The 57,671-nt window shown below is 54.5% G+C and carries 52 protein-coding genes and 1 CRISPR repeat array (1 of these 53 running past the window's edge); of the genes, 16 read left to right on the forward strand and 36 right to left on the reverse strand.

Annotated elements, in window-relative coordinates; all coding sequences use genetic code 11:
- Positions 1 to 34 precede the first annotated feature (34 nt).
- A CRISPR array of direct repeats spans positions 35 to 1,662; the repeat unit is 32 nt; unit sequence GTTTCAATCCACGCGCCCGCGTGGGGCGCGAC.
- 175 nt (positions 1,663 to 1,837) lie between these two features.
- The 8 genes from cas2 to WD071_RS12270 all read right to left on the reverse strand — a co-directional run bounded on the left by cas2 (position 1,838) and on the right by WD071_RS12270 (position 10,491).
- On the reverse strand, positions 1,838 to 2,131 hold the full coding sequence (cas2, locus tag WD071_RS12235; RefSeq protein ID WP_368048670.1) for a CRISPR-associated endonuclease Cas2: 294 nt from the start codon (positions 2,129 to 2,131) through the stop codon (positions 1,838 to 1,840).
- Positions 2,131 to 3,147, reverse strand: coding sequence for a type I-C CRISPR-associated endonuclease Cas1c (cas1c, locus tag WD071_RS12240; RefSeq protein WP_368048671.1), 1,017 nt, complete (start codon positions 3,145 to 3,147; stop codon positions 2,131 to 2,133). Before cas1c ends, cas2 begins: the two co-directional genes overlap by 1 nt.
- Entirely contained in the window at positions 3,144 to 3,806 is a 663-nt protein-coding gene (gene cas4 / locus WD071_RS12245; protein ID WP_368048672.1) for a CRISPR-associated protein Cas4, read from the reverse strand. Before cas4 ends, cas1c begins: the two co-directional genes overlap by 4 nt.
- Complete coding sequence (gene cas7c, locus WD071_RS12250; protein ID WP_368048673.1) at positions 3,803 to 4,672, reverse strand: type I-C CRISPR-associated protein Cas7/Csd2; 870 nt, start codon at positions 4,670 to 4,672, stop codon at positions 3,803 to 3,805. The genes cas4 and cas7c overlap by 4 nt, the downstream gene beginning before the upstream one ends.
- Positions 4,672 to 6,471, reverse strand: coding sequence for a type I-C CRISPR-associated protein Cas8c/Csd1 (gene cas8c / locus WD071_RS12255; protein WP_368048674.1), 1,800 nt, complete (start codon positions 6,469 to 6,471; stop codon positions 4,672 to 4,674). Before cas8c ends, cas7c begins: the two co-directional genes overlap by 1 nt.
- Positions 6,468 to 7,139 carry a type I-C CRISPR-associated protein Cas5c gene (gene cas5c / locus WD071_RS12260; protein ID WP_368048675.1) on the reverse strand — a complete coding sequence of 224 codons (672 nt, stop codon included), beginning with the start codon at positions 7,137 to 7,139 and terminating at the stop codon, positions 6,468 to 6,470. Before cas5c ends, cas8c begins: the two co-directional genes overlap by 4 nt.
- Positions 7,140 to 7,182: 43 nt before the next feature.
- Positions 7,183 to 9,444, reverse strand: a complete 2,262-nt coding sequence (locus WD071_RS12265) for a CRISPR-associated endonuclease Cas3'' (RefSeq protein WP_368048676.1) — start codon at positions 9,442 to 9,444, stop codon at positions 7,183 to 7,185.
- A gap of 84 nt (positions 9,445 to 9,528) precedes the next feature.
- A complete protein-coding gene (locus WD071_RS12270; RefSeq protein ID WP_368048677.1) occupies positions 9,529 to 10,491 on the reverse strand; it encodes a helix-turn-helix transcriptional regulator in 963 nt (320 codons plus the stop codon).
- A 164-nt stretch (positions 10,492 to 10,655) separates the two neighbouring features.
- On the opposite strand from WD071_RS12270, the gene WD071_RS12275 reads away from it, so the two are divergent.
- The 3 genes from WD071_RS12275 to WD071_RS12285 all read left to right on the forward strand — a co-directional run bounded on the left by WD071_RS12275 (position 10,656) and on the right by WD071_RS12285 (position 12,558).
- Positions 10,656 to 10,793 carry a hypothetical protein gene (locus WD071_RS12275; protein ID WP_368048678.1) on the forward strand — a complete coding sequence of 46 codons (138 nt, stop codon included), beginning with the start codon at positions 10,656 to 10,658 and terminating at the stop codon, positions 10,791 to 10,793.
- A gap of 174 nt (positions 10,794 to 10,967) precedes the next feature.
- Entirely contained in the window at positions 10,968 to 11,777 is an 810-nt protein-coding gene (locus WD071_RS12280; RefSeq protein ID WP_368048679.1) for a motility protein A, read from the forward strand.
- A complete protein-coding gene (locus WD071_RS12285) occupies positions 11,767 to 12,558 on the forward strand; it encodes a flagellar motor protein MotB (protein ID WP_368048680.1) in 792 nt (263 codons plus the stop codon). Before WD071_RS12280 ends, WD071_RS12285 begins: the two co-directional genes overlap by 11 nt.
- Positions 12,559 to 12,585: 27 nt before the next feature.
- On the opposite strand, the gene WD071_RS12290 is transcribed toward WD071_RS12285, so the two are convergent.
- The 6 genes from WD071_RS12290 to WD071_RS12315 form a co-directional block, all read right to left on the reverse strand.
- On the reverse strand, positions 12,586 to 13,509 hold the full coding sequence (locus WD071_RS12290) for an alpha/beta hydrolase (protein WP_368048681.1): 924 nt from the start codon (positions 13,507 to 13,509) through the stop codon (positions 12,586 to 12,588).
- A 51-nt stretch (positions 13,510 to 13,560) separates the two neighbouring features.
- Positions 13,561 to 14,649: a 5-(carboxyamino)imidazole ribonucleotide synthase gene (locus tag WD071_RS12295; RefSeq protein WP_368048682.1), complete on the reverse strand. Its 1,089-nt coding sequence runs from the start codon at positions 14,647 to 14,649 to the stop codon at positions 13,561 to 13,563.
- A 6-nt stretch (positions 14,650 to 14,655) separates the two neighbouring features.
- Positions 14,656 to 15,162 (reverse strand): 5-(carboxyamino)imidazole ribonucleotide mutase, encoded by a 507-nt coding sequence (gene purE, locus WD071_RS12300; protein ID WP_368048683.1) that lies wholly within the window; start codon positions 15,160 to 15,162, stop codon positions 14,656 to 14,658.
- A gap of 113 nt (positions 15,163 to 15,275) precedes the next feature.
- A complete protein-coding gene (gene cfa, locus WD071_RS12305) occupies positions 15,276 to 16,388 on the reverse strand; it encodes a cyclopropane fatty acyl phospholipid synthase (protein ID WP_368048863.1) in 1,113 nt (370 codons plus the stop codon).
- A gap of 95 nt (positions 16,389 to 16,483) precedes the next feature.
- On the reverse strand, positions 16,484 to 17,338 hold the full coding sequence (locus WD071_RS12310; protein WP_368048684.1) for a universal stress protein: 855 nt from the start codon (positions 17,336 to 17,338) through the stop codon (positions 16,484 to 16,486).
- Between the two features lie 76 nt (positions 17,339 to 17,414).
- A complete protein-coding gene (locus tag WD071_RS12315) occupies positions 17,415 to 18,782 on the reverse strand; it encodes an MFS transporter (protein ID WP_368048685.1) in 1,368 nt (455 codons plus the stop codon).
- Between the two features lie 263 nt (positions 18,783 to 19,045).
- Between WD071_RS12315 and WD071_RS12320 the strand changes: the two genes are divergently transcribed.
- A complete protein-coding gene (locus WD071_RS12320) occupies positions 19,046 to 20,191 on the forward strand; it encodes an OmpA family protein (RefSeq protein ID WP_368048686.1) in 1,146 nt (381 codons plus the stop codon).
- Positions 20,192 to 20,426: 235 nt separating this feature from the next.
- Here the strand turns inward: WD071_RS12320 and groL are convergent, their stop codons facing one another.
- From groL to WD071_RS12345, 5 genes are all read right to left on the reverse strand, one after another.
- On the reverse strand, positions 20,427 to 22,082 hold the full coding sequence (groL, locus tag WD071_RS12325) for a chaperonin GroEL (protein WP_368048687.1): 1,656 nt from the start codon (positions 22,080 to 22,082) through the stop codon (positions 20,427 to 20,429).
- Positions 22,083 to 22,156: 74 nt separating this feature from the next.
- Positions 22,157 to 22,447, reverse strand: a complete 291-nt coding sequence (locus tag WD071_RS12330) for a co-chaperone GroES (protein WP_294130603.1) — start codon at positions 22,445 to 22,447, stop codon at positions 22,157 to 22,159.
- A 248-nt stretch (positions 22,448 to 22,695) separates the two neighbouring features.
- Positions 22,696 to 23,229, reverse strand: coding sequence for an FxsA family protein (locus WD071_RS12335; protein WP_368048688.1), 534 nt, complete (start codon positions 23,227 to 23,229; stop codon positions 22,696 to 22,698).
- Between the two features lie 46 nt (positions 23,230 to 23,275).
- Positions 23,276 to 24,691: a hypothetical protein gene (locus WD071_RS12340; RefSeq protein WP_368048689.1), complete on the reverse strand. Its 1,416-nt coding sequence runs from the start codon at positions 24,689 to 24,691 to the stop codon at positions 23,276 to 23,278.
- 3 nt (positions 24,692 to 24,694) lie between these two features.
- Positions 24,695 to 25,177 (reverse strand): YajQ family cyclic di-GMP-binding protein, encoded by a 483-nt coding sequence (locus tag WD071_RS12345; protein ID WP_368048690.1) that lies wholly within the window; start codon positions 25,175 to 25,177, stop codon positions 24,695 to 24,697.
- Between WD071_RS12345 and WD071_RS12350 the strand changes: the two genes are divergently transcribed.
- The 4 genes from WD071_RS12350 (at position 25,176) to WD071_RS12365 (ending at position 29,235) form a co-directional block, all read left to right on the forward strand.
- On the forward strand, positions 25,176 to 26,279 hold the full coding sequence (locus WD071_RS12350) for a 2-dehydropantoate 2-reductase (protein ID WP_368048691.1): 1,104 nt from the start codon (positions 25,176 to 25,178) through the stop codon (positions 26,277 to 26,279). The genes WD071_RS12345 and WD071_RS12350 overlap by 2 nt on opposite strands.
- 59 nt (positions 26,280 to 26,338) lie before the next feature.
- On the forward strand, positions 26,339 to 27,319 hold the full coding sequence (locus WD071_RS12355) for a FecCD family ABC transporter permease (protein ID WP_368048692.1): 981 nt from the start codon (positions 26,339 to 26,341) through the stop codon (positions 27,317 to 27,319).
- Positions 27,316 to 28,092 carry an ABC transporter ATP-binding protein gene (locus WD071_RS12360; RefSeq protein ID WP_368048693.1) on the forward strand — a complete coding sequence of 259 codons (777 nt, stop codon included), beginning with the start codon at positions 27,316 to 27,318 and terminating at the stop codon, positions 28,090 to 28,092. The genes WD071_RS12355 and WD071_RS12360 overlap by 4 nt, the downstream gene beginning before the upstream one ends.
- Before the next feature lie 186 nt (positions 28,093 to 28,278).
- A complete protein-coding gene (locus WD071_RS12365) occupies positions 28,279 to 29,235 on the forward strand; it encodes an HpcH/HpaI aldolase/citrate lyase family protein (protein ID WP_368048694.1) in 957 nt (318 codons plus the stop codon).
- 82 nt (positions 29,236 to 29,317) lie between these two features.
- Here WD071_RS12365 and aceF read toward each other — a convergent pair whose 3' ends face one another.
- The 4 genes from aceF to ampD all read right to left on the reverse strand — a co-directional run bounded on the left by aceF (position 29,318) and on the right by ampD (position 35,418).
- The gene (gene aceF, locus WD071_RS12370) at positions 29,318 to 31,057 is read right to left on the reverse strand and encodes a dihydrolipoyllysine-residue acetyltransferase (protein ID WP_368048695.1); all 1,740 of its coding nucleotides are present in this window, start codon (positions 31,055 to 31,057) and stop codon (positions 29,318 to 29,320) included.
- 45 nt (positions 31,058 to 31,102) lie between these two features.
- Entirely contained in the window at positions 31,103 to 33,793 is a 2,691-nt protein-coding gene (gene aceE / locus WD071_RS12375; protein ID WP_368048696.1) for a pyruvate dehydrogenase (acetyl-transferring), homodimeric type, read from the reverse strand.
- Positions 33,794 to 33,979: 186 nt separating this feature from the next.
- The gene (gene ampE / locus WD071_RS12380) at positions 33,980 to 34,873 is read right to left on the reverse strand and encodes a regulatory signaling modulator protein AmpE (protein ID WP_368048697.1); all 894 of its coding nucleotides are present in this window, start codon (positions 34,871 to 34,873) and stop codon (positions 33,980 to 33,982) included.
- Positions 34,870 to 35,418, reverse strand: a complete 549-nt coding sequence (ampD, locus tag WD071_RS12385; protein ID WP_368048698.1) for a 1,6-anhydro-N-acetylmuramyl-L-alanine amidase AmpD — start codon at positions 35,416 to 35,418, stop codon at positions 34,870 to 34,872. Before ampD ends, ampE begins: the two co-directional genes overlap by 4 nt.
- A 114-nt stretch (positions 35,419 to 35,532) precedes the next feature.
- Here ampD and WD071_RS12390 point away from each other — a divergent pair, with 114 nt between their 5' ends.
- Both WD071_RS12390 and nadC read left to right on the forward strand, forming a co-directional pair.
- Positions 35,533 to 36,015 (forward strand): TIGR02281 family clan AA aspartic protease, encoded by a 483-nt coding sequence (locus WD071_RS12390; protein WP_368048864.1) that lies wholly within the window; start codon positions 35,533 to 35,535, stop codon positions 36,013 to 36,015.
- 93 nt (positions 36,016 to 36,108) lie between these two features.
- Entirely contained in the window at positions 36,109 to 36,972 is an 864-nt protein-coding gene (nadC, locus tag WD071_RS12395; protein ID WP_368048699.1) for a carboxylating nicotinate-nucleotide diphosphorylase, read from the forward strand.
- A gap of 95 nt (positions 36,973 to 37,067) precedes the next feature.
- Here nadC and WD071_RS12400 read toward each other — a convergent pair whose 3' ends face one another.
- Complete coding sequence (locus tag WD071_RS12400; protein ID WP_368048700.1) at positions 37,068 to 37,466, reverse strand: cytochrome c; 399 nt, start codon at positions 37,464 to 37,466, stop codon at positions 37,068 to 37,070.
- Positions 37,467 to 37,612: 146 nt separating this feature from the next.
- The gene (locus tag WD071_RS12405) at positions 37,613 to 38,056 is read right to left on the reverse strand and encodes a prepilin-type N-terminal cleavage/methylation domain-containing protein (protein ID WP_368048701.1); all 444 of its coding nucleotides are present in this window, start codon (positions 38,054 to 38,056) and stop codon (positions 37,613 to 37,615) included.
- A 146-nt stretch (positions 38,057 to 38,202) separates the two neighbouring features.
- On the opposite strand from WD071_RS12405, the gene WD071_RS12410 reads away from it, so the two are divergent.
- From WD071_RS12410 to WD071_RS12435, 6 genes are all read left to right on the forward strand, one after another.
- Complete coding sequence (locus tag WD071_RS12410; protein ID WP_368048702.1) at positions 38,203 to 39,954, forward strand: GspE/PulE family protein; 1,752 nt, start codon at positions 38,203 to 38,205, stop codon at positions 39,952 to 39,954.
- Positions 39,951 to 41,186: a type II secretion system F family protein gene (locus WD071_RS12415; protein ID WP_368048703.1), complete on the forward strand. Its 1,236-nt coding sequence runs from the start codon at positions 39,951 to 39,953 to the stop codon at positions 41,184 to 41,186. The genes WD071_RS12410 and WD071_RS12415 overlap by 4 nt, the downstream gene beginning before the upstream one ends.
- Positions 41,187 to 41,262: 76 nt before the next feature.
- Positions 41,263 to 42,168 carry an A24 family peptidase gene (locus WD071_RS12420; RefSeq protein WP_368048704.1) on the forward strand — a complete coding sequence of 302 codons (906 nt, stop codon included), beginning with the start codon at positions 41,263 to 41,265 and terminating at the stop codon, positions 42,166 to 42,168.
- Complete coding sequence (gene coaE / locus WD071_RS12425; RefSeq protein WP_368048705.1) at positions 42,168 to 42,776, forward strand: dephospho-CoA kinase; 609 nt, start codon at positions 42,168 to 42,170, stop codon at positions 42,774 to 42,776. The genes WD071_RS12420 and coaE overlap by 1 nt, the downstream gene beginning before the upstream one ends.
- 10 nt (positions 42,777 to 42,786) lie before the next feature.
- On the forward strand, positions 42,787 to 42,996 hold the full coding sequence (gene yacG / locus WD071_RS12430; protein WP_368048706.1) for a DNA gyrase inhibitor YacG: 210 nt from the start codon (positions 42,787 to 42,789) through the stop codon (positions 42,994 to 42,996).
- Entirely contained in the window at positions 42,989 to 44,035 is a 1,047-nt protein-coding gene (locus WD071_RS12435; protein ID WP_368048707.1) for a Nudix family hydrolase, read from the forward strand. Before yacG ends, WD071_RS12435 begins: the two co-directional genes overlap by 8 nt.
- A gap of 7 nt (positions 44,036 to 44,042) precedes the next feature.
- Here WD071_RS12435 and argJ read toward each other — a convergent pair whose 3' ends face one another.
- From argJ to ftsW, 11 genes are all read right to left on the reverse strand, one after another.
- The gene (argJ, locus tag WD071_RS12440) at positions 44,043 to 45,266 is read right to left on the reverse strand and encodes a bifunctional glutamate N-acetyltransferase/amino-acid acetyltransferase ArgJ (RefSeq protein ID WP_368048708.1); all 1,224 of its coding nucleotides are present in this window, start codon (positions 45,264 to 45,266) and stop codon (positions 44,043 to 44,045) included.
- A 21-nt stretch (positions 45,267 to 45,287) separates the two neighbouring features.
- Positions 45,288 to 48,056, reverse strand: a complete 2,769-nt coding sequence (secA, locus tag WD071_RS12445; protein WP_368048709.1) for a preprotein translocase subunit SecA — start codon at positions 48,054 to 48,056, stop codon at positions 45,288 to 45,290.
- 89 nt (positions 48,057 to 48,145) lie between these two features.
- The gene (locus WD071_RS12450; protein ID WP_368048710.1) at positions 48,146 to 49,078 is read right to left on the reverse strand and encodes a peptidoglycan DD-metalloendopeptidase family protein; all 933 of its coding nucleotides are present in this window, start codon (positions 49,076 to 49,078) and stop codon (positions 48,146 to 48,148) included.
- A 41-nt stretch (positions 49,079 to 49,119) separates the two neighbouring features.
- A complete protein-coding gene (lpxC, locus tag WD071_RS12455) occupies positions 49,120 to 50,031 on the reverse strand; it encodes a UDP-3-O-acyl-N-acetylglucosamine deacetylase (protein ID WP_368048711.1) in 912 nt (303 codons plus the stop codon).
- Between the two features lie 141 nt (positions 50,032 to 50,172).
- The gene (gene ftsZ, locus WD071_RS12460; protein WP_368048712.1) at positions 50,173 to 51,351 is read right to left on the reverse strand and encodes a cell division protein FtsZ; all 1,179 of its coding nucleotides are present in this window, start codon (positions 51,349 to 51,351) and stop codon (positions 50,173 to 50,175) included.
- A gap of 70 nt (positions 51,352 to 51,421) precedes the next feature.
- On the reverse strand, positions 51,422 to 52,666 hold the full coding sequence (gene ftsA, locus WD071_RS12465; RefSeq protein ID WP_294130562.1) for a cell division protein FtsA: 1,245 nt from the start codon (positions 52,664 to 52,666) through the stop codon (positions 51,422 to 51,424).
- A gap of 15 nt (positions 52,667 to 52,681) precedes the next feature.
- Positions 52,682 to 53,593, reverse strand: coding sequence for a cell division protein FtsQ/DivIB (locus WD071_RS12470; protein WP_368048713.1), 912 nt, complete (start codon positions 53,591 to 53,593; stop codon positions 52,682 to 52,684).
- Positions 53,590 to 54,537, reverse strand: coding sequence for a D-alanine--D-alanine ligase (locus WD071_RS12475; RefSeq protein WP_368048714.1), 948 nt, complete (start codon positions 54,535 to 54,537; stop codon positions 53,590 to 53,592). The genes WD071_RS12470 and WD071_RS12475 overlap by 4 nt, the downstream gene beginning before the upstream one ends.
- Positions 54,537 to 55,958 carry a UDP-N-acetylmuramate--L-alanine ligase gene (gene murC, locus WD071_RS12480; protein WP_368048715.1) on the reverse strand — a complete coding sequence of 474 codons (1,422 nt, stop codon included), beginning with the start codon at positions 55,956 to 55,958 and terminating at the stop codon, positions 54,537 to 54,539. Before murC ends, WD071_RS12475 begins: the two co-directional genes overlap by 1 nt.
- Positions 55,951 to 57,039: an undecaprenyldiphospho-muramoylpentapeptide beta-N-acetylglucosaminyltransferase gene (gene murG / locus WD071_RS12485; RefSeq protein WP_368048716.1), complete on the reverse strand. Its 1,089-nt coding sequence runs from the start codon at positions 57,037 to 57,039 to the stop codon at positions 55,951 to 55,953. Before murG ends, murC begins: the two co-directional genes overlap by 8 nt.
- Positions 57,036 to 57,671, reverse strand: the 3' portion of a protein-coding gene (gene ftsW, locus WD071_RS12490) for a putative lipid II flippase FtsW (protein WP_368048717.1). The gene runs 555 nt beyond the window's last position; 636 of the gene's 1,191 nt are visible here — the last part of the coding sequence; its start codon lies beyond the right edge, outside the window; the stop codon is at positions 57,036 to 57,038. The genes murG and ftsW overlap by 4 nt, the downstream gene beginning before the upstream one ends.

Consider the following 57,671-nt stretch of genomic DNA (forward strand, 5'->3'; position numbering starts at 1 on the left):
TGATCATGAGCAAGGTGTCGGCGCTCAGGGTTTCGTTTCAATCCACGCGCCCGCGAGGGGCGCGACTTGATCATGAGCAAGGTGTCGGCGCTCAGGGTTTCGTTTCAATCCACGCGCCCGCGTGGGGCGCGACAGCCTGAACATGATCACAGATAAAGATTTGTCATTGTTTCAATCCACGCGCCCGCGTGGGGCGCGACCAGTACTGCCACGCATCACGACACCCGCACTGACAGTTTCAATCCACGCGCCCGCGTGGGGCGCGACCTGATCTGACAGCGCAGGCGCAGGCCATTGCCGATGTTTCAATCCACGCGCCCGCGTGGGGCGCGACAAAAAAATGCCCCTTCAGGCCGCCAAGATTGGCGAGTTTCAATCCACGCGCCCGCGTGGGGCGCGACCGCAACAGATGCTTTCTTTGCCCAGTGACGTCTCGTTTCAATCCACGCGCCCGCGTGGGGCGCGACCTGGGCTGGTATGACCTGAGCGCCGATGAAACCGAGTTTCAATCCACGCGCCCGCGTGGGGCGCGACAGCCTACGGAAGGTTTGAGCGCTGTTCTGACCAAGTTTCAATCCACGCGCCCGCGTGGGGCGCGACGTGAAAATCACCGGCACTGAAATGCTGGCCCGTGTTTCAATCCACGCGCCCGCGTGGGGCGCGACAAGGTGCAGGCGGTTGATCTGGACGCGTCGGACCTGTTTCAATCCACGCGCCCGCGTGGGGCGCGACTCATTCCGATTCCTCCAAATAATCAGCCACCGCCCGTTTCAATCCACGCGCCCGCGTGGGGCGCGACCCCGCCCGGTATCAGTTTTTTGTTCCACCGATACGTTTCAATCCACGCGCCCGCGTGGGGCGCGACCGTGCAGGAATCAATAGCCACACGCGAGATTGATGCGTTTCAATCCACGCGCCCGCGTGGGGCGCGACTTCATGTAGTTGAGGATAGTACCCCAAACGCCGAGTTTCAATCCACGCGCCCGCGTGGGGCGCGACAGTAAATGAAAGGCTTGCGCAGTTTCGGGCGCAGTTTCAATCCACGCGCCCGCGTGGGGCGCGACCTTGATAACATAAAGCATGACACCATCCAAAAGCGTTTCAATCCACGCGCCCGCGTGGGGCGCGACTTCCGCGTATGTGGGTGGCGGTGCGATTACAGCCGGTTTCAATCCACGCGCCCGCGTGGGGCGCGACGCCCATTGATCAGCTCGAACTGCGCTATTGGTATTGTTTCAATCCACGCGCCCGCGTGGGGCGCGACCGATGTGCTCTGGCAGCCCTGCATCGACGCAAACGTTTCAATCCACGCGCCCGCGTGGGGCGCGACCGACCTTTCCCAGCTCAGCCCACCTGATGTTATCGGTTTCAATCCACGCGCCCGCGTGGGGCGCGACCTATCCAAATCATTTTTCATTTTTGTAAACTCCTGTTTCAATCCACGCGCCCGCGTGGGGCGCGACGCCGATAAAAAGGACAACATCTACCCGGTGAAAGAGTTTCAATCCACGCGCCCGCGTGGGGCGCGACCATATCGCTATGCAGAAACGCGTACTCAGACACGTTTCAATCCACGCGCCCGCGTGGGGCGCGACCCAACCCGAAGTTTCTGTATGACGGCGAGGATCTGGTTTCAATCCACGCGCCCGCGTGGGGCGCGACCGCAGCAGTATAACTACTTGACAGGTATCAGCAAACTCCGAATCTGCCGCTAACCTGCAGAAGGGGCTCAATACGCAGCAAAACTATTTACTGCCACTAAAATATATTGTTAAAGAACAAGTAGATAGAGAAGCGCTAACCTGCCGGAGTTTAGATGAGAACTCAAGGTTAGCGGTCACAGAATAAGGGCATCTCGCACCATATCATGAACTGGCTTGGCACCATGATGTTCGACCCGTTGCCGGCCTTTGCCACCCAAGAAATAGAACCGGAGGCTATCCTCTTGAGGATCGTAGATATCGAGTAATTTCGATTTCAACATCGTAAACTGAGCGGGATCAACTTCGCACTCGAACACAGAGTTTTGTACCCGGCTACCGTAGTCCAGGCAGGTTTTAGCAATGCGTCTCAGACGCTTCTGACCGCCTTTGGAAACCACACTGACATCGTACGTCACTAAGACTAACATTACTTCAGTACGTACGGTGGGTAGAGTTCAGTGTCACCACGAATGTGACGGGCCAGCAACATTGCCTGGCAATGGGGCAATAGTCCAATCGGCACTTGCTCTTCCAAATATGGGTGAACTACTTCCACCTGTTTGCGCTCCTGATAGGCCACGAGAAACTGCTTACGTGAATCATCACTCATTCGGACAGCACCACTGGCCTCGGTCACAAAATCGCTCAACTGAAACTGACGTCTATTGATCAAAGTCAATACGAAGCGATCCGCCCATGCTGCACGAAATTCCTCCAACAGATCCAGTGCCAAACTCGACCGACCAGGTCGATCTTTGTGTAAGTACCCCACGTAGGGATCAAGACCAACGCCAGCGAGAGCCGAAATACATTCTTGTGCAATCAACGAATAGGCAAACGATAACATGGCGTTCACAGGGTCAGTGGGAGGTCGCCTGACACGACCACCAAAGACGAACCCAGGGCCACGAATCAGTTCGTTAAATACAGAAAAATATGTCGCGGCTGCTTCCCCTTCTATGCCCCGCGCCTCATCAACACTGGCAGCATTCTTGGCGCGCCGACAACTAATGGCCAAGCGATCGCTGGCCGCTCGCAGTGCCTGATTATCGCCATGGTTACGAATTTCCCTGAGTAAGACTGATCTGGAATTGGCAATTTTCGCAGCGACAATCAATCTGGCAATATTTGTGGACGCTACTTCATCGTCTGCCCATCTGAACTGCTTGCGTCGAAGTAATACATTACCGGTAATTCTGCCCTGAATCCTTGCCAGAAATCGGCCATACTGGGTGTAGAACGTCAGACCAATGCCCTGTTCTGCGCAATAGCCCATCAAGAAGGGTGACACGGAGACGTTTCCAAAACAGACGATGCTGGCCATATTGATGGCCGGGAACTGGCCTAGTTTTTCGCCCTTTAATTTTATGACAATCGTCTCCCGTTCCTTGTGAACATAAGTTTCCTGACGATTGATATAAAGGGAGTTCAGCAGCTTTTTCATTCACCTATTTCCGCAACGTACTGGGTTGTCTTATCGGATCGAAATGTGTCAGGTTGACAGATATCTTTCAAAGAACAGGCACGGCACCTCGACTTTGTAGCCAGGGGAGCCGGCGTGAGCCCGTTTTTCAGTAAATACCGTGCGTCTTCGATGACATCGCGAGTCAAGTTGCGCAGTTGCTCATTTATGACAACGGACTCCCGGCGGCGTACCTCCCAGTACCAGATCGCTCCGTCAGGTACAGTCGTTTCACGCATCTCCTCTATGCAAAACGCCTGGGCACACAGCTGGATTTTGTCCCATTCCTCGATCTTGGGCTTGCCTCGTTTGTATTCCACCGGAAAATATCGTGTTGGACTACCGGTTTCGATCTCAATCAGATCCATCTTGCCGATTAATCCCAACTCATGTGACATTAACGAAACACTGCGTTCGTAGCGCACTTTCCCGCGCTGCTCAGTTTCATGTGAATCAACTCTTTGATGAAGCACCTGTCCCTCTGCTGTGAATCGGTTCTCGGCCCAGGCCTGCTCGATGTGTATCAGCGCAAACTGCCTGGGGCAGTATGCGTAGTGCTGAAGTGCTGAAATTGCCAGATAATCTTCTACCGTGGGCAAACCCGTCGAATTCGACGGGTTTGGGCCTGACAGCTCAGTCACAAAAGCTCCTGAACAACCACGCCTTCCGAAACCTCGGACTTATTTACGATAACTTTATAGTCAGTGTAACCCCTCGCCGGAGTATCAGAATCACCATTAAGTCTTTCAACTCTAACAGACTCAAACAACTTATGAGCAGGCGCATTGCCCATTGGATTGTCGTGCTTGAATACAATTAGTTTACGAGCAGACATTTCACCACGTGCGGCCGAACGGTCGTGCTCAAACGCATTGATCAATGACTGCCATAGCAACTGCAGATCATCTTCCGAGAATCCGGTTTTCTCTGCCAGCTTCGCGGACACATAACCATGCATTCGGTACAAACCGTATGGAACAATGTGTTTGCGCCCCATTGTGCGCTCCTTTTCCAGATCCTTCTCATTAGTCACAGCCATGCGCGTGATGGAAATTTCCATAGGGACAATAGGATCAATTGAATGCGCAAACGCCAGTTGTACCGGACCACGGACTTGCCCCGCATTCACTTCAGTGGTCATCACAGCGCCGAAGGCACGTACATCAAAATAATTAGCACACATCCACTGAGTCAGCTCCAGCGCTTTCTGCTGATCTTTAGGCAGCTTTTTGGCCTCATGCTCGATATCCAGTGCTTTGTAAGCCTTTTTATGCTGATTATTCAGCACAGATTTTTCCTGCATATAGATGTCATAACCAGCGGTATCTTCCTTGGCGAGCGCCACAAAATTTCGGATCTTTCGCTTCAGACAAACATCTGTCACCAGACCCTGATTTGTTTCTGGATCTAACCTTGGCATATTGCCAGCATCAGGATCACCATTCGGGTTCCCATTGATCACATCAAATAGAAAAACAAACTCATAACGGTTCTTTAAAACGCTCATCACTCTTCTCCTTCCATGATTTCAGGTTCATGTTTTTTGAATATCTCCGCCCGCTGATGGTAGTAACCAATGGCGAACCGACCCTGTGACTCCATACCCAGACTTTTTGGGAATTGCGATGGCAACTTACCAACGATTTCATCCAGTTGCTTTTCCAGATTAGTCGCTAACCCAGGTTTGTTTTTTTTCACCTTGCTCATGTGATTTTGTGCACTTCTCAGCAATACCGGGAAAATGTGGGCTGGCGTTGCTGATGCTGCGCCAAAGTAACGATCACGAATCGTCGCGTTAACATTGCGACCCAACGCAGCGCTTTGAATGGACTCTAACGAAGCAAACAATCGACCAAGCAGGTAGCCTGGATCCGAATTTTCAGTATCTAGACTCACGGGGATCTCCTTGTGGTTGGTTAGTTTCTTGGTCAGCCGAGCCTCTCTTGTGAGTACCGCTTTACACAACGCAACTCGAAGTGACGATATATCTCCATCTGCACGCATTCTCATCAAAAGATTACTGAGCAAACTGCGGGGATAACGTTGTCCCGTCAGGATGGATCGCGCCAGTTCACCGGCCAAGTGAGGTGCCACATCCTCCAGCTTGGGTTTGGATCCACCTCTATGAGGGACGGTTTCAGATAGAAGACGCCAGATGGCAGGCTCGCTCTTCCAGGGCAGAGGGTCCAGCAACATATCCTGGTAGTGCTGAGCCATTCGACGCGCAAATACTTCCAGACTATCAACCTGCCAGAATCGTATAGATAGCCTGGCAGCATTTGGTGACAGACCCAGTACGAATATTCTGGTGTCTGGCTGCAAATCCATGTTCAGATCTGTTAAGGGGCGGCCTTTAGCAACCGCCGACAGTGTTGACTGCAGCAAGACATTTTCCGACTCGTCGTCATGCCCGGGCGGCTGCAGTAAAATGCTGAATAGTGACTCCGCTGTATCGCAGCTGGTATTTGCACCTGCTTCTGCCCAAAAAACAACGGTAGCGTCCCCTATCTGCAGTCTGTGCTTATTGGCTTCACCTCGGCGTAGTAAATAATTCAAGGCAGTTCCGTATCCGAATGACGCCCGGCTCGAAACAGGTGCGTTATCGCCTTGCGATTTTCCATACGACTCAAATGCATTCTGGTTAAATGAAACGAGTGAAGCGCCGGAACTCTGAGCGCCATTGACATTCTTTATAGTGGGATGCAGTTGTGAAATCGACGCTATTTCACCGGTCACCAGACATGTAGTCGACCCCTCACTATTTTGTTCCACTTGCTTGGCACGAACTGCTCTGGCAGCTGGACGTTGATGCAAAAAGTCCCGCTCTCCATCAACACGAAATACAATATTCGTATCGAGCGCCTCGGGAGGTACTTTGTCAATCAGCTCTGGCGAGACCGGATTCCATTTGGTTAAAAATGCCAATAATGCCTGTAGGCCTTCGTCCTCTGTACCATCCAGTAGCTCCTGATGATAATTCCTGAATGCATCAAACGTCCTGCCTGCTCGCTCAATATCCCTTTCCGCCTCACTGGCAGTGAGTCCAAGGACATAACCTGTTTTATCCCAAAACAGGCAAGGCGAAATTCCCGAAGATCGCTTCGGGGGCTGAGGCACCTGCATCACTCTTGGACGTGGCTTTTTACCTGACGTGTCCATAAGGCTGATGACATCAACCAAATCCCCGGCCCTATTAATAACCAGGGCAAAACTTACCTGCTCCTGACTAAACCCGAATGGCGGCACATCATCGACACCCTGTTCCACCAGTCTGTTGTAGTAATCATTTAATGCTATCAGGATCATGATTTAACTCCCTCCGCATCAGTTTCCGGAACGTCAATCCACCCATCCCGCATCACGGCACGAAAAAAATACGGCGTGTTGTCCGCCGTAAAGTCGAAGTCGTGCAACATCCAGCCCAGATCCCTTTCGCCAGCGAAAAACGAATCCGGCTCCGGGTAGTTCTCATTTTCCAGCAATTCAAAGTTCGCGGGGAACTCTCGTACACCCAGGCAGGGTGCATGGAAGAACTGCCCTTTACGTGCACGACGGTTGAATATATCCAGATGCTTGCCTTCTGTTTCCGAGGGCTCAGCAAGATCTGTCAACTCAAAGTGAGCCTCTATGACATAGGCAACATCCTTAAGAACGGTAGCCGCGCGTTGCTGACGATCCTGATCCACGAGCGCCACAAGTCCGTCCGTTGATCCAGCATTCATTGCTTTTTTTACCGAAGCTGCAGAGAGTTTACTGCCCACTTCGTTGCGCCGTATCGATTCAAATCGAATTGGCTTCAGCACAAGGATATGATCAATACGCCATCGTATAGCTGGCTTCCAATGAATGGCTTCGAGGATCCCACGTGCTGCCGAGGGCGTGATGACGTCGTAGCTGACTCGTTCCGCTTTCATCTCCGGTCTCGTGAAACAGGCCCTATCCCCCCAGACCTTTAGTTTGACTCCATATGCCATAGCTCCTCCTGATACCTTTCAGGCTGCAAATAATACACATTATTCAAATGACGCTTTGCTCCGCCGACGTAAACTCTGGGTTTTCCCAACTCAGGCCACAAACCGGGTCGTACAAATCTGGTTTACATAGTTCCATAAACTGATCACCAAATTTTTGAGGATTGATGGCATGCACTGCTCCTGCGGCTACCAGAGCCTGGAGGCCATACTCCGGCACCTGCACCAAATATCCCTGCAACTTCTTAGCAATTCGCCCCGGATATTCCATGTATGCGAGTTCTTTACATAGCCTCGTGACTTCAGCGTTTCCCGCAGCTTCACCGTCTCCGAAATATGGAACGATGACAGGCTTCATATTGCTCTCAATCATCCGGAACTTATTGGCTATTTTCTCGTATGGAATCCCGTCCACTCGCCCTCGTTCAATCGCGCTCAACAATTCATAGGCGTCCAGTTCCTTTTCCTTCAACCAATAGACTTCACGGAAATAGTCGATAATGGCACCCAGCGCCAGAGGATTTGATTCATGTTGACGAAAAACACTTCGACAGGCCTGCGCATACTGCGCAAGTTCTGGGGGTGTGTTCCAGTCGCTAGCCACATTGAAGACATACACCCAACTGTCTTGCACAGCATTACTTCCCTCCCGGTTGCATCGCCCCGCTGACTGAGCAATTGAGTCCAGGCCAGCCTCCGCGCGGTAAACGGTCGGGAAATCGACATCTACGCCTGCTTCAATCAATGATGTCGACACCACGCGACATGGTTTGCCACTTTTCAAAGTCGCCCGGATTAGATCAAGCTGCTCACTGCGATGCCGGGCACACATGAGGGTCGTCAGGTGAAAGGCACCGTCTTGTGATCTGATTTGATCAAAAAGACTTCTTGCATGTCGTCGATTATTAACAATGCACAGCACCTGGTGTTCTGCATTCACCCGATGGACAAGATCATCATCAGTCAGATCACCGATGTGTTTGATCGACACTCGCTGCAGTTGCTGGTGAAGCGATTGCGGATCGGACACCAGATCTCTTACTCCGATGAGGCCATCAATAAATCCGTCCGACTCTCTAAGAGCAGGTTGAGTAGCGGTGCACAGCACGGCACTTGTTCGATAATTCAGTGCAAGCTCGCTGATCGCAGCAACACATGGCCGAAGTAGCTTCAGTGGTAGAGTCTGGGCCTCATCCAAAATGACAACACTATTGGCGATATTGTGTAATTTTCGACAACGCGACGATCGATTAGCAAAAAGACTTTCGAAGAACTGAACAGCCGTCGTCACTATAATAGGCGCTTCCCAGTTCTCTGCCGCCTGCCGCAGCTTATCTCTAGAATCAGGATCCTTGTAATCCCTTTGATCATCCGAAAATGCGCTGTGGTGCTCCAATACTGCATGCTTACCCAACGGGCCTAGAGCCTCCCGAAATACCGCTGCATTCTGCTCAACAATGCTGGTGAACGGGATGACCAATATGACTCGACGCAATCCGTGTTTAATGGCGTGATCGAGGGAAAACGCGAGTGATGTCAGTGTTTTACCACCACCCGTTGGTACGTTTAGCGAAAACAGTCCAGGCTCTTCTGCCGACTTGCCTTTGACCTCGGCGAGAATTTGTGCCCGGATCTTGTTGACTCCATGGCTATCGTTGAATTTTGGTTGCGCCAGATACTTATTAAGTTGTGCATGGAGCTCCTCAATTGTCGGGAAAACACTGTTTCGAGCCTCTCGTTTTTCAATCCGGTCATAAAATGCTTCGGTATCCAGAAAATCCGAATCCACCAAGCTGGAAAATATCATCCTCCCCAAAAATGCTAGCTGGAAGTATTGCTGACCCTGGCGAATTTTGAATGGAGGTAAATTTAGATCCTGGGGTAGAGGTATTTCCGATTCCCATGCCGGATCCAATTTAGTTTCGGATTCACGTTTCAAACGATTGGCCAAGGGCGTAATGCGGTTTTCGACGTCTTCTCGACCATCTGCTAAGCCTGCATGATGGCCGGCAATTGCATAAGCCAACAGCTTTCCCAACTCGCCATAGCGCTCCAGTACAATCTTTGCACCCCAGGTTGCGTGGTCCACTTTTTTGCTGGAACCTCGCAACCGATCTTGAAATTCCGGGCAGTATTTGCCTACGTCGTGCAGCAGTCCAACAATTTCAGCGAGGTTTGACGCACCAAAGTGTGCAGCCTTTTTCGCTCCGAGACGTCCAACTACCTGTAAGTGTTCACTCAGTAGTTGCCAGTCGGCCTCTGGCAACCCCGATGCGGAGTGAGCATAGTATGTTGGATTTTGCGTCATTAGTTCTTCCGCTGAAAGTCAATTTTCCAGGATTTAATCAACCCTAACACCCCACCTGCCCCACCACATGCACCACTGGAAAAATTACCAGTAAATTCCATACATTTTCCTGATTTTCTCTGCCACCTCAGTGCGCAACTCCGCAGGTGCAAGCACCTCAACATGCTCCGCATAACGCAGAATATCCATGACCAATTCGGGTGAGTCGGCATAGGGCAGACTAAGGTGATAACCCTCGTCACGCCATTCACCCACTTGTTCGGGGTGCCAGCTCTCCTCCGCTACCCATTTGGCCGCCTGGGCGCTGAAGCGCAGGTGTGCCGTGCTTTTGGCCTGGCCGCCAAAAATGCCAAATCCGCTCCCCAGGAAATGGTCCAGATCAACAGGCACAACGACCTGGCAAGGGACATTTTGAACGACAGGCGCCGCAATGCGGTCCAGCGAGAACAGGCGCAGGTCCTGAGCGGCCTCGCAGTGGGCCACCAGGTACCAGTTGGAACGGTAGTGAATCAATCGCTGCGGGTGCGTCAGGCGGTTTTCAGATGCGACGCTGCTGCGGCTATGATAGTCAAAGCGCAACTGTTGCGCTGCCAGTGTGGCTTCGGCCACCGGGTCAAAAATGGCAGGACTGATAACGCGGAACTGAATGGGCTGAATCTGGATCTTTTCGCTGATGCGTTCAGCCGAATGGCCGGATTCGCCCAGCAGGTTGCGAATGCGCTCTTTCAGCGGCAGCAGACGATCGCCCAATAAACCAGGTTGCACCTGTTCCAGCAACTGTTCGCTTGCCAGCAGGGCGTACAGTTCGCCGGAATTCATCCAGAAGCCCGGCAGCTCAAATACGCCTGCACCCGGGTCGTAGCGATGGCCATTGTGCTCGCGGGAATACACCAGCGGCGCGCCCAGCATGTCGCGCAGGTACTCAAAATCGCGGGTGACGGAGTTGCGAGAGCTATCCAGCGCCTGAATGAAGGCCCTCATGGGCACAGGCTGCCGGGCGGTTCGCAGCATCTCGTGAATTTTGTATATCCGCTCAAAACGGTTCATGATCACATCCTGTGACGCCGCATAACTGATTGATTTTCTGCCCTGATTCTTCTACAGACAGCTGCCAAGTGCAATAACAATACGCGAGCAGCTCGGGATATGATTTTCGTTTGTTTATTGGGTGATATTGGCATCTTGAGTTGATAGAACGTCAGGAGAGACCCGTGAGTGACAACAAACCCAATCTTGAACCGTTCAGCAAGGCGATTGATCGTCTTCAGGAAGGTCTTCTGCGTTATCAGCAGGACATCAGCGATACCCAGATTCGCGACGCGCTGATCCAGAGTTTCGAGTTTACTTAGGAACTGGCACACAAAACACTGAAGCGCAGTATGGAATACGCCTCCCCCACGCCTGAACAACAAGCACGCGCATTCTGCCGACATCGCCTGATATCCTGTTAAAGATTTGCCCGCAGCCGCCGACATTATCTGCGTTGAAGCCCCTAATTCGCGAATTGACTGTCAGGACGCCGCATGAATCCATCAACCATCATAGGCATGCTCGCCAGCGTAGCGCTGCTGGGCAGTGTGCTGTTTTTCTCTGCGGAATCGGAATCCAGCTTTCTTAACCTGCCTGGCCTGGCCATCGTCATTACCGGCACCATGGCAGCTACTTTCATCAGTTATCCGCTGAAAGAGGTGGTACGCGTATTCGGCCTGGTGGCACTGGTGTTCAGGCGCGAAAACACCTATACCCGTGACGATATCAAGGAGATGGTACAGGTTTCACGTCTGTGGTTTCAGGGCAATATCAAGGATGTAGACGATGCGCTGGCCAAAATAAAGAACCCCTTCCTGCGCACCGGTATTCAGTTGGTCATTGCCAATACAGACGAGCAGGAAATCATCGATACGCTGCGCTGGCGTATCGCGCGCGTGAAGGCGCGCGAACGCGCAGAAGCCCACATTTTCCGTACCATGTCGACCTATGCCGCCGCCTTCGGCATGATTGGCACCCTGGTTGGCCTGGTCAACATGCTGGCCGTGATGGACTCTGGCAGCCTCGACATGATTGGCCCGCAAATGGCCGTTGCACTGCTGACCACGTTTTACGGCATCCTGCTGGGCAACGTGTTTTTGCAACCCATTGCGGTCAAACTGGAGCGACGCACGGAGGAGCGCCTGATCGCCATGAACATGGTGCTGGAAGGCATTGCCATGATGAGCAAACGGCGTCCACCATCCTTCATTGAAGACACACTGAAATCCTTTGCTGCAACCTATCAGGATGAAATCCGCGACAAGGGCATGCCACCGCTGAAAGGGGCCGCGCGTGGAAAATAGCCGCTATGCCGTTGACATGGTCGGCGACGAACCCGGTTCGTCCGAGGGCACCGATAATAGCTGGATGCTCAGTTACCTGGATGTCCTGACGCTACTGATCGCGTTTTTTGTCCTGCTGCTGGCCATGAGCGAACCCAAAACCGACGATGACGACATCCCCGCAGAAATCGCGCAAACCGGTTCTGCCGGGTCAGCGGCCGGGTCAACCACGCAAACGCCTTTGGACGAAACCGGCGGCGTCATGCCCGGCGGCATTGGCGTGCTGCCGGAATACAACAGCTTGCTGGAGGGGACCTCCGGAGAAACCACACCGGATGCTGAAGATGAGGGCAGCGACGCCGATCAGGATGCACGTCTGGAGAGCCTGGAAAATAGTCTGGACGCCTTGTCCCTTCAGGGTGTGGACGCCCAGCCCGGGCGCGAAGGCCTGACTTTGCGCATTGCAGACAATCTGCTGTTTGCCAGCGGTCAGGCTGAGCTTATGTATGAAGGTATGATGCTGATCAGTCAACTGACGGGGTTCCTCAATGCTTTTGAGGGTGAAATCTCGATCGAAGGCCATACCGACAACATCCCCATCAACACGCCTCAGTTTCCATCGAACTGGGAGCTGTCCAGCGACCGTGCCATCTCTGTATTGCGCTTCCTGGAGTTTGACGGCATCTCCGCCACTCGCATGCGTGCGGTGGGTTATGCCGACACCCGTCCTCTGCAGCCAAACGATACACCGCAAAACCGGGCTGGCAATCGCCGGGTGGAATTGGTTCTGCGAGAGCCCTGAGCCGTCAGCCCGGCGACCAGTGTCCGGTCAGGCGGAGAACTGCCTTACATAGTCACCGATCTCCCGCATGACTTGATTCGCCTCCGGCAACACCGGCACAAACAAAGGCCACACATGTGGTTGTCCACGCCAGATTCGCAGGTCAGTCGACACATCCGCGGCTGCAGCCCGCTCGGCCACGCGTAATCCATCATCACGCAATACTTCATTGTCACTGACGTAAATCAGCAGTGGCGGAAATCCGGCATACTCGGTGTATAACGGTGACGCCCGGGCGTCCATGGCCGATGCGCCATTGAGATAGGTGGCGGCGGCCCGGCGAATAGCATCGCCGCTGAACATGGCGCAGGTTCGGGTATTGCTGTCCACTGACTCACTGGTCACAGCCAGATCGGCATAGGGAGATAGCAGCACCGCAGCAGCTGGCATGGGCAACCCGGCTTCACGTATCTGCACCAGCAGGGACAGGGACAGGCCGGCACCGGCCGAGTCGCCCGCGAGCAAAATATCAGCAGCATCATGCTCGGTCAGCAGGTAACGATAGGCGGCAAAAACATCATCAGCGGCAGCAGGAAACGGATGCTCGGGTGCCAGACGGTAATCCAGTACAAACACGCGGGCATCGCAGGCGACCGCAAGCCGCGACGTAAAGGCACGATAAGACAAAGGCGAACCAAACAGATAACCACCACCGTGGCTGTAGAGCACAACGCGCGGGCCACTGCATGATGCCGGTGTCAGCCATTCACCATTAACACCCTCATGCTGTACCGACGTCACGTCGACATCGCTGGCGATAGGGTTTTTCCCCATGTCACGATCCAGCGTCACGCGAAAACGCGCGGGATCAAAATCAGGACGTAAAAGTTTGGGTTTGAAACGGCGCTTCAGAAACCAGCTTAAAAAATGCGATCTCAAAGACCGGCGATTGACGATGGTACGGGTCAGCATCTTGTCACCTGTGGTTTATGCTCTAACGCTCTGTTGTACCACAGGCACCGATCAATTGTCAGCAGCTATCAGCGCCTTGACCTTGCCAAGCTGGCGACGCATGGTGTCCGCATCGACGCTGCGCACAGTGGCATGCCCAACTTTGCGGCCATCCTTGAACGCCTTGTTGTAGTCATGCACGTGGCAGTCAGCAACAGCAGCAAGCTTGTTAATGCCAGGGACACTGCCAATAAAATTAATCATGGCGCTTTCACCAAGTTTTGCGGTCGATCCCAGCGACAATCCGGTAATGGCCCGCAGGTGGTTTTCAAACTGGCTGCACTCTGCCCCTTCAATTGTCCAGTGCCCGGAGTTGTGCACTCTGGGTGCAATTTCATTGGCCTTGAGCCCGCCATCAACTTCGAAAAATTCGAATGCAAGCACACCCACGTAATCCAGATGTTCCAACACGGCCGACGTGTACTGCTCGGCCAACGCTTGCAGCGGATGTTGATCGCTGGCAATAGACACCCGAAGAACCCCCTCGTTGTGCGTATTATGGACCAAGGGGTAGCACTTGCTGGCGCCATCGCGACCGCGAACCGCGATCAGCGACACCTCGCCGCTGAATTCAACAAAATCTTCCAGAATACAGGGCACACTGCCCAGTTCGGCGAATGCTCTACTGACATCGGCAGAGCTACGCAGTACTTTTTGACCCTTTCCGTCATAACCCAGGGTGCGGGTCTTGAGCACTGCCGGCAAGCCGATACTGGCCGCCGCCTGCTCCAGATCAGCCTGCGAATCAATGGCGGCGTAGGGCGCAACCGGAATATCCAGGCTGCGAAACAGGTTCTTCTCCAGCAGGCGGTCGCGGGCAATACGCAGCGACTCGGCACTCGGAAATACGGGAACGAACTGGGACAGAAAAGCGACCGTGTCGGCCGGCACACTTTCGAATTCAAAGGTCACCAGGTCAACCTGATCGGCCAACTGACGCAAATGTTCATGATCGTGGTAATCAGCGCGAATGTGTTCGCCCAGCGCCGCCGCGCAGGCGTCCTGTGCCGGGTCCAGAAAAACAAATTTCATGCCCAGGGGGGTACCTGCCAAAGCCAACATCCGGCCCAACTGTCCGCCACCTATAACACCTATTTTCATGATAGCTCAGGCCTGCCGTGGATCAGAATTATCAAGCACATTACTCGTCTGTTTGGCGCGGAACGCCTTCAGCGACTGCTGGTGCTCAGGATATTTGTTGCCCAGAATGCTGGCTGCCAGCAGGGCTGCATTGACCGCACCGGCGCGGCCTATTGCCAATGTTGCCACGGCAATACCGGCTGGCATCTGCACGATGGACAGCAGGGAGTCCACCCCTGACAGCATGGATGACTGCACGGGCACGCCCAGCACCGGCAAATGTGTTTTTGCGGCACACATGCCCGGCAAATGGGCAGCACCACCGGCACCGGCTATGATCACCTCGATGCCGCGACCAGCCGCCTCGTCTGCATAGGAAAACAGCAGATCCGGTGTCCTGTGCGCCGAAACCACCCTGACCTCATGCGGTATCCCCAGCTGTTCCAGCATATCTACCGTATGACTCATGGTAGCCCAATCGGATTTGGAGCCCATGATCACGCCAACCAGTGCAGACCCAACAAGCTCAGACATAGTCGTCGCCCCTGTGCAAGAAAAAGCGCGTAGTATACCTGAAAACGCCTTTTCTGAGAACAATTAGCGACAAAGTGAAGATTTACACATTAAAAGGAAAAGCAGTTGCCCGCTTAACTGACCCGGCTATAACCACCGTCAACGCCATGCCGTGACAACACCAGTTGCCAAAGCTGCAGATCCCGTGCGCGGAACGCTCCGGCGCAAGACAATAAGTAATAGCGCCACATTCGATAAAAGCGTGCCCCCAATTCTTCTTTGAATTGTGGCCACGCCGCTTCGAAATTGGCGAACCACGCCATCAGTGTTTTGTCGTAGTCTGCGCCGAAATTATGTATATCTTCAATGATAAAACGATTTTCTACACTGCTGGCGATCTGAGCCAGGGAAGGAATCTCACCGTTGGGAAAGATGTATTTATCTATCCAGGGATCAACGCCTGACGTATTGACGTTCTTGCCTATGGTATGCAACAAAAACAAACCATCTTCTTTCAGACAACGACCCGCAACATCCATGTAGGTCGTGTAATTTTTGCGCCCTACATGCTCGAACATGCCAATACTGACAACATGGTCGAAACGTTCGTTTATATCTCTATAATCCTGGAGGCGAAACTCAATCGGCAGACCCTTGTACTTTTCTTGACCCCATTCCGATTGCTCCTTTGAGATCGTCACCCCCACACATTCCACACCGTAGTGTTCGGCGGCGTAGCTCATGAAGCTACCCCAACCGCAGCCAATGTCCAGCACCCGCATGCCAGGCTCGAGCCGCAGCTTACGGCAGATCAGATCCAGTTTAGCCTCCTGCGCCTCAGCCAGGGTTTCCGCATTCCGCCAATAGCCGCAGGTGTACACCATACGAGGACCAAGCATTGCCGCGTAAAACTCATTTCCAAGGTCGTAATGTTGCTCTCCAACTTGCCAGGAACGCTTGATATTCTGTAAGTTGAAGAAGCGAGCTCGCAACGCATGCAGCGCCAGACTGGCGGGTTTGATTGTCTGATCCAGCTGCGCTCTCAAGACGCGGTAAAAAAACTCATCAAGCCTCGGTACGTCCCACTCGCCATCCATATAGGCCTCGCCGAGCCCCAGACTACCGCGAGTTAGTACGCGGTTGAGTACACCGGCCGAATTAAACCGAATGTCCCAGGGCCGTGTACCCCCGATACGGATATCCGCACGCCTCAAGGGTTCAACGAACGCTTTTGATGCGGAAGGCATTTTGGAAAATGCCTCCGTGACATTGTTATTGACTGATGACTGTGTCATGTCTGTTCCTCTTGTTCGGCTCACATATCGTCAATTTTGTAATAACTTTATCGCAGAACCAGCACCGGCACCGAAGAGTGACTCAACAATTTTGTGGTATTACTACCCCACAATAATTGCCGCAGACGCGAATGGCTGTAAGCACCCATGATGACCATATCAATCTCATTGTCACGGGTGTAAGTGGAAAGACTATCGTCTACATCATTGGTGACAAGAAGACGAGTAATAGTCGGAATATCACCTTCTTCCAATGTCTGCTCTGCCCACCGCAGTTGCTCTCTGTGCTCGTCAGTATCCGCCCCCACCTGCACCACATGACATTCAATACCATTAAACAACGGGCTCTCAGCAATCAGACGCACACCTTTTGCTGTGGTTGCGCTACCGTCAAATGCCATCAACACCCGTCGCGGGGCAACAAACTGCTCCATCACAATCAACATGGGTCGCCGCAAGTTACGAATTATCTGCTCAATGTGCGAACCGATGCTGCCCGAGGCAAGCGTATCGTCGCCACGCTTACCCAGAATCAACAGACGTATGTCGTCTTCCATTTCCTCCACGATATTGGACAGTGTGCCACGGACCTGAAGCAGCCTGGGTTCAACACTTCCGGCTTTAACTATGCGAGCAGACGATTTTTCCAGTATGGCATCGCCACGCTTACGCGAGAGCTGCGCTCTCTGATAATCCAGCTGTTGAAGCTGGCTTTCAATTTCTTCGTGTTTGTCGCGCTCAGTCGGAGTCTCGGCAGGTTCTGCCGGTTCCGCTAACAGCGGCTCTGACACGTTGAGCAAGTGTAGCGGTGCATTCAGCCGTTGTGCCGACCAGGCGGCGGCATCGCAAACAGCCTGGGAAAATTTGGAGCCATCGATACAGGCGATAATGTTCTTGTGCATGATTAAATTCCTTTCGTATTGTAGGTAACAGGCAATCGCTGGGACTGCCCGTGAATCGTGTGCAACACCCGATGCATCAGGAGTGCCCTGACACATCGCGCTTGCTTAAGGATTCCATACGTCTGGCAAAATCTTCCTGCATGCCTTTCAACAGTGCCATCTGTTCCTGGCTGTCCGCATTCTGCTGTTGCAGAGCGCTGTTCAGGCGGGTGGAAATCTCTTCGATTTTCCCCTGTAATTCTATGTTTTGACTTCGCAACTCGTTAAACGCGTGTTTGCTGCTGCTCCGCGACAGCCAACGTTTCATACCGCTAAAGTGCAACGCACGCTCGGCCATCAACATCACTGCCACCAGCACCAGAATCAGGGCCATGATGGTGTAGGAAAAATAAACTGACCCGTCGCCGAAGGTTCTGGACACCGTACCCAGAAAGTTAGGCGCGATAAATTGCCCCAGATAGATGCTGCTGACCAATACCGCTGTTGCGGTTGATGTCGCAGCACCGGTAGTAATCTTGGTAGCGCTGTCAAAAATGACCGGTACCGTACTGCCGTAACCAAAACCCAGAATCAATACACCAAGACCCAGCAATACAAGATACTGGTTGAGGAAGGCAATCAGCACAAAGCCGACTGCCATGTACAGTACTTGAATCGGAATAAAGAAACTTTTATACAGTTTGCGAAAATATGCCATCGACATACCGCCGAGAAAACCGCCAACGGAACAGACTGCGATAATAATTCCGTTGACCACTGTATTGGTGACGTCCATCTCGCTGAGGAACAATGACATATTGGACGGAATGCCAAAAAACACGATAAAGGTCATAATCATGTAGACCGCGAGCAGGAAAACCCGTCCATCCAGTCTGTTATTGGCCGATGCCTTTTCATAAGGCGCGGGGACAATTTTGGGTAAAAAGGCAATGACCAGCACAAGAATAAACGCCGCCATGCCATACGCCAGGAAGGAATACTGCCAGCCGCGCAGCGCCAGAAAGCCTGAAACAACAATGGCAATGATGCCACCGAGATTGGTTGCCGCACTCTGCAAACCCAGGGTTTTGGTGCGTTCTTCACCTTCGTAATAATCGGATATGAGCGTGATCGAGATCGGAATCATCAGACCCACCGAGATACCCAATAGCACCCGGGTGAAAAGCATGAACATCATATCGGTGGACAATGCACCACCGATTCCGCCGATCAGATAAAGTATCAGTGAACCAATCAATATTGATTTTTTTGAATAATACCTGACCAGATAACCGGAAACAAAACTGAAAGGCACCACCATGCCGGCATGAAGTGATGTCAGCAGATTAATCTGGAACGGACTGGCCTGTGGAAACGCGAGTGCAATTGAGGCGACTGCAGGCGCAATCATTGCACCCGCCATCACCGTAATCAGCGAAACGGATAAAATAGCGTACTTAAGCATTTAGCTTACCTTTTTGAGACAATCAGTATCACTGATTGTTAAAAACAACAAAGATAAGACCCGGAGCGGGGAGGATCTTCAGACAGGGGGTTCAAACTTCAATGCGCCAACGGCAGCAAGGCAGGGGGGCTTGAAAGCGAGGCGTATACTACTCTTTTCGAGGACATATCTCAAGCACATTTCGACTGGAGTAACTTTCGTTTACTGGTCCCACGCAACAAGGTATCATCATACCTGCTAATTCTAAAATGGAGTTCAAACGAATGAAGCACGCCAACAAATTTATCAAAAGCCCACTCGCATCTTTTATAGTTTCAACACCCTTGTTGTTTGCAAGCTCATTTGTTGCAACCCCATCCGCATTTGCCCAGGACAATGGTTTTTATGGCGGTGTCAGCATTGGTGAAAGCCAAGGCCATATATCGCGCTCTGATCTGGTACAAGGCTTCAACGCGGATGGCCGACAGGTCCGCTCGATAAACAAAACAGATGACGACTTTGGGGGGAAACTTCTGTTCGGTTTCGATATCAACCCGACTTTCGCTGTCGAGTTCAGTTATTTTGATCTGGGTCAGTACGAATTCAACACCACGCTGGCTCCTGCGCAAAATATGCGCGGCAGAGCAAGCATAGAGGGAATCGGCGTGGATCTGGTAACAAAAATGCCGATAACGGACAATCTTACCGCGCTCCTGCGCGCAGGTATGACTCATACCACCGTCGCGCAGTCATTTCGCCAATTCCCTTTGACTCCCCCCACCGGTTTTGACAACCAGACTCCACGTGACAACAAGCTGAAGGCCGGTCTGGGTCTCGAATATGCCTTCTCCGACGCACTGTCAGCACGCGCCGAGCTGGAAGCCTACCAGTTGCCTACAAACCAGATGATCGACAACAAAGCAACATTGGCAACTGTTGGCTTGGTTTACCGGTTTGGCCGCACCGCAGCCCCGGCACCTGTAGCACCAACACCTGCGCCCGCGCCGAGGCCAACACCCACGCCACCGCCAGCACCTGAGCCCGTCAGCGTGACGCTGGAATCCGACGTGCTGTTTGGCTTTGACGATTGGACAATCAGTTCTGCGGGGCAACAGGAGCTGGATGCGCTGCTGCGTCAAATCAATGAACTTGATTTCGAGGCTGCTATCGTGGTGGGACACACAGACCGTATCGGTTCACGCGAATACAATCTGGGGCTGTCTGAGCGCCGGGCCAACGCGGTGCGACAGTATCTGGTCAACGGTGGCATCCCGGCAAACAGAATCACAGCCAGAGGTGTCGCCAACGACGAGGCCACGATTCCATCAAGCGATTGTCGTAACCTGGGGGGCGGTAACGCTGCCACAATTGCCTGCCTGGCACCTGACCGCCGCGTTGTCATCGAAATCGACGGCAACCGCGAACCGTAATTACACGGGACTGTCTCGCTCAGCGCAGGAGCTGATGCGGGGCGTCCGTCGAGGAACAATCAGGGCGCCAACGGCGACCGTTCCGAGACTGCCCGCCATGGATGGCGGAAATGCAGGTTTTGCAGGAGCAAAAACCTGCCGACCCCCGTATCGGCTCCTGCGCTGCACACAGAACCAAAAAAAAGGGCCAGCGCAAAAACGCTGGCCCTTTTTTTATGTCTATGGAAAGCCGGGCTTACATCATACCGCCCATGCCACCCATACCGCCCATACCACCCATGCCACCCATATCCGGGCCGCCAGCAGGCTTGTCTTCAACGATCTCGGTGACCATGCACTCGGTGGTGATCATCAGACCAGCAACCGAGCCGGCTGCCTGCAGCGCGCTGCGGGTTACCTTGGCCGGATCGATAATACCGGCTTCAACCATGTCAACGTACTCACCGTTGGCCGCGTTGTAACCCATGTTGCCTTTCAGGCCCTTGACCTTGTCCAGAACAACTGAAGGCTCATCACCAGCGTTCTTCACGATCTGACGCAGCGGTGATGTCACGGCACGCAGCAACAGCGCGATACCCACGTTCTGGTCTTCGTTGTCACCTTTCACCTTGCCTTCAACGGCCTGCAGAGCACGCACCAGGGCAACGCCACCGCCAGGTACCACGCCTTCTTCAACCGCAGCACGGGTTGAGTGCAGCGCGTCTTCCACGCGGGCTTTTTTCTCTTTCATTTCCATCTCGGTGCCGGCACCAACCTTGATTACGGCAACACCGCCAGCCAGCTTGGCCACGCGTTCCTGCAGCTTCTCTTTATCGTAGTCAGAGCTGGTATCTTCGATCTGCTTGCGGATCTGGCCAACGCGTGCTTCGATCGCTTTGGAATCGCCGGAACCGTCAACAATGATGGTGTTTTCCTTGGACAGGGTAACAGTCTTGGCGCTACCCAGATGCGATACATCGGCTTGCTCCAGGCTCAGGCCCACTTCTTCGGAAATCACAGTACCACCGGTCAGGATGGCGATGTCTTCCAGCATGGCTTTACGACGGTCACCAAAGCCTGGTGCCTTGGCCGCAGCCACTTTCACGATACCGCGCATATTGTTGACGATCAGGGTCGCCAGCGCTTCGCCTTCCACGTCTTCCGCAATCACCAGCAGCGGGCGGCCGGATTTGGCCACGCCTTCCAGCAGCGGCAGCATTTCGCGGATGTTGGAGATTTTCTTGTCAACCAGCAGGATATGCGGGTTTTCAAGTTCCGCGCTCATGTTGTCCTGGTTGTTGATGAAGTACGGCGACAGGTAACCACGGTCGAACTGCATGCCTTCAACCACGTCCAGCTCGTTTTCAAAGCCAGAACCTTCTTCAACCGTGATCACGCCTTCCTTGCCCACTTTCTCCATGGCTTCGGCAATGATCTGACCGATATCGTCATCGGAGTTAGCGGAAATGGAACCGACCTGAGCGATAGCCTTGGAGTTGGCACAAGGGGTCGACAGCTTGCCGATTTCCTCGACCATGGCCTTTACGGCCTTGTCGATACCGCGCTTCAGGTCCATCGGGTTCATGCCGGCGGCAACTGACTTGAGGCCTTCGTTCAGGATGGCCTGCGCCAATACGGTAGCAGTCGTGGTGCCGTCACCAGCCACGTCAGACGTCTGGGAAGCAACTTCCTTGACCATCTGCGCGCCCATGTTCTCGAACTTGTCCTGCAGCTCGATTTCCTTGGCCACGGACACACCGTCTTTAGTGACAGTCGGAGCACCGAATGACTTGTCCAGAACCACGTTGCGGCCTTTGGGGCCCAGGGTTACCTTGACGGCATCTGCCAGTACGTTTACGCCTTTAAGCAGTTTCTGGCGGGCGGAATCACCAAATTTTACGTCTTTAGCCATGTTATTTATTTCCTGTATCTGAAATTGGGCTGAAATTGGATTTAGTCGGACAAATTAGCTGAGTGAGCGGCTTATCAGCCTTCAATCACACCGAAAATTTCGTTTTCGCTCAGGATGAGCAGCTCTTCGTCGTCTATTTTCACAGTGTTGCTGGCGTATTTGCCGAATACCACCGTGTCACCGACCTTCAGGTCTATCGGACGCTTGTCGCCGTTTTCCAGAATCCGGCCCGGGCCTACGGCAAGTACTTCGCCCTGAGCGGGCTTTTCAGCGGCAGAACCTGGCAGCACGATACCACCGGCGGTCTTGGTTTCCTCTTCCTTGCGGCGCACGACAACACGGTCTTGCAAAGGTCGAATCTTCATTATTCGTATTCTCCTGACTTAACATCTTGATTGATGATGGACGAAACGCTGCCCGGCTCACTTACAGCCTGTCATCTGACAGGAGCCGGCGCAGCAAAACTTAATAACTGCTTGTGTCTGCGTTAATGGGGTTCAGACGGCGAATTTCAATGGCGGGAGCAAAAAATATTTTACATTCTGCGCATTTCAGCGAGCCTGCCAGGCCCGGTCAGGATCATGGTGCGTGCCGCACAGAAGACCCGCACAGATCAGGATTTGGTTTTGTCATCTCCGGACAGCTTTCCGGTCCCGTCGTGGTCGTCCCGGTCCACGATTTCTCCGTCAACGGTGGTGCCTTCAGCCTTGTCGGGGCCGGCGCCGCTGCGGCCGCGATACCCCGAGAAGCCTGCACCAAAGCCCGATGTGCGACCACTCATGCCACCGACAAAAAAGCCGGTACCGCTGCGCATCAGTCGCAACGCCAATTTGCGCCGTATTGGCGGCGTCAGCAGCGCAAAACCAATGGCGTCGGTGATCAGGCCCGGCGTCAGCAGCAAGGCCCCGGCAAAGGCCAGAAGCATGCCTTCCACAATTTCCTGCCCCGGCAGCTCGCCTCCGGCCATGCGTTGATTGGCACGACTGAGGGTACTGAAGCCCTGAATCCGCAAGACATTGATGCCAACAAATGCGGTGACGATGACCAGGCCCAGCGTTGCCAGCCCGCCAATCAGATCCGCCACTTCAAACAGAAGCAGCAGCTCAGCGATGGGGATAACAATAAAGGCCAGCAATGGAAAAGGCATAATGGGTCTCATGGCAATGGATTGATGCTGGAGCGCACTGGTTCGTTCAGGCGGGCTGACGGTCCCGGTACTCCTCCACCTGCTTACCGATGTACCATAACATCAACAGGCCCGGAATCACCATGGCACCGGTCAACACAAAGAACAGGGCCCAGTTGCCGCCCAGCGAGTCCACCAGGAAGCCACTGCTGGCTGCCAGGGTAGTGCGTCCAAAATTGGACACCGAGGACATCAATGCGTACTGGGTGCCGGTATAGGTACGACTGGTAAAATAGGAGATAAAGGATATGAAGGCCACGGTAGCGAAGGCAGCCGTGAAGTTATCCACCACCAGGGTCACCAGCAACAACGGCACGCTGGGCCCGACAATGGCGATGATGGCAAACATGCAGTTGGCCACCCCCATCGCGATGCCGCCGACAAACAAACCCTTGAGAACACCAAAGCGGGTATTGATCAGAGCCCCGGCAAGACAGAAAAACGCCGTCATCAGGCCGCCAAAAAACTTGGTATAAAACGCTATCTCGTCCCGGCTGAAACCGATTTCCACATAAAACACCAGAGACATGCGGCCAAGCATGGCATCGCCCAGCCGAAACAGGATCAGCAGCGCAAATATGGACAACGCCAGTTTCCAGCCACAACGCTGAAAAAACTCCCGGAACGGTCCGATCAGCAAGGTGTTGAACCACAATTTGACTTTAGGCCAGCCACGCAGCTCGTCAGCACCGCCTGCCTGTGCCACTTGCGCATCATCCAGCGCCAGAACACTGTCAGCGCTGTCGGAAACACCGGCCGTTTCCTCTGCGGGTTCCCGGACCAGCATGACGCAGATCATCAGGCCGACATACAGAAGTGCCAGCACCCGATACACATCGGGCCAGGCCAGACCTATGGTTTCGCCCCCCAGGCCCAGCGCCAGGGCACCGCCGATAAAACCATACCCCGCCCACCAGCCCGTAGTGGTCACCGCAGCGGCAAAGGGCATTTTGTCGTCCATCTCCCGGCGCGTGAAGATATTGATGCGGTAGGCATCAACGGCAATATCCTGGGTCGCAGAGAAAATGGCAACACTCAGCGCGCACAGACTGACCAGCATCAGGTTCTGACGCGGGTCACCAAAACTGAGCAGTAGAATGGATACCACTATCAGGGTCTGGGTCAGAAGGATCCACGAGCGACGCTGCCCGAATATCCGGTACAGTACTGGCAGGCGAACTTTATCGACGAAGGGAGCCCACGTCCAGTTGATAGCATAGACCGTGGCAACCGCACCGATATAACCAATAGCAGATCTGGACAAACCCGATGACTGCATCCACAACGTCAGCACCGATCCGTGCAGTACCCAGGGGAAACCACTGGAGAAGCCGAGCAGAAAAATAGCAATAAAACGCCGGTCTTTCAGCGTCAGCAGAGACTCACGAATGGTTTTGACGGTTTTGACATCGGCGATTGGCAAAAATCAGTCCCGGAAATTGTCGAATTGCAGCGGAATGTCGAGTTTGGCTTCACGCAGCATGGCAATCACTTCCTGCAAATCATCGCGTTTTTTACCGGTGACCCGAAGCTTTTCACCCTGGATAGCGGTTTGAACTTTCATTTTTTTATCTTTGATCATTTTCACGAGTTTGCGCGCCATGTCGGCTTCTATGCCCTGTTTGATGACAACCTTCATGGTGGCTTTTTTGCCGGTCTCGACAATATCGCCCTCTTCCATGCTTTTGATGTCGACATTGCGCTTGACCAGCTTGCCCTTGAGGATTTCCATCATCTGCTGAATCTGGAAATCCGACTCTGCGGTCACCGTAATATCTGCTTCGTTGAGTTCAAAACTGGCATCAACGCCCTTGAAATCAAAACGGGTGCCGACTTCGCGGCTGGCCTGATCAACAGCATTGCGCACTTCGGGCAATTCAACTTCGGATACAATATCAAACGATGGCATGGTCAGACCTCATCTCTCGGATCATCTTAAAGCGGCGCAGACAGCGCCCATCAATGGCGCCTATACTATCACCATGACCCTGACGGATAAACCAATACCACCGGCTGCTGGCTGGCATGTTCTGGGCGCTGGCGCCATGGGCTGCCTGTGGGCGTGTGCCATTCACCGGCACCTGCAGCAGACGTCGCCACCGGGGGCCGGCGTCAGTCTATTGCTGCGAAACCGGCAGGCGCTACGGGACTACCCCGGCCACGTGAAATCCACCGATATGACAGCACCGGTTGCGCTGCCGGCGCATGCGATCAATGATCTGACCGGACACCCGCATGAACCCATCAATAACCTGCTGGTTACCACCAAGGCTCAGGACACCCTGCACGCCATCGAATGCGTAGCGACGAAGTTGTTGCCGACATCTCGCATTGTATTGCTGCAGAACGGCCTGAAAGTACAGCGTGAGGTCAGCCTCCGCTTTGGCGCCGAACGCGTATTCTGCCTGTCAACCAGTCACGGGGCCTGGTTGCGCGCACCGTACGATGTTGTCCACGCGGGCGCCGGAGACGCCTGGCTGGGGCAGCTCAATGCCGCCGCCGATGCATCCGGGCAGTTGCAATCCCTGCTCGACCTGTTGCCCGCACGGCAATTTAATGTTCGGAAAGATAACAATATCGAACTACGGCTGTGGCGAAAACTGGCCATCAACTGCGCCGTTAACGCGCTGACTGTCATCCATGATTGCCGTAACGGTGATCTTTTGACAATACCCGACGCCAGACAGGCTCTGGCGACACTTTGCGACGAAATCAGCACGCTTCTACAGGGTATTCCCGGCGCACCTGCAAGCGACGATTTGCACGCGCAGGTTCACGCTGTGTTGACCGTCACCGCAGACAACCTGTCGTCAACACTGCAGGATATCCGCCGCGGACGTCCAACCGAAATCAGCCATCTTAATGGCTACCTGTGTGAACTGGCCGACCGCCACCGCTTGGCCTGTCCGGCCAACAAAGCAGTGCTGCAACAAATGCGTGTGATAGAATCCGCAGCTTGCGGGAGCACGGGGAGCCAAACCGATCCGGGCCCGGCCCAGGACACTCATTAACAGCAATCCGTTTAAAGAACAGCCCAGTCAAGCCACACCATTTGGAGCGTTATCCGGCAGTGAGCCCGTTTCGGCAATACAGCCTGCTGTCAGCACTGACAGCATTGCTCGTCATCAGCATCATAATTGCGCTGAGCAGTGGCAGCGTGTCCGTTCCTGTCAGCACCCTTTGGCAACAACTGTGGCAGCCGACTCCCGGGATCGAACAGCAAATATTGTGGGAACTCAGATTACCCCGTGCCATGGCCGCGTTTGTTACCGGCGGTTTGTTGGCCCTGTCCGGTGTCATTATGCAGGTGTTGCTGCGCAACCCGCTGGCCGACCCTTATATTCTGGGCATATCGGGCGGCGCCGCCGTCGGTGCGCTGGCCGTTATCCTGCTGGGCGTTGCCAGTGTCTGGATTTCCCAGGCGGCCTTTGCCGGTGCGCTACTATCAGTGTTTGTGGTCTTCGGTCTGGCAGGCAGACAACAATGGTCGGCCACCCGGCTGCTACTGACCGGCGTTGTTGTTTCCGCCGGCTGGGGTGCACTGATCAACGTCATGCTGACCACCAGCACCAGTAACAATGTGCAGAGCATGTTGTTCTGGCTGATGGGAGATCTGAGCCAGAGCCAGACCCATGGCTGGCATTTTGTGTTGTTGTCAGGCGGCCTTCTATTGATTCTGAGTCAGGCCCAGGCGCTCAACGCACTGGCGCGTGGTGAACTGATGGCGGCAGCTCTCGGCGTGAATGTTACGCGCCTGAAACTACTGCTGTATTTCAGTGCTTCCATATTGACCGCTACGGCAGTGACTGTCGCTGGTTCAGTCGGTTTTGTCGGGCTGGTGATTCCCCACATGCTACGTCTGCTGGGCGCGCGTGATCATCGCTGGCTGGTACCGTGCTCGGTCGTTCTGGGTGGCAGTTTTCTGCTGCTGGCTGACAGTCTGGCGCGCACTATCGTCGCCCCTCAGCAGTTGCCCGTCGGGGTGCTGACGGCGATGATAGGGGTACCGGCCTTTCTGTTTATTCTGCACCAGGGGGCGCGTTCATCGTGACTTCGCCCATCGTCCGGACCCGGCAACTGCGTTTGCAGATTGGTGATCGCATTCTTTGCGATCAACTCAACCTGTCCGTAGCGGCCGGACAACGCATGGCTGTCCTCGGGCAGAACGGCAGTGGCAAAACTACTTTGCTTCACTCCCTGCTGAAACTATGCCGCGTTGACAAAAGCCGGATCGAGATTGACGGCCGCGCGCTGACACATTGGTCGAGGAGAGATCTGGCAAAAACGGTTGGCATTCTGTTTCAGGAAAACCAGGATGATATGCCCGCCACGGTACACGAAACCGTGATGCTGGGTCGGCTGCCGCATTTAAGCGGCTGGCGCTGGGAAAGTGAGTCAGATTTTGCACTTGCCGAGAACGCCCTGAAAACCGTTGGCCTGGAGGCAATGACGGGGCGCAACGTCAGCAGCCTCTCCGGGGGTGAGCGCCAACGCCTCGCCATCGCCAGCCTGCTGACGCAGAGCCCTAAGCTCTACCTGCTCGATGAGCCCAGCAACCATCTGGATATATCATTCCAGATAAAAACACTGAAATTACTTACAGAAACGGTGATTCGGGACAACAGTGCCCTGATCATGGCGACACACGATATCAATCTTGCCGCACGTTTCTGCGACCAGATCCTGCTGCTTAACGGAGACGGCACCTATACCCTGGGCCCCGCGACGGAGGTATTAACCGATGTGACCTTGAGTCACGCATACAACTGTGAGATCCGTCACGTAGCAACCGACATCGGAAAACTGTATTTCCCGGTTACATGAAATCATCTGTCTGTCAAAGGCCTTTGTGCTGCCGGCATATCGCTGTTGCCCGGCCGCGATACTCCGCCAGCCAATTTGATATATGTGCTGCGTTAGTTTACTCTGCATAGCGTCTCAAATAATAAAAATGCTTTTATTTCAAATTATTACAAAACTTTACAGTTGTAACACTAAGGAAGTACCAACATGAATACCAACATGAAAAAGAAATGCATGTCCGCGCTGTTTTCCGTGCTGACTGTTGCCGGACTGGCCGCCGCCCCGGCAATGGCTCAGGATGATGTGCGCCTGAATCGAAGCATCCAGACACTGGAGAACGGTGACCCGGTATTCGGCCTGTTCACCGGCAATTTCTCGCTGGCCAATGCCCGCGGCCTGGCTCGCTCGGGGCTCGATTATATTCTCATCGACATGGAGCATACCGCACACGACATGGAAACCCTGCAAGAATTCCTGTTGGGTATGACTGATAAAGCAGCGATCGCACGTCAGGGCCACGCGCAGATGCGCACGACGCCTATCGTGCGCATCCCGGCCAACGGCCGCAACGATCCCGAGTGGCTGGTCAAGCAGGTACTGGACATCGGCGCCTTTGGTATCATGTTTCCCTATGTTGAAACGGCCGAAGAAGCCGAGCGCGCCGTCAGGGCCATGCGCTACCCGCAACCACGCGGCTCTGACATCGCCGAGCCACAGGGGCTGCGCGGCGCGTCACCGGGCGTATCTGCCTGGTACTGGGGTGCTGCGGATTACGTCCAGCGCGCCGACACCTGGCCTTTGAATGAGCGCGGGGAACTGATCTCCTTCATTCAGATCGAGTCAGCCAAAGGTGTTGAAAATGCCGAAGCGATCATGCAGGTTCCGGGTGTGAGTGCCATCTTTGTCGGTCCTGCCGATCTGGGCATGTCAATGGGTCTGCCCAGCAACCATGCTGAGGTTCAAGCGGCCATTGATAGCGTACTTCAGCTTTGTTTGCAGTATGACGTGCCGTGCGGTATTACGACCAACGCTGGCGATGTTGAGGCACGCCTGGAGCAGGGCTTCCTCATGCCGACCGTTGGTTACTGGGGTGACGCCGGGATCGCTGGCGGTACCGCTGAAACGTTGCGGATTGCCCGTGAGGCATCAGGTCGCACTGATTAATAAAACACCATTCCGCTAATGCGGGAGCACAAAAAAGCCGGGGGGCATTGAATGCTCCCCGGCTTTTTTGTGCGCTTTTTGTTTACATCATCAACAAACGGATATCGGACAGTATCTCGGACAGCCGGGTAACAAACAGACCGGCATCAACACCGTTGACCGCACGGTGGTCGTAACACAGCACGAACGGCAGCATCTGCCTGGGCACGAACTCATTATTGATATAAACCGGTTTGATCTGAGTTTTGGATATACCCAGAATACCAACTTCCGGCGCGTTCACGATTGGCGTGAACGATGTACCTCCGATGGCACCCAGACTGGAGATGGTAAAACAGGCACCCTGCATGTCTTCCTTGCTCAGACGACGGTTCTTAGCCTTGTCAGTCATCTCGGTCAGCTCAGCGGCAATCTGCCAGATACTTTTCTGATCCACGTTTCGGATCACAGGCACCACAAGCCCTGCCTCTGTTGCCACCGCCACACCAATGTGGATGTACTTTTTCTGAATCAGTACCTCGCCCGATGAGTGCAGTGAGACATTGAATTGCTTGTATTCATCCAGCACCTTGGCACAGGCTTTGAGCATGAACGGCAACGGCGTCAATTTGATACCGCGCTTGTCAGACTCTTTGCGTTGAGCGTTGCGGAACTCTTCAAGTTCGGTTACGTCTGCTTCGTTGAACTGAGCCACGGCTGGCACGTTAAGCCAGTTGCGGTGCATATTCACTGCCGTGACCTTGTGCAGTTTGCTCATCGGTTTTTCTTCAATCTCGCCAAACTGACTGAAGTCAACGTCAGGGATAGCCGGAATACCGGCACCGCCTGCAGCACCAGCAGTGGCAGGACCCTGCAGGCGGGATTTGACAAAGTTCTGCACGTCCTCTTTCTGCACGCGCCCTTTATTGCCGGAGCCGTCTACCTGGGTCAAATCCACGCCCAGTTCGCGCGCCAGTTTACGCACTGCGGGGCCGGCGTAAACTTTGCTGTCGGTTTTTGATGCCGCTGTTTGCGCAAATTCTGCCTGTTTTTTGGCCAGACTCTTGTCATCAAGTTTGGGGGTCGACGGCGCTTCGGCGGACTCAGATTTCTTGTCTTCGCCGCTGGACTTCTTGTCTGCGCCGCTGGATTTCTTGTCTTCGCCGCCCGACTTCTTGTCTTCGCTGCCGGACTTCCTGTCACCGCCAGCTGACGAAACGATCTCCATTTCCAGCACTGGAGAATCCTTGGACACCTTGTCTCCCACCTTGATCTTCAGGGACTTGACAACCCCCGAGGCCGGTGACGGTACATCCATTGCCGCCTTGTCAGACTCCAGCGTAATCAGGGTATCCTCGGCCTTGACTTCATCGCCTTCCTTGACATGAATCTCGATAACCTCGACATCACTGTCACCACCAATATCAGGCACACGGATCAGTTCAACAGATTTTTCGGCAGGTTTGTCTTCTGCCTCGTCGCTCGCTCCGGCTTCAGTGTCAGATTTTTCCGCTTGTTTTGTGTCCGCGCCAGTCTTTCCCGAAGCCTTGTCTGACGTTTTCTCCGGCGCTGCTTTGTCTTCGGCAGCGTCTGCTGTTGCGTCACCTTCGACCTCGATACTGAAGATCTCGTCACCCTTGTTCACTTCGTCACCAACTTTGACGATGATCTTTTTGATCACGCCACTGCTCGGGGACGGAATCTCCATGGCCGCCTTGTCACTCTCCAGCACCAGCAGGGAGTCGTTTTCCTGAATGCTATCGCCTTCCTTGACCAGGATTTCGATAACTTCGACGTCTTTGGTATCCCCCAAATCGGGTACTTTTATACTTTCTACAGGCACCTTGCATGCTCCTGAACTGTTATTCGTTTCAGTTTTTGTTGTATGTCACACCAACAGCGGATTGGGTTTGTCAGGGTCTATCCCCATTTCCTTGATTGCCTTGGTAACCACATCAGCTTTGACGATACCTTTTGCGGCCAACTCGGTGAGTGTCGCAACCACGATATAACCACGATCCACCTCAAAGAAGCGGCGCAACTGCTGGCGCGAGTCACTGCGGCCGAAACCATCGGTGCCAAGCACACGATAGGCGGCAGGTACGTACTCCCGGACCTGATCGGCATAAATGCGCATGTAGTCAGTGGCCGCAATAACCGGACCTTCCTGACCTTTCAGGCATTCAGTGACATAAGGCACTTTGGCTTTTTTGCCCGGGTGCAGCATGTTCCATCGGGTCGCGTCCATGCCATCTCGACGCAGCTCGTTAAAGCTGGTAACGCTCCAGACATCAACAACAACTTTATATTTCTGACGCAGAATGGCGGCGGCTTCCCGCACTTCACGCAGAATGGTGCCGCTACCCATCAGTCGCACACGCTGATCGCTCAGCGCCTTGCCGGTCACTTTGTATTCCTTGGCGGTACCATCTTCCAACAGATACATGCCCTTGAGAATACCTTTTTCCACACCCTTGGGCATTTCCGGGTGCGTGTAGTTCTCGTTCATGGTGGTGATGTAGTAATACACCGACTCTTTGTCCTGGTACATGCGACGCAGGCCGTCATTGACGATCACCGCCAACTCGTACGAATACGTCGGATCATAGGTGACGCAGTTCGGAATGGTTGATGCCAGCAGATGGCTGTGACCATCCTGGTGCTGGAGCCCTTCTCCGTTGAGCGTGGTGCGACCGGCAGTGGCACCAATCAGGAAACCGCGGGCCTGTGAATCACCTGCCGCCCACGCCAGGTCACCAATGCGCTGGAAGCCGAACATGGAGTAGTAAATGTAAAACGGTATCAGCGGGAAGTCGTTGACACTATATGAGGTTGCTGCTGCCAGCCAGGAAGAGAACGCACCGGCTTCACTGATGCCTTCTTCCAGCATCTGGCCGGTTTTGTCCTCACGGTAGTACATGACCTGGTTGGAGTCTGCCGGATCGTACAGCTGACCCACAGACGAGTAAATACCCAACTGCCGGAACATGCCTTCCATACCAAAGGTGCGCGCTTCATCGGGCACAATCGGCACAATGCGGTGGCCGATTTCCTTGTCTTTGCACAAGGTGTTCAGGATTCGCACAAACGCCATGGTGGTGGATATTTCACGGTCTCCGGTGCCCTTGAGCTGGGCATCAAAGGCGCTGATGTCCGGCGTTGGCAACGAATAACTCTGCGCTCGCCGCTGCGGAACTGCGCCACCCAGGGCCTCGCGCATCTTGCGCATGTAACGCATTTCCAGGCTGTCTTCGGCCGGGCGGTAGTAAGGCACCGACTCCAGCTTGTCATCGGGGATCGGAATATTGAAACGATCGCGGAAGCGCTTGAGTCCTTCAACATTGAGCTTTTTGGTCTGGTGCGAAGCATTTTGTGCTTCGGCGCCATCACCAAAGGCATAACCCTTTACCGTCTTGGCCAGGATCACTGTGGGTTTACCCTTGGTGTTCATGGCTTCGGCATAGGCAGCATACATTTTGAACGGATCGTGGCCGCCACGGTTCAATGCCATGATGTCATCGTCCGACAGATGCTCGACCATTTTCAGCAACTCGGGGCTCTTGCCGAAGAAGTGTTCACGCGTATAGGCGCCGCCACGGCCCCAGTAATTCTGGTACTCGCCATCCACAACCTCGTCCATGCGCGCCTGCAGCAGACCGTCTTTATCGTTGGCCAGCAGGGTATCCCAGTGACGACCCCAGATAACCTTGATCACATTCCAGCCAGCGCCGCGGAAGATGCCTTCCAGTTCCTGAATAATCTTGCCGTTGCCGCGGACCGGGCCGTCCAGGCGCTGCAGGTTACAGTTGATGACAAAAATCAGGTTGTCCAGTTTTTCACGGCCCGCTTTGCCAATCGCGCCCAGTGACTCCGGCTCGTCCATCTCGCCATCACCGAGGAATGCCCAGACTTTACGATCGCCCTGATCCAGCAGTTCCCGGCTGGACAGGTACTTCATGACGTGCGCCTGATAAATTGCCTGCAATGGCCCCAGACCCATGGAGACAGTGGGGAATTGCCAGTAGTCCGGCATCAGCCAGGGGTGCGGATAAGACGACAGACCATCGCCGTCGACTTCACGACGGAATTTGTCGAGCTGATCTTCCGTAATGCGTCCTTCCAGATAGGAACGGGCATAGATACCGGGAGAAGAATGGCCCTGGAAGTAGATCAGGTCACCGCCGTGGTTTTCAGTAGGACCACGGAAAAAGTAGTTGAAGGCAACATCGTACAGTGTGGCCGACGAGGAAAACGTCGAGATATGACCACCCAGCTCTGAATTGTCCAGGTTGGCGCGCATGACCATGGCCAGCGCATTCCAGCGGATAAAACCGCGAATCTGCCGCTCCATGAACATATCACCCGGCATACGATCCTCTTCCTGAGGCGGAATCGTATTGCGGTACGGCGTGGTTATCGCAGAGCCGGATACCTGCAGTGTCTGCCGGGAGGCTTTGTCTGACAGACGGCCGAGCAGATAATTGGCGCGATCAGCACCTTCGTGTTCGAGCACGGAGCCCAGAGCCTCAAGCCATTCTTCGGTTTCGGTAGGGTTAAAGTCTTCCTGATGATCGGTCATAAGCGTCAATTCTGTTTTGTTGATTTTGATTATGTGATGGTTGCGACTGCGACAAGCTGTCGTTGAGTGTGGCAGAAACCCATTCGGACGACAATATTGCGACAATATTTGTAATTAAATTACATTATGGTGCAAATAATACCTTTCAGGCGGCGATATTTCAAGTCCCGGCTGCATCTTATGTAGTTAAACTACAAGAATGATGAACGCCACCGCGATAACCCAGACTATCTGGCTGCGCAGAATGAGATCTCGCAATGCCTCCAGTCGCCATACGGCCTGCGCACGGTATTCAGCATCACGAAGCGCCGGATCGGGCTTGCCGGTTGCTGACACGGCACAGCTGGTCAGCAGGGTAATATTCCGGCCTGGCTCAAGGTTATCGAGCAAATGCTCACGTAAACGACTAAACGCGGCCACAAAGTCCCCGGCCAGCGCGAAGGCCAGGGCCAGCAGCCGCGACGGCACCCATTCAGCAATCGACAGAAAGCGCTGCCAGGTGCAGACATCGGCCCTGTCCTCTATGACAACATCAGACCGGAGCATCTGCTGTAACAGAAAATACAACAGCGCAGCCAGAGGCCCCAGCACTATGTACCAGAACAGGACCGCGAACAGGCGGCGCAGACTGATCGTCAGCACATAATCAAGAAATTGCTGATGCATGACTGCGTAGTCATCTACGCGGCTGCGAAAAATATCTGGCGCCTGTTCCGCCGTGTGCTGATACGCAGCCTCGTAATTGCCCTCGCGCCAGCAGATCAGGTAGTTTTCTATCAATTCCAACAGATTGAAGCGGGTGAAACAGTAGAGCAGAATCATCACGTGCAGCCCCAGAGACAGCAAACCGAGAAGGTGCCCCTCTGCCAGCCACAACAGCAGCGCTGGTGGCATCATCGGTAGAAGCAACGCCATCACCGGCAAGGTACCCGACCAGTTGCGCATGAACGCCGGCAGGCGATGGGCGTGGCTGATCAGCCAGTCCTGCCAGGCGTCAAACCAGCCATCAACAGGCAAGCCTCGCTCACGGCGCCAGTAATGATTTATCAACAAACAGGTGATGACAGTGAGGAATATCATGTGAGGGCCTTTTTGAAGCGACACCAGTCGAAACAGGGTCCGGGATCCGTCTTGCGGCCGGGCGCAATGTCGCTGTGCCCGACGATTCTGTCCGCAGTAATGCCGGGATAAGCGAGCAACAGCTGCCGGGTGAGATCGGCCAATGAGCGGTATTGTGCATCGGTAAAGGGTTGGTCATCACAACCTTCCAGTTCCACACCGATGGAAAAATCATTGCACTGTTGCCGTCCGTCAAAACTGGACTGTCCGGCATGCCAGGCCTTTTTGTCGAATGCCACATACTGGGTGAGTTGACCATGACGGTCAATCATTGCATGCGCCGACACCCGCAGATCAGCGATATCAAGGAAGTACGGGTGTGCCTGTCGATCAAGCTTATTGCAGAACAGATCATCTATCCAGCAGCCTCCGAATTCTCCCGGTGGCAGGCTGATATTGTGAATGACCAGCACATCGATCGGCATGCCTTCAGGACGTTCACTGAAATTGGGTGAAGCCACGTGTCGAGCCTTGTGCAACCAGTGTTCCCGTATCAAGCAGATCACCTCATTGATGTGCTAAAGTCTTGGTCGAGTATAACACCGAAGCCGAACTTTATGAGCGACAACCCGGAGCAAAAGCCAGAGGGGAAGAAACCAGGCCGTCACACCGGCCTGGGCATGCTGGTCATCAGTTTTGCACTGGGCCTTGGCCTGTTGACCCTGTTTTTCGACGATATGCTGGGGCGGCAATACAATCCCAATCAGCGCCCGGACACCCAGGTATTGCAAAATGGTGGCGTCGAACTGGCCTTGCGCCGCAATCGCCAGGGTCACTACGTCATGAGCGGCGACATCAGTGGTGAAACTGCGACATTTCTGCTGGACACAGGTGCCACCGATGTTGTGATCCCCGCAGAGCTTGCCAACAGCGCCGGACTGCAACCGGGTCAGGCGATGCGGGCGATGACGGCCAACGGATTGGTGACAGTCTACTCTACTGTCATTCCCGAGCTTCAGCTGGGCGAGATCACGCTGTATGATGTGCGCGCCAGCATTAATCCGGCGATGCAGGGGGAGACGGTATTGCTCGGCATGAGCGCCTTGCGTCAGGTCGAATTCACTCAACGGGCTGACACCCTGACACTGCGTATGCAGCCGTGAGCGCATAAACAGCCCTGAGCGCATAAACAGCCCTGAGCCTACGAAGAGCCCTGAGCCTGGGAAAACCTTCCACTGCCAAAAGTGACAGCCGACATGAACACAAATCTGAAAACACCTGACGACCTGCAGTCCACCGTCAAGCGTGCGCTCGAAGAAGATATCGGCAGTGGCGACATCACTGCAGCGCTGATTGATACCGGCACCACCGCGCGTGCCAGCATCATAAGCCGTGAGAATGCAGTCATTTGCGGCATTCCCTGGGCGGACGAAGTCATTCATCAACTTGACCGCAGTAACATCACACTGGAATGGTTGTGCCATGAGGGCAGCGATGTCAAAGCAGGCCAGACCATCGCCCGCTTTAACGGACCCGCGCGCACTCTGCTCAGCGCTGAACGGTGCATGCTCAATTTCCTGCAGACACTGTCCGGCACGGCAACAACAAGCCGCCAGTATGCGCAACTGGTAGCGCATACGGCCTGCCGTCTGCTGGATACCCGAAAAACCATTCCCGGTCTGCGCACGGCACAAAAATACGCCGTCGCTGTGGGCGGCTGCGGAAATCACCGCATGGGCCTCTACGATGCTTTTCTGATCAAGGAAAACCACATCAGCGCCTGCGGCTCTATCACGCGTGCAGTCAACAACGCACGGGCGCTGGCGCCCGGCAAACCCGTGGAAGTGGAAGTGGAGTCATTTGCGGAGCTTGAAGAGGCCCTGGAAGCCCGTGCGGACATCATCATGCTGGATAATTTCAGCGTTGCCGATATGCGGGAAGCCGTGCGGCTCAACCGCGCCCGCGACAATGCCGGCAGCCGCCTGGAGGCATCCGGCGGCATCACCACCGAGCGACTGGCGGAAATTGCGGAAACCGGCGTCGACTATATTTCGATAGGCGCGCTCACCAAAGACCTGAAGGCAATAGACCTGTCCATGCGTTTTGAACGGTTTCAGTGAACATTGTCTGGCGCACCAACAAAAAAGGCGAGCCATTGGCTCGCCTTTTTTGTTCAGCTTCCTGTTTGTTCAGCTTCCGGCGCTCAGTGCCACCGTCAGTCTTTGGGCGGGACAATGTTCACCGTATGCATGCTTCCGCTGGCATAATCCAGCGGCGTATCGCCGGCGGGAAACCCGGTGAGTTGCAGAATATGGGCAAGAATGGCTTCGTATTCTGCATCCATCAACGAACCCGGCATATCTGCGGGCATGGTGACCAGTATTTCCTCGAACAGGTAGGCCAGCGGCTGGTTGTTGCGATTGGACAAAGTACCGTGATAGAAATCAGCGTTGTGACATGCAGAACAGCGCTGTTCGAACAAGGGTTTACCTGTCTCCGCCTGCTCCACTGTATACACACCGTCTTCAATGGTTTGTGGTTGTCCCGCTGCCGTACTGCACGCTACAACAAAAGAAACTGCAGCAGATATCATTGCCGATCTCATCATATTCATACGCATTCACTCCGGCACCTTCTGGGGCCTACAACTGTTGATCAGATACTGCCTGTAATTCATGTTGCCAGATTAAACCAATCTGCCTGAATGCAGCCTTAACGGTATCTGCGTCTGTTCAAGTGGCGCTAATGTAACAAAAAACGTCAACACAAACCACTGGCCAGACAACCCGCATCAGAATCCTCCGACCAGATGACCGAGCCTCCACTGGCCTCACCATTGAGTACATAGGTGTCCGCTACGGAAATGCCTGCATACGCACCCGTCGGGGTTACAGTGATCTGAAAGACCTCATCCTCCAGCGCTATGGTCACGGTATCTACCTCGTCGGATACCGACCATCCCGGCTGCTCGGCGATGCTGCCGCAATTACCGACCCCACGGGATTGCACACACAGATCAACGGCCGTTTTTGCCGGTGCCGCAGCCGTGATAAGTTCGGCGTACTTGGCTCTGGCGGCGTAACCCTGATAGGCAGGCAACGCTACCGAGGCCAGAATACCGATAATGGCGACCACCATCATCAGCTCAATAAGCGTAAACCCTTTGCTGCCGGTCGCTGATACAACCGTTGTACTGTTAATCATGATATGTCCTCCCTGGACCTGATTCGGGCATCCCGCCCTGGTGGTTTAGTGCAACGGCGACTGGCCGTCCCCCACATTTTGTATAGCAGACTGTCGGATCAGCTGCTATACAAAGGCACACGCATCAAATAATGGGACTACCGAATATGTTGCCCCAGGGATTGGCCGCAACCCTGATCGATTCAGGCATGCTGCTCGGCGACCAGGCAGAAACTCTTCTGGCCATGGCCCGACAGGAAGAGATACCGTTCGTGACGCTGCTACTGCGGCAGGGATATACCGATAGCCAACGCCTGGCCGCAATCATCGCTGATAGTTTCGGATATCCACTGCTCGACCTGGATGCCATCGACATCCGCGCCTGTCCCTGTGACTTGCTCGATCACAATTTTTGGCAAAAGCATCGGGTTCTGCCCATGCAATTTACATCACCCGGGCCGGACAATGGCTGTCTCTACGTTGCGTTTGCAGATCCGGTCAGCCTTCAGATGCTCGATGATATTCGCCTTCACACCGGCCGCCAGGTCAATGCTGTGGTGGCGGATGGCATTAAATTGTGGCAGGCACTGGATCACTTGATGGCAAAAAACCGGGCAGAAGATGACCATGGCAACGCCGTGCTACGCGAGATCAGCGCTGCCGACACGCTGCAGGCTGAGACCACTGCACTTGCCAGCACGGTCGCTGCCAGCGCCGACGTCAACCCGGACGATGCTCCGTTGGTGCGCTTTGTCGACAACGTGCTGCGTGACGCCATTTACGCTCAGGCTTCCGACATCCATATCGAACCATTTGAAGAATTTGTTCGCATTCGCAGCCGGATTGACGGCAGCCTGCACGAAGTCAGCCGCCCTCCTGCCAGCCTGGCGCCACGTATCATTTCCCGTATCAAGGTGATGGCCGACATGGACATCAGTGAGCGGCGACTGCCGCAGGACGGCAGACTCAGGTTGACTGAAGCCAAAAACGATTTACGTTCCATAAAATCCGGCAAGCGACAGTACATTGATTTCCGCATCAGCAGCATGCCCACACTGTGGGGCGAAAAAGTGGTTATGCGGCTGCTGGAAAGCGCCAGCACACGGAAAAACCTCGACGACCTGGATTATGAGCCGGCGCAGCAATCGATGTATCGTGTGGCGTTGCAGAAGGCGCAGGGGCTGATCCTGGTCACCGGCCCCACGGGCAGTGGCAAAACCGTATCACTCTATGCCGGTCTGGGGCTGCTGAATACCATGGAGCGCAATATATCAACGGTAGAAGACCCGGTGGAAATAAACATTGACGGGGTGAACCAGGTCGCGGTGAACAAACGCACCGGCCTTGATTTTGCTGCTGCTCTGAGAGCTTTCATGAGGCAGGACCCGGATGTCATCATGGTCGGTGAAATCCGCGATCAGGAAACCGCCGACATTGCCGTCAAAGCGGCCCAGACCGGCCATCTGGTGCTGTCTACCCTGCACACCAACAGTGCCGCAGAAAGTATTACACGGCTACTTAACATGGGCGTGCCTGCCTACAACCTGTGCGGCTCCCTCAGCCTGATCATCGCCCAGCGCCTGGTACGTCGCCTGTGTTCGTCATGCAAAGTGCCGGCCAGCGATGGCGAAGCACGCTTGCGCGCCGCCGGCATGCCTGCTGAACAGGCTGTCAACCATCAGGTTTCCCTGCCTGTTGGCTGCAACAGCTGCCATCAGGGTTACCGTGGCCGGGTCTGCGTCGCTGAGGTTTTACCCATGTCGGCAGAACTGAACAGGCTGATAATAAACGGCCACAGTGCCAGTGAAATAGAAAGCAGCGCCCGAGCATTGGGACACCTGTCACTACGTGAATCTGCTCTGGCGAGAGTCGCCAGGGGCGACATCAGCCTGGCAGACGCCGACAGGCTTGACCTGTGACAATTGGCGCTGCAAGGTATAGCTGGCGCGGCACGGATCGCCACGGCAAGCGTCAGAGTGGCGCCATGCCGGCAGCAAACCCTGCCGAAGTGAGACTGGCCTTGCACCGGCAGGGCATCAGCGCAAGCCGGGTCACCCCTGTCGCTGCACCTGGACGAAATTGCATCGACCGGCATGTAAAATTCGGCACTGGAGCACGCATCAAGGCTCAGGACATGAGCATTGTTACCCGGCAGACAGCAAATATGATCAAAGCCGGACTGCCGTTATTGCAAGCGCTGACTATCGTCGCGGCTGGCACAGAGCATCCGCGTATTCAGCAGTTGCTGGTTGCCCTGCAGGACAGGGTCTCCAGCGGAGGCAGCTTCAGTGAAGCATTGTCTGAGCACCCTCAATATTTTGACCGGTTGTTCATCAGCATGGTGGCAATTGGCGAACAATCAGGCACGCTCGACGCAACGCTGGATCGTCTTGCGGGTTTTCACGAGCGTGACGCAGCCATTGTCCGAAAAGTAAAAAAGGCGATGATGTATCCATTGGCGGTGCTGGCCACAGCCATCCTGGTAACAGCGCTGCTATTGATCAAGGTGGTGCCCCAGTTTGCTGCGACATTTGCCGACCTGGGCGCCCCTTTACCAGCCCTGACGCAATGGGTGTTGCGGCTGTCGGATCTTGTCATCAGCCAGGGTTGGTTTTGGGCCGCAATTACAATCGGGGCCGCACTGGGCTGCTATCGGCTGATTCAGCGCCGACGCGGTGCCCGCCTGCTGTATGATCGCTTGTCACTGCAAATTCCCGCACTTGGCCCACTGGTGCGCAATGCGGCTCTGGCACGCATCTGCCGGACCCTGTGCACAACATTGGCCGCCGGGTTGACCATTGTGGAAGCTCTGCGGCTGAGCGCAACGGCGGCTGGCAATCTTGTTTATCAGCAGACCTGTTTCGACATTCTGGGCGATGTTGAACAGGGCCAGCCCCTGGCTTTCTCCATTCGCAAGACCGGCTTGTTTCCGGTTATGATGACGCAGCTGACCAATGCCGGGGAGGAATCGGGCACACTGGATGCCATGCTGGAAAAATGTGCTGATCACTACGAAGACAGTGTCGACAATCTGCTGGATGGCATCACCAGCCTGCTCGAGCCTCTGATCATGACGGTACTTGGTTTGCTTGTGGGCGGACTGATGATAGCCATGTATTTACCGATTTTCAGTCTTGGTGCTGTCCTTTGACAGCGGCCCATCACCCAGTCTTTTACAGAAAGTGGCCAGGGCCTGTGAGCATACGGTAACAAAACGGGAAATATTGATGACAGCAATAATCCAACTTATGCAGGGTTCGCCAGGGCTGACCGCTTTACTGGCCGGTGTACTGGGCTTACTTGTGGGCAGTTTTCTTAATGTGGTGATCTATCGCCTGCCCCTGATGCTGCAACGGGAATGGCGAAGCCAGTGTCTGGAGTACCTGCAACTGGATCAGAACAAGGTCAAAATAACCGACCCGGTGCCTGCGCACCCAACTTTCAATCTGCTGAAACCTGATTCACATTGCCCCGTATGTCAAAAACCGGTCCGGCCCTGGCAGAATATCCCGGTGTTGAGCTACCTGTTGTTACGCGGCCGTTGCAGTCAGTGTCGGACAAAAATTCACTGGCGCTACCCGGTGGTGGAAATCACTACGGCACTGCTGTCGGTCCTGGTCGCATGGCATTTTGGTGCGACCTGGGCATGCATGGCGGCCCTGGTATTCACCTGGAGCCTGGTCAGCCTGACGGTGATTGATATCGACCATCAGTTGCTGCCCGACAATATTACCCTGCCATTGCTCTGGCTGGGGCTGATCCTCAGTGTGACCGGCCATGGTACCGGCGTCACACCAGCGGATGCCCTGCTCGGCGCCGGTGTCGGCTATATGAGCTTGTGGAGTATTTACCAGGTTTTCAAATTGCTGACCGGGCGCGAAGGCATGGGTTTCGGCGACTTCAAATTACTCGCGGCCATCGGCGCCTGGCTGGGATGGCAGCAACTGTTAACAGTGATCATTCTGTCATCGCTCACCGGCGCCATCATTGGTATAACCCTGGCTTTAGTCGCCGGCCGTGACAAAAATATACCCATGTCGTTTGGTCCCTATCTGGCCGTTGCCGGCTTCATCGCTCTGATCTGGGGGGATGCAATCAGCAACACTTATATCTCAATGCTGGTGGCGCGCTGATGAGCGATCACCGGCCTACAGTAGTGGGTATCACCGGGGGTATCGGCAGCGGCAAAACGGCTGCCACTGACGCTTTTGCCGCCCTGGGCATCACAGTAGTAGATGCAGACCTGGTGTCGCGTGATGTTGTACGTCCCGGCACGCCGGCTCTGACAGAGATAGCCCGGCACCTTGGTAAGGAATTTCTGCTGGCCGACGGCAATCTCGACCGCAGGGCGCTGCGCGAACTCATATTCCGTGACCCGGCAACAAAAAAATGGCTTGAAGCACTGCTGCACCCACTGATACGACAGGAAATCATCATGCAGCTTCAGCACAGCAAATCGCCGTATACCCTGTTGTCCTCGCCGCTGCTCCTGGAAACCGATCAGCAGACACTGTGCAATCGTGTGCTGGTCATTGATGCACCCGAGTCTTTGCAACTGGAACGCACAATGGCACGTGACAATAGCAGTGCCGACACCATCAAGGCTATCATGGCCAGCCAGTTCAACCGCCAGCAACGACTCGACAAGGCGGACGATATCATTGTCAATGATGGCGACCTGACGGCCCTACAGAGCGCCGTGCAGACATTGCATAAAACCTACCTCGAAATAAGCAGGTGATTTACCCCTTATGAGTGAACGTGTACTGAAAGTTAATTGCCCTACCTGCAAAGAGATCGTGACCTGGCATGAACAAAGTGCCTACCGGCCATTTTGTTCGGAACGATGCAAACTGATCGATTTCGGCGAATGGGCAAGTGAACGCCACAGTATCGCCGGTGAGCCGGTAGACCCGGACGACCTGCCTCAACTCAGCGGCGGCCGACAATCGGATGACTGACGGTTACAACATCAAACGGATACACGTTGCTGTCGGGGTGATTCTTGATTCACAGGGCCAGGTACTGGTCGCCAGGCGTGCAGACAATCAACACCTCGGCGGTTTGTGGGAGTTCCCCGGTGGCAAGCTGGAAGCAGGCGAAAGCGTCGAGCAGGCGCTCTGCCGGGAACTCAGGGAAGAACTCGACATTGCGGTTGAGTGTGCGCAGCCGTTCTGCCGTATAGAGCATGATTATCCCGACAAGGCGGTGTTGCTGGACGTGTGGCTGGTGGAGCGTTTCAGCGGCACCCCCACCGGCCAGGAAAATCAGCCACTGCGCTGGCTGCCGGTTGCGCAGCTTGATACCGCCGAATTCCCCCAGGCCAACCGGTTTATTATCCGGCGCCTGCAACTGCGCGACTTCCTGGCCATCATCAACCTGCCGACACCGCTGGCGGAAGCGCCCACCTTTCCCCGGAGTACGTTATCCGGTAGTACGTTGTCCGGGAGCACCTTGTCCAGGACCTTGCTGCGACTGCGTTGCCAGCACAAGGATCAGTACCCGGAATATCTGTCGGCAGCACAGCAGGCCCTGCAATCAATCACCGCCAGCAAGGTCGGCGTGATCGTCGATCTTGCCATTGACAGTATCAACGAACATGGACGTGTCCGTGAGGAGATCTCTGGCATGACGGGCATCAGGGGCCTGCATGCGCATGCCCCGCTGCTGCACCTGCTGGCACCCGCACAGAATGGACGGCCGGTACCGGAGCACCTGTTATTTGGTGTTTCGTGTCACAGTCGACAGGAACTTGAGCTGGCTGCTCAACTGGACGCCGACTACATCCTGTTATCGCCTGTCCTCACAACTGCCTCGCACCCCGGCACCACGCCTCTGGGTTGGGATACATTCGAAACCATGATTCGGGAAACAGATGTGCCGGTGTACGCGCTAGGAGGCATGCGGCCTCAGGATCTGGACATTGCCAGAACCCGAGGGGCACGAGGAATAGCAGGTATCAGCATGTTGTCAGCGCTGGCGACAACGGGACAACAGTAGCAGGCTGTCAGCTGCGGTAGGACGCGTTGATGCGTACGTATTCCTCAGACAGGTCCGCCGTCCACACCTGTTCGTTGACATCACCTCTTGCCAATTCAACGCGCAGGCAAATATCTTCCTGGTTCATCACCGCCTGTCCCATTGCCTCGCGATAGTCAGGCGCCAGGCCGCCCTGTTTGACGATGCAAACATCATCCAGATACAGGTCTATCCGGGAAACATCCAGCTCCGGCACACCGGCACGGCCAACCGCTGCCAGAATTCGGCCCCAGTTGGGATCGGAGGCAGACAATGCTGTTTTGACGAGAGGGGATTCAGCGATAGCATAGGCGACCTGCAAACACTCTGCGGTGTTGGCGCCACCCCGAACATCAACAGTGACAAATTTTTTCGCACCTTCGGCATCACGGATAATCAGTTTTGCCAGATCCAGTATCAGCCCGTGCAGCGCTCTGCTGAAGGCGTCAAACAACCCCGCATCAGCCTTGTCGATCGTGATTCCGCTTTTGCCGGTGGCACTGAGTACACAGCAATCATTGGTTGATGTATCACCATCAACTGTAATTCTATTGAATGACTGTTCTACTGCAGATTTTAGCAGATCCTGCAGCAGGTCCTGTTCAATATCGGCATCAGTACCAACAAAAGCCAGCATGGTCGCCATGTTCGGCTTGATCATCCCGGCACCTTTGGTGATGCCGGTCAGGGTAATGACCTGACCGGCATGCGTGACCATAGCCGACACACCTTTCGGCCGGGTGTCGGTGGTCATGATGCCTTTTGCCGCCGCCAGCCATTGATCATTCTCTACAGCAGCCAGCGCGCCGGGGGCCGCTGCCGCGATCTTTTCTGCCGGCAGCTTCTCGCCAATGACACCTGTCGAAAAGGGTAAAACCTGACGTACGTTGACACCGGCGACATCAGCCAGAGCCTGACAACAATGCAGGGCATCAGTCATGCCCTGCTCACCGGTACCGGCGTTAGCGTTGCCGGTGTTTACCAGCAGGTATCGAACATCGCCACCATTAGCGGCAAGGTGTTTACGTGCCAGTACCACGGGCGCTGCGCAAAACGCATTCCGGGTAAAAACGCCCGCCGTGCGACTGCCCTCGGCAAGCTCGAACAGCACCAGATCAAGACGATTCTGATAACGCACACCCGCGCTGACCGCTGACATTCTGATACCGGGGACCGGTACCAGGGTTCCTGTTTCTTTTGTTCCTGTCGCCATGTTCTCATTCAACCTGTGTTATCAGTTTAACCGACCGTGACACTGTTTGTATTTCTTGCCCGAACCACAGTGACAGGGATCATTTCGCCCCAGTTTGGGCTCCTCGCGGACAAAGGGCGTACCATTGTCCTGGGCATTTTGCCCGCTTTCCGCATTTGCACCCGGGCTCTCAGCTTGCATGGCGGAGCTTTCCGCGTGCTGGAATTTCATTTTCTCTTTTGCCCGTTCTGCGTCACGCGCTCGCTCGATGGCATCGATTTCTTCCGGCGAGCGCACCTGCACATGACTCAGAAACCGGATCACATCGTGCTGCAGCCGTGACAACAGGCTCTGAAACAATCCGAAAGCTTCGCGTTTATATTCCTGCTTTGGATTCTTGCCGGCATAACCACGCAGGAATATGCCTTGCCGCAATTGATCCATTGCCGCAAGATGTTCTTTCCACAATGTGTCGAGGATCTGCAACACAATCTGCTTTTCCAGCAGATTCATTTTTTCGCCGACGGTTTCACGTTTTTTGGCATAGCCGTCAGTCAATTCCTGTTTGATCTTTTCGCGCAGCGTTTCCTCGTAAAGTTTTTCATCTTCAGCCAACCAGTCCTTGATGGGCAAATGAACCGCAAACTCCGCTTCCACTGCCTGCTCCAGACCATCAATATCCCATTGCTCGAAGATACTTTGCGGCGGGATATGGCTGCTGATGACCTCATCCGCCACTTCGTTGCGCATATTGGAGATCAATTCGCCGATGTCATTGCTGGCCATGACCTGATTACGCTGACGATAGACAATGGTGCGTTGATCGTTGGCGACATTGTCATATTCAAGCAATTGTTTGCGGATATCGAAGTTGCGCCCTTCGACCTTGCGTTGCGCCTTTTCGATTGATTTCGACACCATGCCGTGCTCGATTGCCTCGCCTCGTTCCATACCAAGTTTCTGCATGAAACTTTTTACGCGTTCCGAGGCAAAGATTCGCATCAGACTGTCTTCCAGTGAGAGGTAGAAACGAGAGTAACCCGGATCACCCTGACGACCCGAACGGCCACGCAACTGGTTGTCAATACGCCGCGATTCATGCCGCTCGGTACCGATGATGTGCAGGCCCCCTGCCTCCAGCACCTGATCATGGCGCTGTTGCCAGGCATCTTTGGCGGCAGCGATCTGCTCAGGCGTCGGGTTGTCCATTGCCGCGACTTCTGTTTCCCAATTGCCGCCCAGCACAATATCGGTACCACGACCGGCCATGTTGGTGGCAATGGTGACCACGCCCGGGCGTCCGGCCTGGGCAATGATGAAAGCCTCTTTTTCATGGAACTTCGCGTTCAATACCTCATGCTTGATTTTTTCCCTGGTCAGGAACTTCGACAGCATCTCCGAGGTTTCAATTGACGCGGTGCCTACCAGAATCGGCGCTCCTTTTGCGCTGAACTCCTTGATATCACTGACTATTGCCTCGAACTTTTCCTCAATGGACAAGTACACCAGATCGTTCTTGTCGATACGCTGCATCGGGGTATTGGGCGGTATTACGACCACATCAAGATCATAAATCTGCTTGAATTCAAACGCCTCGGTATCCGCAGTACCCGTCATGCCCGACAGCGTATTGTAAAGCCGGAAGTAATTCTGGAACGTTGTTGATGCCAATGTCTGGCTTTCGCTTTGAATCTCCAATCCTTCTTTTGCTTCGATGGCCTGATGCAAACCTTCAGACAGGCGTCGACCTTCCATGGTTCGGCCAGTGTGCTCGTCAATCAGCACAATGCGCCCGTCCTTGACGATGTATTCAACGTCCTTGTGAAACAGATAATGCGCTTTCAAAGCCGAATGAATATGATGCAGCAATCCCAGATTCGCGGCTGAGTACAGACTCTCACCTTCATTCAACAGTTTACGCTGCGCCAGCAAGTCTTCCAGGTACTCATGACCGGCCTCTGTCAATTCTACCTGACGTGTCTTTTCATCAACCATAAAATGGCCGCTTTCAACTTTCTCCTCACGCTCCAGCGCCATGGCGGCGGGTTTTTCTTCCGGCGCTTCGCCTCGCTCCAGACGCGGGATCAGCTCATTGATGGCCAGGTACTGTCTGGAGCTGTCCTGGGCTGCACCGGAGATGATCAACGGCGTCCTCGCCTCGTCAATCAAGATGGAGTCAACTTCGTCGACGATGGCAAAATTGAGCTTGTGTTGTAACTTGTCCTCGATACGAAATGCCATATTGTCGCGCAGATAGTCGAAGCCGAACTCGTTATTGGTGCCGTAGGTGATGGAAGCGTTGTAAGCGGCTTTTTTCTCTTGTTGCATCTGGCCACCAACAATAACCCCGACTGTCAGCCCCAGGAATTCGTACAGGGGGCGCATCCAGTTGGCATCGCGGCTGGCCAGATAATCATTGACCGTGACAATATGAACACCTTCTCCGGTCAATCCGTTGAGATAGGCTGGCAGTGTGGCGACCAGGGTCTTGCCTTCACCGGTCTTCATTTCAGCGATATCACCCTGGTGCAGCACAATGCCACCGATCATCTGCACATCGAAATGTCTTAATCCCAGTGTTCTTTTACTCGCTTCGCGAACCACTGCAAAAGCTTCCGGCAGCAACTTGTCGAGAGACTCTCCTTCGTCAAATCGCCCCTTGAACTCGGCAGTCTTGCCCCGCAGCTCCTCATCGGACAGCGCCTGAATGCTGTCTTCAAAGGTGTTAATCTGCCTGACAATTTTATGCAGCTTCTTGAGTTTGCGTGAATTACTGCTACCAAATATTTTACTGAAAACCTGTAAGCTCATGATGACCTGTTAGTGCTGAATAAATAAACATACGGAACGGTGACGACCTGAGTCAGATCGCCAGTTGCATAGGATCCGGGGAGACTGATTTAGCGGTGGGTGCGCCTGATATAGGAGGCCGGGTCGACGACACGTCCATTTTTGTAGACTTCAAAGTGTACATGCGGACCAGTAGACCGCCCGGTGCTGCCGATCAGCGCGATCGCCTGCCCCTGATTGACAATTTCGCCTTGCTCGACCAGCAAATCCTGAGCGTGCGCATAACGCGTCAGATAACCATTGCCATGATCAACTTCGACCATCAGGCCGTAACCAGGCCGTGTGCCGGAGAACATGACGACCCCGGTACCAACACTGACAATGTCATCGCCAGCGGCACCGGCAAAATCAACACCATTATGCCAGGCCATGCGCCCGGTAAAAGGGTCCGTTCTGCGGCCAAATCCGGAGGACAACCAACCGGCATTGACCGGTCGGCCGGCGATACTGGCTTCCTGTTCAAGCTGCTGACCGTTGACCAGTCCGGCAACGATTTCCAGCTGTTTGCCACGGGCCTCGATTTCCTGTTCAAGGCGCGTAATCGCACGGATGAAATCCGGTGGCTCCATGAGACTGCCATCGTCCAGCAACAAACCACCAACACCGGGTGTTTGTTGACTGAAATTGAATTCGGCAGGATCGAGATCTGCGACCTCGGTAAGTCGCATACCAAGGGCATCAAGTCGCAACAAGCGCGCTTGCAGCGTGGCCAGTCGTTGCGTCAGCGCCTCGACCTGTTGTTCAGCATTCTGTTTCAGCTCAGCCAGGGCCTGCGCCTGGTCCTCCAGCTGCTGTTCCCAGCCTTCTGCTGATTTTTCACTGACAATATGGTTGGCGGTATTGGCCAGGGCCAGGTGGTAACCCATATAACCCAGCGCTACCGGTGCACCGAGCAGGCACAGCGACAGCAGGCCTTTGAGCCAACCTTTGATCACAATCGTGCGACTGTGTCCGTACCGCTGATTAACCAATATGAGCTTCATAAGCCAGGCCTGCCCCGTGTCGCTGCGCTACGGGATCTCCGTCAGGCAGCCAGTCCGGGCTTGAGATAAGAAATGGGAACCTGGGACTCAGAGTCAAAAGTGACCAGTTCCCAGGCATCCTGGTTCGCCTCCAGCATGCGTAACAAGTTGTTATTTAACGCATGACCGGACTTGTACCCCTTGAATTCACCCAGCAGGCTGTGCCCAAGAAGGTACAGATCACCGATGGAATCCAGAATTTTGTGCTTAACAAATTCGTCTTCGTAACGAAGACCATCTTCGTTAAGCACCTTATAGTCTCCTACCGCGATAGCATTGTCCATACTGGCACCCAGCGCCAGATTGCGGTTACGCAGCTCCTCAAACTCATGCATAAACCCGAAGGTACGCGCACGGCTGACTTCTTTGACGAATGAGGTACTGGAAAAGTCGATAGTAGCCGACTTTGTATAACGCCGGTAAACCGGGTGATCGTACAGCAGCGTATAGCTGACCTTGAAGCCATCGAACGGCTCCAGGCTGACAGATTTGTCGCCTTCCTCAAGATAAACCGGTTTAAGGATACGGACAAACTTTTTGGCCGCATCCTGTTCCTCGATGCCCGCTGACTGAATCAGGAAGACGAACGGGCCGGCACTGCCATCCATGATGGGTACTTCCGGCGCACTGACTTCAATAAAGGCATTATCGATGCCTAGCCCCGACATGGCTGACATCAGGTGCTCAATAGTGGAAACGCGAACGTCGTCCTTGATCAGTGTCGTGGACAAAGTGGTGTCCCCCACCAGATGGGCCCTGGCCGGGATATGGGCATGCGGCTCCAGATCGGTGCGTACAAAAATAATGCCCGTATCAATCGGCGCCGGTCTCAACGTGAGATAAACCTTGGTGCCTGTGTGAAGACCCACGCCAGTGGCGCGGATGACATTCTTCAGGGTGCGCTGTTTCAACATATTTGGAATAGATCCCGGATTAAGCCGCAGGCGGGGGATTAACCCCCGCACATTTCGGCCGATGATAGCAAATATCAGTTGAGAACCCAAACACTGAATTGACCGTGCTCAGGCCTCAACCACCCTTGATACAGTCGCGTCTCAATCCGCCTGACGGCGCAGAAACGCTGGGATATCCAGGTAGTCCATGCTGTCCTCAGCACCCACTGCCTTGGCGAAGCCGTTGTTTTGCGGCATCGTATGCGAACTGGCTGCCGGACGCGTCCGCGCTGCGGGCCGGTCGACAGGTCGATAATTGCCGCCGGCAACCTGAGCCGAACGGGTATTGTCGACAACTTTGGTAGGACGCTGTTCAGCGACCCGAAGTTCGCCGAGTCCGGTGGCAACAACGGTTACCCTGATTTCGTCACCCATCTCCGCATCAATGACCGTGCCCACAACAACTGTCGCATCGTCAGAGGCAAATTCGGAAATGGTGTCACCCACCTCGGAAAACTCGCCCAGAGACAGATTCTCGCCGGCCGTAATGTTGACCAGAATGCCACGCGCGCCGTGAAGATTAACATCTTCCAGCAGTGGACTGCGGATGGCCGCCTCCGCCGCCTCGCGGGCCCGGCTCTCACCGGTTGCATAACCAGTACCCATCATCGCCATGCCCATTTCCGACATCACAGTGCGCACGTCGGCAAAGTCCACGTTGATCATGCCCGGCCGGATAATCAGATCAGCTATACCTTTGACCGCACCCAGCAGCACATCGTTGGCCGCCTTGAACGCCTCCAGCAGGGATGCATTCTTGCCCAGCACTGCCAGCAGCTTCTCATTGGGGATCGTGATCAGCGAGTCCACATGCTGCGACAGTTCCTGAATACCCTGATCGGCGATCAGTGAACGCTTCTTGCCCTCGAACGGAAAAGGCCGGGTTACCACCGCGACGGTCAGTATCCCCAGCTCTTTGGCCACTTCTGCAAAAATTGGCGCCGCACCGGTACCGGTACCACCTCCCATGCCTGCGGTAATAAACACCATGTCGGCGCCACGGAGAATTTCCGCAATTTCTTCACGGTCTTCCAGTGCTGCCTGGCGCCCGATTTCGGGATTGGCACCAGCGCCCAGACCTTTGGTGACTGTACTGCCCATCTGCAGAAGGGTTTTCGCCTGCAGATTGGTCAGCGCTTGCGCGTCAGTATTGGCGCAGACAAACTCCACGCCCTCGACGTGATTGCTGATCATATGACGAACGGCGTTACCGCCGCCCCCGCCAACACCGATAACTTTGATGACGGCACTTTGTGGAATACTATCTAGAAGTTCAAACATACGGCCCCCTGTCATGCCTTGGATTTATTGATAACTAAAATTACTGATACTTTCATGCAAAATTTACGGCTCAAAAGTTTTCTTTCAGCCAGTTCTTTACTCGTTCAACGATACTTATCTTCGGTTCCTTGACGGTCACCGGGTGATGACTGCGTTCCTGCTGCTGGAGTTGACGCATGCCGTACAGCAACAAACCGACACCCGTGGAATAAATAGGATTGCGCACAATATCCGCCAGACCTTTTACACTCTGCGGCATCCCGATGCGCACGGGCATATGGAAGATCTCCTCCGCCAGTTCAATGACGCCTTCCATCTTACTGGTACCGCCGGTCAGCACGATGCCGGCAGCCAGCAGATTTTCATAACCGCTGCGCTGCAGTTCAGCCTTGACCAGAGTAAACAGTTCGTCATAGCGTGGTTCGACGACTTCCGCCAATGCCTGGCGCGACAGTTCACGTGCCGGTCGTTCACCCACACCTGGCACCTTTATCATTTCCCCGGCGCTGGCCAGTTGCGTCAGCGCGCAGGCATACTTGATCTTGATCTCATCCGCATTATCTGTCGGTGTACGCAATGCCATGGCAATATCGTTGGTCACCTGATCGCCGGCAATCGGAATGACTCCAGTGTGACGTATGGCACCTTCGGTAAAGATCGCAATATCCGTAGTGCCACCACCAATGTCTACCATACAGACACCGAGCTCTTTTTCATCTTCTGTGAGCACGGCATAACTTGAAGCCAGCTGCTCCAGAATGATTTCTTCTGTCTGCAGTCCGCAACGCTTGATGCATTTCTCGATGTTCTGCACGGCGTTGATGGCACATGTCACCAGGTGTACCTTGGCCTCGAGACGCACGCCCGACATCCCCAGTGGCTCTTTAACGCCTTCCTGAGAGTCGATAATGTATTCCTGCGGCAGGATATGCAGCACGCGCTGATCGGCAGGAATGGCCACTGCCTGCGCAGCATCAATCACGCGGTCAATGTCTGCGCGCGTCACCTCGCGATCACGTATGGCCACGATTCCGTGCGAATTCATGCTGCGGATATGGCTGCCGGCTATCCCGGCATAGACCGAATGTATCCGGCACCCGGCCATCAGCTCCGCCTCTTCAACCGCCCGCTGAATCGACTCAACCGTAGATTCAATATTGACCACGGTGCCCTTTTTCAGGCCGCGCGATCGATGGCTGCCGATGCCAACTATATTGAGACTGCCATCGGCTTTCACTTCGCCCACGATGGCAACCACCTTGGACGTACCGATATCCAGGCCTACGATCATGTTGCTGTTATCTGGAGCGCTCATAAGTCACACCTGCTCTCACCGACGGGCCACAGCATCTGTGGCTACCGTATTTTTACTGACTGAAAATCCATTGCCGTACCGCAAATCGATCGTGCGTGCATCTGCCAAATGGTCCTGTAATCCACCACGGTAAACCGCAATAAAGCGTTCCAGCCGCGCCATATAGTCATCACGGCCCAATCGCAGCAAAGGCCCCTCGTTCACTTCGACAGACCAACTGCCGCGCTCGTTCAGACTGACCGAAGCCAACGTCATGCCCAGCGCCGACAATGCCTGCTGAAATGCCGCATGCTGCGCCAGCACCAGAGACTCTGTACCCTCAGGCCCGGTCAGCGCAGGCAGACCGGATTCCGGCCCGCGCAATGGCGGCGTGAACACCTCCCCTGCGGTATTGACCAATGCAGCCTCGCCCCAGCGGGCAATGGGCTGTTGCTCGCGAATGTTGATCACCAATACGTCAGGCCAGACCCTGCGCACTGTCGCGTGCGCTACCCACGGGTTTTGCTCCAGCTCATCACGAAGGTCCTGTACGTCCACCCCCAGAAAACCTGATTCGGTATACCTGGCCAGTAACGTCCGGACTTCCTGTTCCGTCACCCGGTGCAATGGCGAGTCCAGTCTGACGGTATTTATCTCGCGGTTTATTACCGGTCGATTTAGGTCCGGCAGATTCAGTGCCGGCAGACTGTCTGTCAGCATCGCCAGATAATCCGCAGCCACGCCTCGATACTGATGTATCGCAATACCTGCGGCGCCGACCAGGATCAGGCAAAGCAGTAACAAACGCAGGCTACCGTTTGATCGCTTTTGCGCTGGCGTGTCAGACTCGATATGCCGCGCTTCGGCACGAACCGGCGCGAAGTCCATCGGAACATCCGACGCACCGGCATAAGCTGAAAATGTTGACCTGCTTCGGGATTCGCTCATGCTGTACCGCCTGCAGCGCCTCCGTTAAGTATGTGAAGCACCAGTGCCGGAAAATCCAGGCCTTTGCTTAGCGCTGAAACCGGTACCAGGCTATGGTCTGTCATACCGGGCACCGTATTGAGCTCCAGCAACCAGAATTTGCCTTGCTGATCCTGCATAACATCAATTCGCCCCCAGCCTTCGGCACCGAGAATGCAGAACGCCTGCAGACATAAATCGGCAAGTTCCGCACTTTTAGTTTCTGACAGCGAGGCCGGACAACGGTAATGAGTGTCGCTGGCGACATATTTGGCGTCATAGTCGTAAAACTCATGACTGGTACTCAGTTCAATGGCCGGGAATGCCTCGCCATGAATCACTGGCACAGTAAACTCGGCACCTCTTATGCGCTGTTCAGCCATCACGGCAGTGTCGTAAATACTGGCTTTCTGGTACGCATCGCGGAGCGCCTTTGCATCGGCAGCCATCGACATACCGATGCTTGACCCTTCATGCGCGGGCTTGACAACAACCTCACCCAGCTCGTCGATCAGCCCCTGCCAATCACTGTTGCCATCCAGCACGCTGAACTTTGGTGTCGGCAGTCCGCTCGCAGCCCAAAGCTGCTTGGTCTTGACCTTGTCCATGGCCAATGCTGACGCGAGTACGCCGCTGCCGGTATACGGTATGCGCATCATCTCCAACAGGCCCTGCAGCTTTCCGTCTTCGCCGCCGCGGCCATGCAGAATATTAAACACCCGTTCAATTTTCTCCGAACGGAGTCGTTCCGCAATGTCAGGGCCAACGTCTATCCCGACAACATCAACGCCCTGGCTCTGCAATGCGGACAATACAGCCTGCCCGCTAAGCAAGGATATTTCACGTTCAGCCGAGTCGCCGCCCATCAGCACAGCTACCCGTCCGGATTTCCTGTTCACGTTCTCAGCCATATTGACAACACTCATCACATCAACCCCTGTGCAGCAAGGGTACGCGCCAGGGCGCCCACACTACCGGCACCCTGGGTAATGACAATATCACCGTCCATAACCAGGTCCTTAAGGACCCCCCGCACTTCCTCTTCACTTTTGACAAAGACCGGGTCCACTTTGCCACGCAGGCGTATGCTGCGACACAGACTGCGGGAGTCAGCGCCCGGCACCGGATCTTCACCTGCCGAGTACACATCAAGCATCAACAGCACGTCGACTTCTGACAGCACGCTGACGAAATCATCGTACAGATCCTTGGTCCTGGAATACCGGTGTGGTTGATAGATCATTACCAGCCGCGCCTCCGGCCAACCTGCGCGCAGCGCAGCCACCGTCGCTGCCACCTCGCTTGGATGGTGTCCATAGTCATCAAGCAGCATGATATTGCCGCTGGCGATAGGGAATTCACCTTGTATATCGAAGCGCCGACCCACACCGGCAAACTCAGCCAGGCCGTTACAGATTGCCGCATCATCGATACCTTCATCTGTTGCTACCGCTATTGCCGCAGTAGCATTCAGAGCGTTATGTCGTCCCGGTATACTGAGACTGATATGTAAGGGCGCACGGCCATCCGGGCGATGAATATCGAAATCGGTAAACTGTCTGTCCTGACGCAGATTGCTGATGCGGTAGTCCGCTTTCTCGGAAAAACCGTAGGTCAGCACCGGACGTGATATGCGAGGCATGATTTCCTCAATCACGGGATCATCAATACACAGCACAGCCAGACCATAAAAAGGCAGGTTGTGCAGAAACTCAACAAAGTAGTGCTTGAGTTTGTTGAAATCACCGTCGTAAGAACCCATGTGATCGGCTTCAATATTTGTGACCACTGCTACCATGGGTTGCAGGTGCAGGAATGACACATCACTTTCATCCGCCTCACACACCAGATAACGGCTTTCGCCCAGCCCGGCATTGGCGCCAGCGCTGTTCAGACGCCCCCCGATAACGAATGTGGGTGCCAGTTTGGCTTTAGCAAAAATTGATGCCACCAGACTGGTAGTTGTGGTTTTACCATGCGTTCCGGCAATCGCAACCGCATGACGGTAACGCATCAGTTCTGACAACATCTCGGCGCGGGGGATAATCGGCTTGCCGGTCTGCTTTGCTTCCGATAGCTCCGGGTTATCGCCACGAACGGCACTGGAGTACACCACGACGTCGGCCTTTGCTACATTCTCAGATGCGTGTCCGATAAATATTTCTGCGCCCATTTCCGCCAGGCGCTCAGTCACCCCCGACGCTTTGATATCAGAGCCGGTGATCTTGTATCCCTGGTTCAACAGAACTTCAGCAATTCCACACATGCCTGCACCACCAATACCAACAAAATGGATGGTCTTGATGCGACGCATTTCCGGCACCTGGTAATAGCGCTGATCAGTCATGGCAAACCTCCATGCATACATCAGCAACACGTGACGCCGCATCAGGAATGGCCAGTGCACGCGCATTTTTCGCCATCTGCTGCAAGCGTTTTTTATCTGCCATAAACTCCTCAAGCAATTGCTGCAAACTGTCTTTGTTCAATGATGTCTGTGGCAGCAATACCGCTGCGTCGGCTTCAACCAGCCATCGCGCGTTGCTGCTTTGATGGTCATCAACAGCATGCGGATAAGGCACCAGTATCGATGGCAGGCCCGCAGCCGTTAGCTCTGCAATCGTGCTGGCACCCGCGCGACACAACACCAGGTCGGCCCAGACGTAAGCTGCCGCCATATCCTTGATGAAGGGCTCCACTTTACATTTAAGCCCGCTGTTGCCCGCCAGCTCCTGATACGAGGCTTGCGTCTCTTCATGTTTGTTACGACCTGTCTGGTGCCAGATATCAATGCCACAGCCACTATCAAGCACCAATTGAGGCACCACCTGGTTAATGGCGGCGGCGCCCAGGCTTCCACCCAGCACCAGCAAATGCATGGGGCGTGCTACATCAGTGGCCCTGCCATGTGCAGCGTCCAGCGCGGAAATTTCCGCCCGCACCGGATTACCGGTGTGTACCACTTTTGGGTTCGCGGCAAAGGTGTTCGGGAACGCCTCCAGCACTCTGCTGGCCAAAGGCACCAGCAACCGATTACTTAAACCGGCAATAGCATTCTGTTCGTGTATTACCAACGGGCGTCGCAACAACCAGGCAGCAACACCACCCGGACCCGTCACATAACCACCCATACCCAGTACACAGGCGGGCCGCAGCTTCTGCAACAGGCGCACGGACTGCCATATCGACGCCAGCAACATAAAGGGTGCCTTGAACAATGTCAGCTTGCCTTTGCCCCGCAATCCGTTGACCCGCAGGCGATGCAATCTGATACCGGTATCACTCAGGACATCGTTCTCCATACCGCCAGGTGTACCCAGCCACTCAACCTGCACATCGCGAGCCTGCAATGCGCGCGCTATGGTCAGAGCCGGAAAAATGTGCCCCCCGGTCCCTGCCGCCATAATCAGAACAGTAGGCCTGCTCATGCTGCACCCCCGGACGGTTCCGGATCGGTTTTGACCTGCAGTTCATACTGAATACGCATGAGTACCGCGACCATGAAACAGCTGATCAGCAGACTGTTGCCGCCATAACTCAGGAACGGCAGGGTAAGCCCTTTGGTAGGCAACAGGCCTGTATTGACACCAAAATTGATGAACACCTGGGTAGCGAACAACATGCCGATGCCAAAGGCGACATAGGCCGAAAAGTACCGACCCCTGGCCTCGGATTCCCGACCCAGTCGCAAAGCAGTCCATATCAGGGTAATGAAGAGCGCCAGGACAAACAGCACACCCAGCAGGCCCATTTCTTCGGCAATAATCGACAACACAAAATCAGTATGTGCTTCCGGCAGGAAATACAGTTTCTGAATGCTGTTACCCAGACCCACGCCCAGCCATTCTCCGCGCCCGAATGCGATCAGAGCCTGTGTTAACTGGTACCCTTCGCCGTACACATACTCGGCGGCCCAGGGATTCAGGAATGACGTCAGACGATTGATCACGTAAGGTTTCATGATCGCCAATGCCACAACGCCGGCAAAACAGATCATCACGATCAGCACAAACCGGTGCAATCTGGCACCCGCCAGAAACAGCATGGTGAAAGTCGTCAG

Source organism: Pseudohongiella sp. (assembly GCF_040877505.1).
Lineage (GTDB): Bacteria > Pseudomonadota > Gammaproteobacteria > Pseudomonadales > Pseudohongiellaceae > Pseudohongiella.

Excerpts from the sequence above, each read along its gene's own strand:
- murC (WP_368048715.1), bottom strand. The coding sequence starts at position 55,958 with ATGACTGATCAGCGCTATTACCAGGTGCCGGAAATGCGTCGCATCAAG.
- WD071_RS12390 (WP_368048864.1), top strand. The coding sequence starts at position 35,533 with ATGCTGGTCATCAGTTTTGCACTGGGCCTTGGCCTGTTGACCCTGTTT.
- WD071_RS12310 (WP_368048684.1), bottom strand. The coding sequence starts at position 17,338 with ATGCACAAGAACATTATCGCCTGTATCGATGGCTCCAAATTTTCCCAG.
- cas2 (WP_368048670.1), bottom strand. The coding sequence starts at position 2,131 with ATGTTAGTCTTAGTGACGTACGATGTCAGTGTGGTTTCCAAAGGCGGT.
- groL (WP_368048687.1), bottom strand. The coding sequence starts at position 22,082 with ATGGCTAAAGACGTAAAATTTGGTGATTCCGCCCGCCAGAAACTGCTT.
- WD071_RS12350 (WP_368048691.1), top strand. The coding sequence starts at position 25,176 with ATGGTCAGACCTCATCTCTCGGATCATCTTAAAGCGGCGCAGACAGCG.
- cas1c (WP_368048671.1), bottom strand. The coding sequence starts at position 3,147 with ATGAAAAAGCTGCTGAACTCCCTTTATATCAATCGTCAGGAAACTTAT.
- WD071_RS12335 (WP_368048688.1), bottom strand. The coding sequence starts at position 23,229 with ATGCCTTTTCCATTGCTGGCCTTTATTGTTATCCCCATCGCTGAGCTG.
- WD071_RS12365 (WP_368048694.1), top strand. The coding sequence starts at position 28,279 with ATGAATACCAACATGAAAAAGAAATGCATGTCCGCGCTGTTTTCCGTG.
- ftsZ (WP_368048712.1), bottom strand. The coding sequence starts at position 51,351 with ATGTTTGAACTTCTAGATAGTATTCCACAAAGTGCCGTCATCAAAGTT.
- purE (WP_368048683.1), bottom strand. The coding sequence starts at position 15,162 with ATGTCTGAGCTTGTTGGGTCTGCACTGGTTGGCGTGATCATGGGCTCC.
- aceE (WP_368048696.1), bottom strand. The coding sequence starts at position 33,793 with ATGACCGATCATCAGGAAGACTTTAACCCTACCGAAACCGAAGAATGG.
- cfa (WP_368048863.1), bottom strand. The coding sequence starts at position 16,388 with ATGCCTTCCGCATCAAAAGCGTTCGTTGAACCCTTGAGGCGTGCGGAT.
- WD071_RS12315 (WP_368048685.1), bottom strand. The coding sequence starts at position 18,782 with ATGCTTAAGTACGCTATTTTATCCGTTTCGCTGATTACGGTGATGGCG.
- secA (WP_368048709.1), bottom strand. The coding sequence starts at position 48,056 with ATGAGCTTACAGGTTTTCAGTAAAATATTTGGTAGCAGTAATTCACGC.
- WD071_RS12320 (WP_368048686.1), top strand. The coding sequence starts at position 19,046 with ATGAAGCACGCCAACAAATTTATCAAAAGCCCACTCGCATCTTTTATA.
- nadC (WP_368048699.1), top strand. The coding sequence starts at position 36,109 with ATGAACACAAATCTGAAAACACCTGACGACCTGCAGTCCACCGTCAAG.
- WD071_RS12265 (WP_368048676.1), bottom strand. The coding sequence starts at position 9,444 with ATGACGCAAAATCCAACATACTATGCTCACTCCGCATCGGGGTTGCCA.
- WD071_RS12270 (WP_368048677.1), bottom strand. The coding sequence starts at position 10,491 with ATGAACCGTTTTGAGCGGATATACAAAATTCACGAGATGCTGCGAACC.
- coaE (WP_368048705.1), top strand. The coding sequence starts at position 42,168 with ATGAGCGATCACCGGCCTACAGTAGTGGGTATCACCGGGGGTATCGGC.
- ampE (WP_368048697.1), bottom strand. The coding sequence starts at position 34,873 with ATGATATTCCTCACTGTCATCACCTGTTTGTTGATAAATCATTACTGG.
- WD071_RS12420 (WP_368048704.1), top strand. The coding sequence starts at position 41,263 with ATGACAGCAATAATCCAACTTATGCAGGGTTCGCCAGGGCTGACCGCT.
- WD071_RS12410 (WP_368048702.1), top strand. The coding sequence starts at position 38,203 with ATGTTGCCCCAGGGATTGGCCGCAACCCTGATCGATTCAGGCATGCTG.
- WD071_RS12345 (WP_368048690.1), bottom strand. The coding sequence starts at position 25,177 with ATGCCATCGTTTGATATTGTATCCGAAGTTGAATTGCCCGAAGTGCGC.
- argJ (WP_368048708.1), bottom strand. The coding sequence starts at position 45,266 with ATGGCGACAGGAACAAAAGAAACAGGAACCCTGGTACCGGTCCCCGGT.
- cas7c (WP_368048673.1), bottom strand. The coding sequence starts at position 4,672 with ATGAGCGTTTTAAAGAACCGTTATGAGTTTGTTTTTCTATTTGATGTG.
- cas8c (WP_368048674.1), bottom strand. The coding sequence starts at position 6,471 with ATGATCCTGATAGCATTAAATGATTACTACAACAGACTGGTGGAACAG.
- yacG (WP_368048706.1), top strand. The coding sequence starts at position 42,787 with ATGAGTGAACGTGTACTGAAAGTTAATTGCCCTACCTGCAAAGAGATC.
- WD071_RS12330 (WP_294130603.1), bottom strand. The coding sequence starts at position 22,447 with ATGAAGATTCGACCTTTGCAAGACCGTGTTGTCGTGCGCCGCAAGGAA.
- cas5c (WP_368048675.1), bottom strand. The coding sequence starts at position 7,139 with ATGGCATATGGAGTCAAACTAAAGGTCTGGGGGGATAGGGCCTGTTTC.
- WD071_RS12280 (WP_368048679.1), top strand. The coding sequence starts at position 10,968 with ATGAATCCATCAACCATCATAGGCATGCTCGCCAGCGTAGCGCTGCTG.
- WD071_RS12475 (WP_368048714.1), bottom strand. The coding sequence starts at position 54,537 with ATGAGTGTTGTCAATATGGCTGAGAACGTGAACAGGAAATCCGGACGG.
- lpxC (WP_368048711.1), bottom strand. The coding sequence starts at position 50,031 with ATGTTGAAACAGCGCACCCTGAAGAATGTCATCCGCGCCACTGGCGTG.
- WD071_RS12405 (WP_368048701.1), bottom strand. The coding sequence starts at position 38,056 with ATGATTAACAGTACAACGGTTGTATCAGCGACCGGCAGCAAAGGGTTT.
- WD071_RS12290 (WP_368048681.1), bottom strand. The coding sequence starts at position 13,509 with ATGCTGACCCGTACCATCGTCAATCGCCGGTCTTTGAGATCGCATTTT.
- murG (WP_368048716.1), bottom strand. The coding sequence starts at position 57,039 with ATGAGCAGGCCTACTGTTCTGATTATGGCGGCAGGGACCGGGGGGCAC.
- WD071_RS12435 (WP_368048707.1), top strand. The coding sequence starts at position 42,989 with ATGACTGACGGTTACAACATCAAACGGATACACGTTGCTGTCGGGGTG.
- WD071_RS12470 (WP_368048713.1), bottom strand. The coding sequence starts at position 53,593 with ATGAGCGAATCCCGAAGCAGGTCAACATTTTCAGCTTATGCCGGTGCG.
- ftsA (WP_294130562.1), bottom strand. The coding sequence starts at position 52,666 with ATGAGCGCTCCAGATAACAGCAACATGATCGTAGGCCTGGATATCGGT.
- WD071_RS12295 (WP_368048682.1), bottom strand. The coding sequence starts at position 14,649 with ATGAAAATAGGTGTTATAGGTGGCGGACAGTTGGGCCGGATGTTGGCT.
- WD071_RS12450 (WP_368048710.1), bottom strand. The coding sequence starts at position 49,078 with ATGAAGCTCATATTGGTTAATCAGCGGTACGGACACAGTCGCACGATT.
- WD071_RS12400 (WP_368048700.1), bottom strand. The coding sequence starts at position 37,466 with ATGAATATGATGAGATCGGCAATGATATCTGCTGCAGTTTCTTTTGTT.